At 63.9% G+C, this 57333-nt stretch carries 52 protein-coding genes, 2 tRNA genes and 1 riboswitch (1 of these 55 running past the window's edge); of the genes, 22 read left to right on the forward strand and 32 right to left on the reverse strand.

Annotated features, from left to right (window positions below):
- The first annotated feature begins 20 nt into the window (after positions 1-20).
- From CKW39_RS15690 to purU, 4 genes are all read left to right on the forward strand, one after another.
- Positions 21-377, forward strand: coding sequence for a benzoate/H(+) symporter BenE family transporter (locus tag CKW39_RS15690; RefSeq protein ID WP_238663088.1), 357 nt, complete (start codon positions 21-23; stop codon positions 375-377).
- A gap of 124 nt (positions 378-501) precedes the next feature.
- Positions 502-1671: a VIT1/CCC1 transporter family protein gene (locus tag CKW39_RS04290; protein ID WP_095796906.1), complete on the forward strand. Its 1170-nt coding sequence runs from the start codon at positions 502-504 to the stop codon at positions 1669-1671.
- Between the two features lie 785 nt (positions 1672-2456).
- Complete coding sequence (locus tag CKW39_RS04295) at positions 2457-3677, forward strand: IS110 family transposase (RefSeq protein ID WP_143469929.1); 1221 nt, start codon at positions 2457-2459, stop codon at positions 3675-3677.
- Between the two features lie 167 nt (positions 3678-3844).
- Entirely contained in the window at positions 3845-4717 is an 873-nt protein-coding gene (purU, locus tag CKW39_RS04300; protein ID WP_095796907.1) for a formyltetrahydrofolate deformylase, read from the forward strand.
- Positions 4718-4820: 103 nt separating this feature from the next.
- On the opposite strand, the gene sucD is transcribed toward purU, so the two are convergent.
- Positions 4821-5738, reverse strand: a complete 918-nt coding sequence (gene sucD / locus CKW39_RS04305) for a succinate--CoA ligase subunit alpha (RefSeq protein WP_095796908.1) — start codon at positions 5736-5738, stop codon at positions 4821-4823.
- 32 nt (positions 5739-5770) lie between these two features.
- Entirely contained in the window at positions 5771-6940 is a 1170-nt protein-coding gene (gene sucC / locus CKW39_RS04310; RefSeq protein WP_095796909.1) for an ADP-forming succinate--CoA ligase subunit beta, read from the reverse strand.
- A 227-nt stretch (positions 6941-7167) separates the two neighbouring features.
- On the opposite strand from sucC, the gene CKW39_RS04315 reads away from it, so the two are divergent.
- A complete protein-coding gene (locus CKW39_RS04315) occupies positions 7168-7902 on the forward strand; it encodes a hypothetical protein (RefSeq protein ID WP_095796910.1) in 735 nt (244 codons plus the stop codon).
- A gap of 27 nt (positions 7903-7929) precedes the next feature.
- On the opposite strand, the gene pcrA is transcribed toward CKW39_RS04315, so the two are convergent.
- The gene (gene pcrA / locus CKW39_RS04320; protein ID WP_095796911.1) at positions 7930-10383 is read right to left on the reverse strand and encodes a DNA helicase PcrA; all 2454 of its coding nucleotides are present in this window, start codon (positions 10381-10383) and stop codon (positions 7930-7932) included.
- A gap of 64 nt (positions 10384-10447) precedes the next feature.
- On the reverse strand, positions 10448-11179 hold the full coding sequence (locus CKW39_RS04325; protein ID WP_238663087.1) for an integrase: 732 nt from the start codon (positions 11177-11179) through the stop codon (positions 10448-10450).
- A gap of 164 nt (positions 11180-11343) precedes the next feature.
- On the opposite strand from CKW39_RS04325, the gene CKW39_RS04330 reads away from it, so the two are divergent.
- On the forward strand, positions 11344-12039 hold the full coding sequence (locus tag CKW39_RS04330) for a hypothetical protein (protein WP_254049270.1): 696 nt from the start codon (positions 11344-11346) through the stop codon (positions 12037-12039).
- Positions 12040-12084: 45 nt separating this feature from the next.
- Here the strand turns inward: CKW39_RS04330 and CKW39_RS04335 are convergent.
- Positions 12085-12157, reverse strand: a tRNA-Arg gene (locus tag CKW39_RS04335).
- A gap of 63 nt (positions 12158-12220) precedes the next feature.
- Between CKW39_RS04335 and CKW39_RS04340 the strand changes: the two genes are divergently transcribed.
- Positions 12221-13111 (forward strand): DUF4031 domain-containing protein, encoded by an 891-nt coding sequence (locus CKW39_RS04340; RefSeq protein WP_095796913.1) that lies wholly within the window; start codon positions 12221-12223, stop codon positions 13109-13111.
- Here the strand turns inward: CKW39_RS04340 and CKW39_RS04345 are convergent.
- From CKW39_RS04345 to CKW39_RS04360, 4 genes are all read right to left on the reverse strand, one after another.
- Positions 13082-13351: a hypothetical protein gene (locus CKW39_RS04345; RefSeq protein ID WP_165189289.1), complete on the reverse strand. Its 270-nt coding sequence runs from the start codon at positions 13349-13351 to the stop codon at positions 13082-13084. The genes CKW39_RS04340 and CKW39_RS04345 overlap by 30 nt on opposite strands.
- 211 nt (positions 13352-13562) lie before the next feature.
- Entirely contained in the window at positions 13563-14639 is a 1077-nt protein-coding gene (locus CKW39_RS15915; RefSeq protein ID WP_095796915.1) for an NlpC/P60 family protein, read from the reverse strand.
- 238 nt (positions 14640-14877) lie between these two features.
- Positions 14878-15552 (reverse strand): C40 family peptidase, encoded by a 675-nt coding sequence (locus tag CKW39_RS04355; protein ID WP_095796916.1) that lies wholly within the window; start codon positions 15550-15552, stop codon positions 14878-14880.
- 5 nt (positions 15553-15557) lie between these two features.
- A riboswitch (cyclic di-AMP (ydaO/yuaA leader) is annotated at positions 15558-15739 on the reverse strand.
- Positions 15740-16058: 319 nt separating this feature from the next.
- Positions 16059-16769, reverse strand: a complete 711-nt coding sequence (locus CKW39_RS04360) for a metal-dependent transcriptional regulator (protein WP_095796917.1) — start codon at positions 16767-16769, stop codon at positions 16059-16061.
- 165 nt (positions 16770-16934) lie between these two features.
- On the opposite strand from CKW39_RS04360, the gene serC reads away from it, so the two are divergent.
- Entirely contained in the window at positions 16935-18089 is a 1155-nt protein-coding gene (serC, locus tag CKW39_RS04365) for a phosphoserine transaminase (RefSeq protein WP_371514554.1), read from the forward strand.
- Between the two features lie 111 nt (positions 18090-18200).
- Here serC and CKW39_RS04370 read toward each other — a convergent pair whose 3' ends face one another.
- From CKW39_RS04370 to CKW39_RS04380, 3 genes are all read right to left on the reverse strand, one after another.
- Positions 18201-19430, reverse strand: coding sequence for an MFS transporter (locus tag CKW39_RS04370; RefSeq protein ID WP_095796919.1), 1230 nt, complete (start codon positions 19428-19430; stop codon positions 18201-18203).
- Between the two features lie 65 nt (positions 19431-19495).
- Positions 19496-20074 carry a DUF3027 domain-containing protein gene (locus tag CKW39_RS04375; RefSeq protein ID WP_158222905.1) on the reverse strand — a complete coding sequence of 193 codons (579 nt, stop codon included), beginning with the start codon at positions 20072-20074 and terminating at the stop codon, positions 19496-19498.
- A complete protein-coding gene (locus CKW39_RS04380) occupies positions 20067-20450 on the reverse strand; it encodes a cold-shock protein (protein WP_095797005.1) in 384 nt (127 codons plus the stop codon). The genes CKW39_RS04375 and CKW39_RS04380 overlap by 8 nt, the downstream gene beginning before the upstream one ends.
- A gap of 150 nt (positions 20451-20600) precedes the next feature.
- Between CKW39_RS04380 and CKW39_RS04385 the strand changes: the two genes are divergently transcribed.
- From CKW39_RS04385 to CKW39_RS04400, 4 genes are all read left to right on the forward strand, one after another.
- Positions 20601-20858 (forward strand): hypothetical protein, encoded by a 258-nt coding sequence (locus CKW39_RS04385; protein WP_143469930.1) that lies wholly within the window; start codon positions 20601-20603, stop codon positions 20856-20858.
- An 85-nt stretch (positions 20859-20943) separates the two neighbouring features.
- Positions 20944-21657 carry a response regulator transcription factor gene (locus tag CKW39_RS04390; RefSeq protein WP_095796922.1) on the forward strand — a complete coding sequence of 238 codons (714 nt, stop codon included), beginning with the start codon at positions 20944-20946 and terminating at the stop codon, positions 21655-21657.
- A gap of 55 nt (positions 21658-21712) precedes the next feature.
- The gene (locus CKW39_RS04395; RefSeq protein ID WP_371514563.1) at positions 21713-23134 is read left to right on the forward strand and encodes an ATP-binding protein; all 1422 of its coding nucleotides are present in this window, start codon (positions 21713-21715) and stop codon (positions 23132-23134) included.
- A 103-nt stretch (positions 23135-23237) separates the two neighbouring features.
- The gene (locus tag CKW39_RS04400) at positions 23238-23528 is read left to right on the forward strand and encodes a WXG100 family type VII secretion target (RefSeq protein ID WP_095796924.1); all 291 of its coding nucleotides are present in this window, start codon (positions 23238-23240) and stop codon (positions 23526-23528) included.
- Positions 23529-23534: 6 nt separating this feature from the next.
- On the opposite strand, the gene CKW39_RS04405 is transcribed toward CKW39_RS04400, so the two are convergent.
- From CKW39_RS04405 to CKW39_RS04425, 5 genes are all read right to left on the reverse strand, one after another.
- A complete protein-coding gene (locus CKW39_RS04405) occupies positions 23535-24536 on the reverse strand; it encodes an RNase H family protein (RefSeq protein ID WP_095796925.1) in 1002 nt (333 codons plus the stop codon).
- A gap of 40 nt (positions 24537-24576) precedes the next feature.
- Positions 24577-25281 (reverse strand): MgtC/SapB family protein, encoded by a 705-nt coding sequence (locus CKW39_RS04410; protein ID WP_095796926.1) that lies wholly within the window; start codon positions 25279-25281, stop codon positions 24577-24579.
- A 128-nt stretch (positions 25282-25409) separates the two neighbouring features.
- Positions 25410-27041 (reverse strand): chaperonin GroEL, encoded by a 1632-nt coding sequence (gene groL / locus CKW39_RS04415; protein ID WP_095796927.1) that lies wholly within the window; start codon positions 27039-27041, stop codon positions 25410-25412.
- 279 nt (positions 27042-27320) lie between these two features.
- Positions 27321-28055 carry a hypothetical protein gene (locus CKW39_RS15700; protein ID WP_254049271.1) on the reverse strand — a complete coding sequence of 245 codons (735 nt, stop codon included), beginning with the start codon at positions 28053-28055 and terminating at the stop codon, positions 27321-27323.
- 68 nt (positions 28056-28123) lie between these two features.
- Positions 28124-28348 (reverse strand): DUF3263 domain-containing protein, encoded by a 225-nt coding sequence (locus CKW39_RS04425; protein WP_202976189.1) that lies wholly within the window; start codon positions 28346-28348, stop codon positions 28124-28126.
- 66 nt (positions 28349-28414) lie between these two features.
- Here CKW39_RS04425 and CKW39_RS04430 point away from each other — a divergent pair, with 66 nt between their 5' ends.
- Together CKW39_RS04430 and CKW39_RS04435 are read left to right on the forward strand one after the other, a co-directional pair.
- Positions 28415-29098 carry a uracil-DNA glycosylase gene (locus CKW39_RS04430; protein ID WP_095796929.1) on the forward strand — a complete coding sequence of 228 codons (684 nt, stop codon included), beginning with the start codon at positions 28415-28417 and terminating at the stop codon, positions 29096-29098.
- Positions 29099-29117: 19 nt separating this feature from the next.
- Complete coding sequence (locus CKW39_RS04435; protein WP_095796930.1) at positions 29118-29972, forward strand: siderophore-interacting protein; 855 nt, start codon at positions 29118-29120, stop codon at positions 29970-29972.
- A 108-nt stretch (positions 29973-30080) separates the two neighbouring features.
- Here the strand turns inward: CKW39_RS04435 and CKW39_RS04440 are convergent, their stop codons facing one another.
- From CKW39_RS04440 to CKW39_RS04480, 9 genes are all read right to left on the reverse strand, one after another.
- The gene (locus tag CKW39_RS04440) at positions 30081-32093 is read right to left on the reverse strand and encodes a threonine/serine exporter ThrE family protein (RefSeq protein ID WP_238663084.1); all 2013 of its coding nucleotides are present in this window, start codon (positions 32091-32093) and stop codon (positions 30081-30083) included.
- An 87-nt stretch (positions 32094-32180) separates the two neighbouring features.
- Positions 32181-33263 (reverse strand): peptidoglycan bridge formation glycyltransferase FemA/FemB family protein, encoded by a 1083-nt coding sequence (locus CKW39_RS04445; protein ID WP_095796932.1) that lies wholly within the window; start codon positions 33261-33263, stop codon positions 32181-32183.
- A gap of 115 nt (positions 33264-33378) precedes the next feature.
- Positions 33379-35289: an FMN-binding glutamate synthase family protein gene (locus CKW39_RS04450; RefSeq protein ID WP_095796933.1), complete on the reverse strand. Its 1911-nt coding sequence runs from the start codon at positions 35287-35289 to the stop codon at positions 33379-33381.
- 121 nt (positions 35290-35410) lie between these two features.
- Positions 35411-35692, reverse strand: a complete 282-nt coding sequence (locus CKW39_RS04455; RefSeq protein ID WP_095796934.1) for an HPr family phosphocarrier protein — start codon at positions 35690-35692, stop codon at positions 35411-35413.
- Positions 35693-35800: 108 nt separating this feature from the next.
- Positions 35801-37531, reverse strand: coding sequence for a phosphoenolpyruvate--protein phosphotransferase (gene ptsP, locus CKW39_RS04460; RefSeq protein ID WP_095796935.1), 1731 nt, complete (start codon positions 37529-37531; stop codon positions 35801-35803).
- 13 nt (positions 37532-37544) lie between these two features.
- Positions 37545-39749 (reverse strand): fructose-specific PTS transporter subunit EIIC, encoded by a 2205-nt coding sequence (locus CKW39_RS04465; RefSeq protein WP_095796936.1) that lies wholly within the window; start codon positions 39747-39749, stop codon positions 37545-37547.
- A 59-nt stretch (positions 39750-39808) separates the two neighbouring features.
- Positions 39809-40765, reverse strand: coding sequence for a 1-phosphofructokinase family hexose kinase (locus CKW39_RS04470; RefSeq protein WP_095796937.1), 957 nt, complete (start codon positions 40763-40765; stop codon positions 39809-39811).
- On the reverse strand, positions 40762-41553 hold the full coding sequence (locus CKW39_RS04475; RefSeq protein WP_095796938.1) for a DeoR/GlpR family DNA-binding transcription regulator: 792 nt from the start codon (positions 41551-41553) through the stop codon (positions 40762-40764). The genes CKW39_RS04470 and CKW39_RS04475 overlap by 4 nt, the downstream gene beginning before the upstream one ends.
- A gap of 84 nt (positions 41554-41637) precedes the next feature.
- Entirely contained in the window at positions 41638-42885 is a 1248-nt protein-coding gene (locus CKW39_RS04480) for an Nramp family divalent metal transporter (RefSeq protein ID WP_095796939.1), read from the reverse strand.
- A 130-nt stretch (positions 42886-43015) separates the two neighbouring features.
- Between CKW39_RS04480 and CKW39_RS04485 the strand changes: the two genes are divergently transcribed.
- The 3 genes from CKW39_RS04485 to CKW39_RS04495 all read left to right on the forward strand — a co-directional run bounded on the left by CKW39_RS04485 (position 43016) and on the right by CKW39_RS04495 (position 47406).
- Positions 43016-44761, forward strand: coding sequence for an ABC transporter ATP-binding protein (locus tag CKW39_RS04485; RefSeq protein ID WP_095796940.1), 1746 nt, complete (start codon positions 43016-43018; stop codon positions 44759-44761).
- Positions 44758-46740 carry an ABC transporter ATP-binding protein gene (locus CKW39_RS04490; RefSeq protein WP_095796941.1) on the forward strand — a complete coding sequence of 661 codons (1983 nt, stop codon included), beginning with the start codon at positions 44758-44760 and terminating at the stop codon, positions 46738-46740. The genes CKW39_RS04485 and CKW39_RS04490 overlap by 4 nt, the downstream gene beginning before the upstream one ends.
- 63 nt (positions 46741-46803) lie before the next feature.
- Positions 46804-47406 (forward strand): TIGR03085 family metal-binding protein, encoded by a 603-nt coding sequence (locus CKW39_RS04495; RefSeq protein ID WP_095796942.1) that lies wholly within the window; start codon positions 46804-46806, stop codon positions 47404-47406.
- A gap of 113 nt (positions 47407-47519) precedes the next feature.
- On the opposite strand, the gene CKW39_RS04500 is transcribed toward CKW39_RS04495, so the two are convergent.
- A complete protein-coding gene (locus CKW39_RS04500; protein ID WP_095796943.1) occupies positions 47520-48026 on the reverse strand; it encodes a ferritin in 507 nt (168 codons plus the stop codon).
- A 175-nt stretch (positions 48027-48201) separates the two neighbouring features.
- Between CKW39_RS04500 and CKW39_RS04505 the strand changes: the two genes are divergently transcribed.
- Both CKW39_RS04505 and CKW39_RS04510 read left to right on the forward strand, forming a co-directional pair.
- Positions 48202-48278 (forward strand) — tRNA-Thr (locus CKW39_RS04505).
- 78 nt (positions 48279-48356) lie between these two features.
- Positions 48357-49172: a methyltransferase domain-containing protein gene (locus CKW39_RS04510; protein ID WP_095796944.1), complete on the forward strand. Its 816-nt coding sequence runs from the start codon at positions 48357-48359 to the stop codon at positions 49170-49172.
- 9 nt (positions 49173-49181) lie between these two features.
- Here CKW39_RS04510 and adhP read toward each other — a convergent pair whose 3' ends face one another.
- Positions 49182-50207 (reverse strand): alcohol dehydrogenase AdhP, encoded by a 1026-nt coding sequence (gene adhP, locus CKW39_RS04515; protein WP_095796945.1) that lies wholly within the window; start codon positions 50205-50207, stop codon positions 49182-49184.
- Positions 50208-50367: 160 nt separating this feature from the next.
- Positions 50368-51243, reverse strand: a complete 876-nt coding sequence (locus tag CKW39_RS04520) for a DsbA family protein (RefSeq protein ID WP_095796946.1) — start codon at positions 51241-51243, stop codon at positions 50368-50370.
- Between the two features lie 193 nt (positions 51244-51436).
- Here CKW39_RS04520 and CKW39_RS04525 point away from each other — a divergent pair, with 193 nt between their 5' ends.
- Genes CKW39_RS04525 through CKW39_RS04535 form a run of 3 tightly spaced genes read left to right on the forward strand, consistent with a single transcriptional unit; the run spans position 51437 to position 55056 of the window.
- Positions 51437-52990 carry a trehalose-6-phosphate synthase gene (locus CKW39_RS04525; RefSeq protein WP_095796947.1) on the forward strand — a complete coding sequence of 518 codons (1554 nt, stop codon included), beginning with the start codon at positions 51437-51439 and terminating at the stop codon, positions 52988-52990.
- Complete coding sequence (gene otsB, locus CKW39_RS04530; protein WP_095796948.1) at positions 52971-53774, forward strand: trehalose-phosphatase; 804 nt, start codon at positions 52971-52973, stop codon at positions 53772-53774. Before CKW39_RS04525 ends, otsB begins: the two co-directional genes overlap by 20 nt.
- 1 nt (position 53775) lies before the next feature.
- Positions 53776-55056, forward strand: a complete 1281-nt coding sequence (locus CKW39_RS04535) for a DUF4032 domain-containing protein (protein WP_095796949.1) — start codon at positions 53776-53778, stop codon at positions 55054-55056.
- A gap of 94 nt (positions 55057-55150) precedes the next feature.
- On the opposite strand, the gene CKW39_RS04540 is transcribed toward CKW39_RS04535, so the two are convergent.
- The 3 genes in view from CKW39_RS04540 to CKW39_RS04550 are tightly spaced (at most 8 nt apart) and all read right to left on the reverse strand, a layout consistent with a single transcriptional unit that may run on beyond the window.
- Complete coding sequence (locus CKW39_RS04540) at positions 55151-56104, reverse strand: transporter substrate-binding domain-containing protein (protein ID WP_143469931.1); 954 nt, start codon at positions 56102-56104, stop codon at positions 55151-55153.
- A gap of 8 nt (positions 56105-56112) precedes the next feature.
- Positions 56113-56946, reverse strand: a complete 834-nt coding sequence (locus tag CKW39_RS04545; RefSeq protein WP_095796951.1) for an amino acid ABC transporter ATP-binding protein — start codon at positions 56944-56946, stop codon at positions 56113-56115.
- Positions 56943-57333, reverse strand: the final stretch of a protein-coding gene (locus CKW39_RS04550; RefSeq protein WP_173674275.1) for an amino acid ABC transporter permease. 566 nt of this gene lie beyond the right edge of the window; the window shows 391 of its 957 coding nt (coding positions 567-957); the start codon falls outside the window, past its right edge; its stop codon occupies positions 56943-56945. Before CKW39_RS04550 ends, CKW39_RS04545 begins: the two co-directional genes overlap by 4 nt.

Below are 57333 nucleotides of genomic sequence, written 5' to 3' on the forward strand. Positions count from 1 at the left end.
CGCCGCGGTCACCGCGGGTATTGCCACGAGCCCCGAGGCCCACCCCGAAACATCGACGCCGCTACGTCGCCGGCATTGCGTGCGGTGCCTTCTACATCCTGTTCGGCGCCTTCGCCTCAACGATCGTCACTCTGTTCTCCGCGATCCCGCCCGGACTCATTTCCGCACTGGCGGGCGTCGCACTGCTCGGGGCGCTTCAGGGCTCCATGTTCGACTCCATGCACCAGGGTGATCACCAACCCGCGGTGATCGAGGCCGCCCTGATCACTCTGGTCGTCACGGTGTCCGGCATCCAGCCGTTCGGCATCGTGTCCGCCTTCTGGGGCATTCTGGTGGGCGTGGCCGCCTTCGCGATCCTGCGGCGTCGTCCGCGCTGACCACGCAGCCTACGTGGCCCGAATGAGGCCCACGTGCGAACCGCGACCCAGATTTCGGTCGCGGTTGGCTTGTTTTCGGATTCCCGAAACCCGGAATCGAGGCAGCGGCGTAAGATCTTGCCCCATGGGATTTTCAGAATCACCCCATTCCGACCACACGCCGTCCACCGAACCCACATCCGCACAAATCCGCCGTTGGCGCCATTATCTGGCCGACGAATTGGCGGAGGCGGCGATCTACCAGCACCTTGCGGATCGGGCATCCGGCCAGCAAGGTGAGATTCTGCACCAGGTCGCCGTGGCCGAGGGCCGTCACGCGGAGCACTGGCGGAGGCTCCTGGGTCCGTACGCTGACAAACCCGGGCGACCGTCACTGCGCGCCAGTGCGCTCATGTTCCTCGCCAAGCACTTTGGCACGGTCTTCGTTCTCGCGCTGTTGCAGCGGGCAGAATCCCGGTCCCCGTACCGTGAGGACCCGGACGCCTCGGAGGCGATGGCCGCGGACGAGGCCGTCCACGAGGAGATCATTCGGGCCCTGGCCACCGACGGCCGCACCAGGTTGTCCGGCAACTTCCGCGCAGCGGTCTTCGGCGCGAACGACGGGTTGGTCTCCAACTTGGCCCTCATCATGGGCATTGGTGCCACGGGTGTGTCCAGTTCGATCGTCATGGTCTCGGGCATTGCGGGCCTGCTGGCCGGTGCGCTGTCCATGGGTGCGGGCGAGTTCGTCTCCGTCCGCTCACAACGCGAACTCCTGGATGCCTCGCGCCCCACGCAGGTGACCCTCGAGGTCGCCCCGGAACTCGATCTCGACGCCAACGAGTTGACCCTGATCTATCGGGCCAGGGGCATGACCGAGGAAGCCGCGGAACACCGCGCTGCCGAGCGGCTCGGCCACTTCGAGTGCGACTGTGACCCGTCCTTGTCCTTCCAGGACGCCAAGGCGCGCGCCGCGCTCAGCCGCGACCAGAATGTCGAATACGACGACCCGAGGGGATCTGACGACAACCAAGCTCTCGGCACGGACCTGGGAGCGGCCGCTTCGAGTTTCTGTTTTTTCGCATCCGGCGCGATCATTCCCATCCTCCCGTATTTCTTCGGCCTGGGCGGAGGCATGGCGTTGCTCGTGGGCATGTTCCTCGTGGGCCTTGCACTGCTGTTCACCGGTGGCTGCGTGGGTCTGCTCTCCGGTGCATCTCCCCTCAAGCGAGGACTGCGACAGCTGGCCATCGGCTACGGGGCAGCCATCGCGACGTACCTCCTGGGGATGGCTTTTAATACCACCGTTGCATAATGAGGTTTGGTCGACAGGGGTCTGTGCCGGTGGTTTACGAAACGCAAGCTTCCGAACTCGCGCGTTGCATTAAACGACCCAACATGACTTGTCCCCACTTTGGCCCACAAATTACGCGAATGTAATATGCATATTCATGTTCTGATCTGCAGCAACTCTCCTATCCTCGGGCGAGGACTGACATTGGCCCTAGCCCGCGAATGGTTACGACTTGGTAACAAGTCCATTCCAAACAATTCACCGGTGGGGTAGAACGTACGCGTTCACTGCACAGATCGATCGGCAGGTTACTGGTGACCGCATATTTCCGATATTCTTTGACCTGTGGTTCTCGAAACCACCACAACGGGAGACTTCGCACGGGATAAATCACCACACTTGCACTGGGGGGTGCTTTGTGGCTGATGCCCTGCGTTGATAGCCGCTCAGCCCACGGCTTCATCCCGTTGAGGCGTTTACGCCTGCCGGTGGCTGCTGGTTCTCTAACAGAGGCGCACCTCTCCCCGCGCCGGACGGGCTCCTACCGTCCGCTCTGGTGGCCACCGGTTGTAACCGCCCCGTTACCTTTTTCATGACGCCGGTGTCCGGGAGGATGAAGGCGTAGGTAACCAGCCGGCCCCGGCATGATGTCCGCCCCCAGTCGCTTATGATCCGGGGGGTGTAGTCACCGGGGTCGGTACTGGTTCACACGGACCGCTAATAGAAGCACGACCCGTCAGGCGGGACTTTGTAACGTGGATGCGGGCGAGTGAACCACCTGGTCACCTCACCTCCACCCCTGCGTGATGAAGAAGGTGACCACCATGGAACATCAGCTCTACCTCGGGATCGACGTCGGCAAGACCGCCCACCATGCCACCGGTTTGAGCGCTGAGGGCACTGTCGTGCACGATAAATCCCTCCCGCAATCCGAACCCAAGATCCGTGAGCTCCTCCAGGACCTAGCCGCTACTCACGGGCCTGTGCTGGTGGTTGTGGATCAACCCAAGACCATCGGTGCCCTGGTGATCGCGGTGGCCCAGGATCTGGGCATCGAGGTGGCTTACCTGCCCGGGCTGACCATGCGCCGGGTCGCGGACCTGCACCCGGGGCAAGCGAAAACCGATGCCCGGGATGCGTTCATCATCGCCAACACCGCCCGCACCATGGCCCACACCCTGCGTGGGATTACCCTGACCGAGGAAGACATCGCCGAACTGTCAATGTTGTGTGGGTTCGATGATGACCTCGCCTCCCAGATCACCCAAGTCCGCAACCGGCTGCGCGGGTTCCTCACTCAGATCCACCCCGCCCTGGAACGCGTGCTGGGCCCGCGACTGGCCCACCCAGGGGTGATCGCCCTTTTGGCCCGACACTCTTCCCCGGCCCGATTGAAGACCGCTGGCCGCGGCCATGTACGAGCTCTACTGAAGAAGCACGCGCCCCGGTTGGCGGAGAAACTCACCGAGGAGATCTTCACCGCCCTGGCCGAACAAACCGTGATAGTCACGGGCACCTCGGCGGCGGAGAAGATCATCGGGCGCCTGGCCGACCAGCTCGCGCAACTGGGCGCCCAGCGGGTGGAGATCGAGACCGAGATCCTCACGGTGGTCGATGCGCACCCTCTCACCCAGGTCCTGACCTCAATGCCCGGGGTAGGGGTCAGGACAGCAGCACGGCTGCTCACCGAAGTCGTGGGCAAGGACTTCAAAGACGCCGGACACCTGGCTTCCTACGCCGGGATCGCACCCGTGACACGCAGGTCCGGGACCTCGATCCGCGGGGAATCACCCTCCCGGCGGGGCAACAAGGTCCTCAAACGGGCTTTGTTCCTCTCCGCCTTCGCCTCGCTGAGTGCTAGCCCCGCTTCACGGGCCTATTACGATCGAAAACGGGCCGAGGGTAAACGCCACAACCAAGCTGTGATCGCACTGGCCAGACGACGAACCAATGTGCTCTACGCCATGTTGCGCGACGGATCTTTCTACCAAGAACCCACCCCACCGACCGTGGCCCTAGCCGCTTGACGAAAACCATAGAAGCACCCCCGTGCGGCACACGCTCGCCGCGCATCAATCGCGAGATATCGCTCTCACGGACATCGTCCGCATGGCTTGGGGACCGGACTCACCGATAGGATCGTCTACGGCCCTCTCACGTGCCGTTGTCACTGTTGTCCTAGGAGATCCCACTGATGTTCGCCCCGCTGTCCACACCCGATGAACACATCTTGACCGTCCACTGCCCCGAGGCTTACGGATTGGTCAGCGCTGTGGCGTCGAACCTCACGAATCAGGGCTGCGACATCTTCGACGTCAAGCATTTCTCCGACCGTCACAACAGTGAGTTCTTCATCCGGTGCCACACCATGAGTGACCCGGGAACGGTCACCACGGAATCTCTCATCGAGGGGTTCCAACCCGTCGCCGATCGACACCGCATGCGATTCCGTCTGGTCAATGCACGGAAGAAGACCCGCGTACTGATCATGGTCTCCAAGGTTTCGCATTGCCTCGCGGACCTGCTGCACCGGCAGCGGGTCAACTCGCTGCCCATCGAGATCGTGGCCGTGGTGTCCAACCACACCGATCTCCAGCCGCTCGTGGACTTCTACGGCATTCCGTTCCACCATGTCCCGGTCACCAAGGACACCAAGCCCCAGGCGGAGGCCGAGCTGTTGGAGCTCGTGGATCACTACGACACCGAGCTGGTCGTGCTTGCCCGCTACATGCAGATCCTCTCGGACGATCTCACGCGCGCCCTGTCCGGCAAGTGCATCAACATCCACCACTCGTTCCTGCCCTCGTTCAAGGGTGCCAAGCCGTACCACCAGGCCTACGACCGCGGCGTGAAAATGGTGGGCGCCACCGCGCACTACGTCACCTCTGATTTGGACGAGGGTCCCATCATTGCCCAGCGGGTCATCCCCGTGGACCACGCGCACACCCCCAGTGACCTGGTGGCCGTTGGCTCCGACGCCGAGACCCAGGCACTGTCGCGAGCCGTCAAATGGCATGCGGAGGGCCGCGTGGTGATCTCCGGCAACCGCACCATCGTGCTCGCCTGACCCAGGCCCCCAAAGTCTCCGCATAAACGCCGACGCCGCTCCCCCACCAAGGTGGGCGAGCGGCGTCGTTGTGTGCGGGCCGGGTCAACCGGCCGCGCGCCGCTTACTTGCCTTCGAAGATCTCGCGCATGAGCTGGGCGGTCTCAGAGGGAGTCTTGCCCACCTTCACGCCGGCAGCCTCGAGTGCTTCCTTCTTGGCCTGAGCGGTTCCGGAGGAGCCGGAGACGATGGCGCCCGCGTGGCCCATGGTCTTGCCCTCGGGAGCCGTGAAGCCAGCAACGTAGCCGACGACCGGCTTGGTCACGTTGGCCTTGATGAAGTCAGCGGCGCGCTCCTCTGCGTCGCCACCGATCTCACCGATCATCACGATGGCCTCGGTTTCCGGATCCGCCTCGAAGGCTTCCAGAGCGTCGATGTGCGTGGTACCGATGACCGGGTCACCGCCGATACCGATGGCGGTGGTGAAGCCCAGGTCACGCAGCTCGTACATCATCTGGTAGGTCAGGGTGCCGGACTTGGAGACCAGGCCCAGCTTGCCCTTACCGGTGATATTGGCCGGGGTGATGCCCAGCAGGGACTCCTCGGGGGAGATGATGCCGGGGCAGTTGGGGCCGATGATGCGGGACTTGGGCTTGCCGTCCGCGCCGGTGTTCGCCTTGGCGTGGGCCCAGAACTCAGCAGAGTCCTGAACCGGGATGCCCTCGGTGATCACCACGATGAGCGGGACCTCGGCATCAATGGCCTCAATCACGGCGTCCTTGCAGAAGGCCGGCGGCACGAACACGATGGACGCGTTCGCACCGGTCTCGGACACTGCTTCGGTGACGGAACCGAAAACGGGCAGCTCTACGTCCTGGCCGTCCTTGTCCTTGTGGTTCACCGTGGTGCCGGCCTTACGGGCGTTGACACCGCCGAGCACCTGGGTGCCGGCTGCGAGCATACGGGCGGTGTGCTTGGTGCCTTCGCCGCCGGTGATGCCCTGAACGATGACCTTGGAGTCTTTGTTCAAAAAGATCGACATGTCTTCTTCCTGATAGATCTACGCGTGGGCGATTACTTGGCGGAGTGGGCCAGCTCGGCGGCCTTGTCGGCGCCGGAGTCCATGGTTTCCGCGGAGGTGACCAACGGGTGGTTGGCGTCGGCGAGGATCTGGCGACCCTCTTCGACATTGTTACCGTCCAGACGAACCACGATGGGCTTGGTGGCGGAGTCGCCCAGGATTTCCAGGGCCTTCACGATGCCGTTGGCGACCGCGTCACACGCGGTGATGCCGCCGAACACGTTCACGAACACGGACTTGACCTGGGGGTCGTTGAGGATGACGTCCAGGCCGGCGGCCATGACCTCTGCGGAAGCGCCACCGCCGATGTCCAAGAAATTGGCGGGCTTCACGTTGCCGTGCTTCTCGCCGGCGTAGGCAACGACGTCCAGGGTGGACATCACGAGACCGGCACCGTTGCCGATGATGCCCACTTCGCCGTCGAGCTTGACGTAGTTGAGGTCGTTCTCCTTGGCCTTCTCCTCGAGGGGATCGGCGGAGGACTTGTCAGCCAGGGCTGCGTGGTCCTCATGACGGAACTCAGCGTTGTCATCCAGGGAGACCTTGCCGTCGAGAGCCAGAACGTCGCCGTTGCCGGTCTTGACCAGCGGGTTGACCTCCACCAGGGTGGCGTCTTCCTTGGTGTAGACCTCGCCCAGCTTCACGAGAACGGGCACGATCTTCTCAGCGGTCTCGGCGTCGAACTTGGCCTGCTCCACGATCTCGCGGGCCTTGGCCTCGGTGATGCCTTCCGCCGGGTTCACGTCCACACGGGCCAGGGCCTCGGGACGTTCCACGGCCAGCTGCTCGATCTCCATGCCGCCCTCAACGGAGCACATGGCGAGGTAGGAGCGGTTGGCGCGGTCCAGCAGCACCGAGAAGTAGTACTCCTCGGCGATGTCCGCACCCTCAGCGATCATGACGCGGTGAACGGTGTGGCCCTTGATGTCCATGCCGAGGATGTCCTTGGCGTACTGGTAGGCCTCATCGGCAGTCTTGGCGACCTTCACACCGCCGGCCTTGCCGCGGCCGCCAACCTTGACCTGTGCCTTGACGACGGTCACGCCGCCGATCTTCTCTGCTGCTGCCTTGGCTTCTTCGGGGGTGGTGGCGACAATGCCGGCCAGCACGGGAACACCGTGCTTTTCGAACAGGTCGCGTGCCTGGTACTCAAACAGGTCCACGGATAAGTGTCCTTTGCGTCGAGGTGTTGTGTCGGTCCGCTCAAGCTCAGTGCTTCAACGGATCGACCTGATAGATCGGGGTAGGCCGCACGTGCGCACGGCAATACTGCCCTCAGGGTGATTTTAGTCCATTGAGTAGATAACTCGCGTCACACTTCAGTAGATGCAAAGCTCTCCGTGCGCTGCAATTCGCCGTTTCCTCGCCCAGGACTGATTGACTGGTGCCCATGCGAAGCGTGGAACTTGCGGATGTTTGGGATGCCCGCCCTGCCGACCGGGGGTTCATGACTGCTCTGGCCACCATGTCCTTCATCGGACTGGGCCTGGAACTGGTGGTCGACGGTTCCGTACTCACGGTCACCGGTGACATTCCCACGTATTACCCGTTGGCGTTGCAAATTCTTTTCTGGGTCGGATTGGGCCTGGCCTGGCTCGCACTCGCGCGCCTGTTGGTCGCTTGGTCCCGCCGCCGTGGCGTGGACCCGATGCCCTCCGAGTTCGGCACTCCGCTGAGTCACCGGACGTGGTCCAGGACCTTCGTGTGTTTTGTCGCCGCCGTTCTCGCGGCCATCGTGTTGCCCGTGTTCGTCACGGACTCGTGGAGCATGGCGCCGGTCCGGAACTATTTCGAGCTCTACGAGATGTACGGACCCGTTGCATGGTTGCCCATGGTCGCTTGGCTGGTCTATCACGTGGGTCGGGCGTGCCTGATCGCGAGCTTCCTGGCCTACAGCCACCGCGCGTTACGCCTCCGCTTCTCGTTTCCGGCCGCCGGCTTCATTCCCTGGGGCGGAGTCGTGGTGGGAGTGTCACTCGGAGTGGTCATGTTCCTGGCTGCGGGAGGTGCCGTAGCAATAGCGACCCTGGTCAGCACGCTCTTGTTGGGAATCATCCATGTACTCACGGGAGAGTCGTTACGCACCACCGCGGTATTCACGGCGTTGGTGTTCCTGTTCCTCTAGGTGGTCCGCTGGTGCGTCGGTCTGGGCTCAGGACACCTTGCTGATGGGGGCGTAACGCAGCAGGAGTCGCTTCTCCTCCGCGCCGAAGCGCACCTTGGCCACGGTTTTGTCCCCGGATCCTTCGAGGGAGATCACGGAGCCTCTGCCGAATGCCGTGTGCTCCACGGCGTCACCCACGGACAGCGCCGGGATTTCTTTGCGCGGCTGCACTCGCCCCGCCGACGCCGCTCCGAGCCTCTTGAAGGACGCTCCCGATCCGGCCCCGGCCGCCCAGGAGGATCCGCTCATGGCGCCCCGCCGGTCCCCGCCCGCGTGGATGGGTGAACCCCATCCCAGGCCCGAGGAGGCCGACCCTTCGCGTTTCCAGTCCAACAGGTCGCCCGGAATTTCCTCCAGGAACGGACTGGGCGGATTGAACTGCGATTGACCCCACATGGAGCGGGATTCCGCGCGCGTGAAGTATAGCCGTTGCCGAGCGCGGGTGATGCCCACGTAGGCCAAACGGCGCTCCTCTTCCATGCTGGAGGGGTCCAAGAAACTGCGTTGGTGCGGGAAGATTCCGTGCTCCATGCCGGTGAGGAACACGACCGGGAACTCGAGTCCCTTGGCGGTGTGCAGGGTCATCAGCGTCACGACTCCCTGTGACCGGGCTTCCTCGACCTCCTTGGCGATCTGCTGCGCGCTGACCGAACCGTCCGCGGGTTCGGGCTGCTGCGGGATCTGATCCGCGTCCGCCACGAGAGCCACGTGCTCGAGGAACTCCCCCAACCCCTCGTCCGGGTGGTCCTTCTCGAATTCGCGGACCACGGCCACGAGCTCGGCCAGGTTTTCCACGCGGGATTCATCTTGGGGATCGTTGGACGAGCGCAGTGCCTCCAAGTACCCGGATTGCTCCAGGACGGCCTCAAGCACAGTGGTCACGGATGAGGTGCGCGACAATTCCTCCAGGTCGTCCATGAGTTGCACGAACTTCTCCACTGCATTGGCGGATCGCTTGGCCAGCCCGGGCGCCTCGTCCAAGCGGTGCATGGCCTGACTGAAGCTGATGTTCTCGCGATCCGCAAGTGCCGCAATAGCACCTTGGGCCCGGTCGCCGATGCCCCGCTTGGGTTCGTTGATCACGCGCCGCACATTGATGTCGTCTGCGGGGTTCGCAATGGCGCGCAAATAGGAGATGACGTCCTTGATTTCCTTACGCTCGTAGAAGCGTGTGCCACCGACCACCTTGTACGGCAGTCCCACGCGCATGAGGATCTCCTCGAGGGAGCGCGACTGCGCGTTGGTGCGGTAGAAGACGGCCACGTCCCCGGGACGCACACCATTTTCGTCCTGGAGGCGATCGATCTCCTCGGAAATGAAACGAGCTTCTTCGTGCTCGTTCTCCGCGGCGTAACCGATGATGGGTGCGCCGCTGCCCTCGGCCGTCCAAAGCTTCTTGTCCCGGCGACCCGAGTTCTGCGAGATCACGGAGTTGGCCGCGGATAGGATGTTCTGGGTGGAACGGTAGTTCTGTTCCAACAGGATGGTCTGGGCCGAGGGGAAGTCCCGTTCAAAGTCCGTGATGTTGCGGATGTCTGCGCCGCGGAACGCGTAAATGGACTGATCGGAGTCACCCACGACCGTGAGTTCGGCCGGCGGCAAACCGGTCTCGTCACGGTAGTTCTCCGAGGTGCCGCCCACCAGTTCACGCACCAGGGCGTACTGCGCGTGGTTGGTGTCCTGGTACTCGTCCACCAGGATGTGCTTGAAACGGCGACGGTAGTAGTCAAGGACCTGGGGGAAGGCCCGGAACATATGCACCGTTTCCCCGATGAGATCGTCGAAGTCCAGGGCGTTGGCCGCCCGCAGCCGCTGCATGTAGCCCCGGTAGACCTCGGCCACGGCCATCTCGAACGGATCAGTGCTGTTGGCCCGGGACAGGAACGTCTCGTCATCCACGAGCTCGTTCTTGAGTGCGGAGATCTTGTGCTGAATGGCCTTGGGCGCAAAGCGCTTGGGATCCAGCTCGTGCTGCTTGGCGACCTGGGTGATCAAACGTAGCGAATCGGCGGCGTCGTAGATCGAGAAATTGGAGGTGAGGCCCAGGGTCTTGGCCTCGCGGCGCAGAATCCGCACGCAGAGGGAGTGGAACGTGGAGATCCACATGGAGCGAGCGGAGTCCCCCACCAGGTCCTCGATGCGTTCGCGCATTTCGGCCGCGGCCTTGTTGGTGAACGTGATGGCCAGGATCTCACCGCGATTGGCTCGCCCCGAGGCCAAGAGATAGGCGATCCGATGCGTGAGCACCCGAGTCTTACCGGAACCCGCACCGGCCACAATCAGCAGCGGCGATCCGGCGTGCTCCACGGCAGCGCGTTGCGGTTCGTTGAGCCCCTCCACCAGTTGCCCGGTGGAAGCACCCTGGTGCGCGGGTGTAGCGGGCGCGGACGACGAACGCACCGAAGCGGCCGAGAGCAAAGGGTTGTCTGCGAGGTAATCCATGGTCCGCCCAGTGTATCCAGGCCGTCAGACACCCATTACATGGAGAATTACACGAGGATTGCGCTCACACGTACTTGGGCTCGAGCATGTGGCGACCGTTGGCGTCGTCGACCCACAGCTGCGAGTCCGCCACGGTCACGCGAATTGGTGCCTCCAACGTGAAGTCGTCATCATCGAACTCGTTGGGATCCTGTTCGGGCCCGCCATACGTGGTGAAGACTTCCATCTCATTGACGTCCAGATGACGGATCGCGTGATTACCGGTATCGGCCACCACGATCGAACCGTCGTAGAGAACTTGGAGATCTTCGGGATGGTTGAGCTGGGCTTCATCCGCGGGGCCGTCCTTGTACCCTGCCCCGTGACGTCCGATCACCGTAACCACATGGGGTCCGCCGTCGGGTCGGTCCGTGTCGATCTCGATATAGCGCAACGAGGACGAATCCTTGTCGACGAACCACAGCCGTCCGTCCCCGGATTCTGTGATGGACACCGTGGAAGCGAACTTGGCCTGCGCGATGCGGCCGTCTCGACGACCCTTCTCACCGGTCCCGGCGTATTCCTGGAGGGTGTCGGTGTAGGCATCCCACCGGAACAGTTGATGCCTGGAGGGAACCGCCACGATGACCGCCGAGAGCTTGTGGGACCACACGATGTCCACGATTTTGGCTCCGTCCAGGCACGAGCAATCTATTCGCCGCCGAACGGTGCTGTGATCAGTCTCGTAGAGCGTGAGCGCGGACCCTTGATCCACACGCATGAGGAACCCGTCTGGCAGGCCGATGGAAAGTTCCACAACCGTCACCATCCTTCCGCGGTGCCCGCGGGGCACCTAGTGTCACCGGCGATTTTCCGATGTGTACCCGTAGTCACAAAGCCTACTCCCACGCGACCCACCTGTCCGCGAACTCTCGGCAACGCCCGTGGACCCAGGAACCGGGGATAATGGCTGTCATGGGCATGACCAATTCGCAGAAGGCCAAGAAGTACGGAAAGTCGGCGGGCTCGTCGAAACGCGCGGGTGCCACGGCAGCCCCAGCGCCCCGCAGGGGACAACACGTTCACGAGATGCCCAACGGTGCGCTCAAGGCCGAGCCGGCCAAGGCGTCGTCGGCGTCGATCGTGGTGGGCGCGGTACTCGTGATCGGCCTCGCGATCTGGGCGTACTACCATTCCGTCGTTCTGCCGGGCTTCAGTGAGCGAGCCGCGGGCGGCATGGGGGTTCCGGAGCTCCAGTTCGGCGGCTTCGACCAGCCGTACATTGCGCAGTTCTCGCAAGCCCTCGGCGACACCGGACTGGGCGATTACACCGGGGTCCACGCGACCACCGGCCTGTTCGCGCCCCTCCTCTTCGCGCTGGGATTGCTCTTGTTCTTCGGCCTGAACACCGCCAAGCGGGCCGTGAAGTGGCTGTTCTGGTTGGTGGCACTCGCGTACGCCCTGGTTTTCGTACTCGGCAACCGGGCTCTCGAAGCCGCCGTGGCCTCCCCCGACGACACCGCTCTGGTCTCCTCGGCCTCGGGCCTCGTGTTCACACGCTGGGCCTTGCTCGCCGCAGTGATCGTGGTGGCCTTGATCGTGAACATCATGGTGGTGCGCCGCAAGCTCAACGACTTCGCGCAGGGCAAGCTCCCCGGCCAGAAACCCCACGACTGAGTCTTGACATGTAAAAGTCCCACCGGCAACGGTGGGACTTTTTCGTGCCCTCGATTGGATTCGAACCAACGACACCGGCTTTAGGAGAGCCGTGCTCTATCCCCTGAGCTACGAGGGCAACGAGAACATAGTTTATGCCGCGTGAACGTCCGCCGCGAGTTGGAACCCCCACAATGGAACCATGACCTTGTTTATCGACCCTCCCCGGTGGCCCGCGCACGGAACAGTCTTCTCCCACCTGGTCTCGGACACCTCGGTCGCGGAGCTTCACGCGTTTGCCGCAACACTGGGGATCTCACCGCGCGCCTTCGATCTGGACCACTATGACGTCCCGGCCCACCGCCACGCTGACGCCATGGGTGCCGGGGCCATTCCCGTGGACGGTAAAGAACTGGTCAAGATCCTCGTGGCCAGCGGTATGCGGGTGCCCGCACGACGCCGCCCCAAACGGTTGGCATCGGCTCTGCACCAGCGCTGGCACAGTTTGTTCCCGGGCATGCCCTGGCTCAGTGAGGAGCTCGTGGAACGGTGGAGCGAGCCGCATCGCAGCTATCACGATCTCAGCCATCTCCTGCGTGTGCTCGAGTCCATCGAGATTCTCACGGAACCGCGCGAGCACCCGGAGCTGATGGCCGCAGCGTGGTTCCACGATGCCGTTCACCAGGGGCAGGCCGGTACGGACGAACAGCAATCGGCCGATCTCGCGAGAAACCGATTGAGCATGGCCGGTTGGGACGGGGATCGCTGCCGACGCGTAGCCGACTTGATTCTGGTGACCGTGGACCACCGGCCCGCTCCGGACGATGTTGAAGCGCAAACCCTCGTGGATGCGGATCTGTCGATCCTCGGAGCGGATCAGGCCACTTACGATGAGTACGCCCGAGACGTTCGTGACGAATACCGCCACGTTCCAGACTCGGAGTTCGCACCGGCCCGCGCCGAGATCTTGACGCGATTGCTCGACAAACCCGCGCTCTTCCACACCGACCGAGGGGCGGAATTATGGGAGGAACGCGCGCGGAGTAACGTGCGCGTCGAGATTTCAGCGCTTGAGGCGATCGCCCGGATCTGACGCCACGGTCGCGGACGTCTTGGAGCGGCGTCGGCGATAAAGCAGCGTGGCCACGACCAGGCCGACCACGATGCCCACGCCACCGAACACCGACAACCACATGGCTGCGTGGCCCACGAAGGCCGCCACGATGAATCCCACAATGATGCCGGGGATCGCGCCGGCGACCATACCGATGGCGAGGTACGTGAATTCCTGATCCAGGGGCGTGCGCGCTGCGCGTGAGTAATCGGTGGGCATGGTCCTCATTTTAGATCGATCCTCTGAATGCCGCGTGAACGGGGTGATCCACAAAACATGCGTGTAACGCAAAAACACACGAACCCCGTGGTCGGCGGGGTTCGTGTGGTTTTGCTATTTTCTCATCGGGGCCGGGTACACGACCGGTCCCGACTCGAGGCGTGGCACCGTCAAGGACGGGTGCCTACCGCGGATAAGTGAGTGTCTAGACTCAGCCCACGCGGATGAATTCGGGGCCGGAGCCCACGTTGACGCTCTGCTTCACGGTCTGGTTGCCGTTCCAACCACCGTGGATAGCCTGGCCGTCACCGGCGTAGATGGCGACGTGTGCGAAGCCGGAACCACCGTTGGCGTAGTAGGCGACGTCACCGGCCTTGGCCTCGGAAGCAGACACCTGGGTGCCCAGGGACTTGTAGCTCTCGGGCCAGCCGTGGTGGTTGATGCCAACAGCCTTGAGGGAGTTGGTCACCAGCATGGTGCAGTCCTGGGTGACGCCGATCTGACCCTCAGCAGCGCTCAGGATGGCCTGGCCCTTGCCGCTGGCGGAAGCGTTCGAGGACTGCGGAGCCACGGTGGCGGGCTTCTCAGCCGGTGCGGCCGGAGCAGCAGGCTTGGAAGCCTCAGCGGCCGGAGCCGGAGCGGCGGGAGCCTGAGCAGCGGGAGCGTTGTTGTTGGACGCGGGGGTCACAACCGGAGCGGCGGGAGCCTGGTAGGCAACGCCGGCTTCCTGAGCTGCAGCAGCTTCGCGTGCCTGGGTGTCAGCGTTTGCCGGAGCAGCGTGGCGGCCCTGAGCAACGGGAGCCTCGGCAGCCGGTGCCTGAGCAGCGGGAGCCTGGGCGGCCGGAGCAACCGGGGTCACGTTCTTGGAAGCGGGAGCAACCTTGATGGAAGCAGCTTCAGCCGCGGGAGCCTGAGCAGCCGGAGCAACCTCGGCCTTGGGAGCCTCGGGGGCGGGAGCAACCTGGGAAGCGGGCACTGCCTCGACCACTGCGGGAGCTGCCTCAGCCTTGGGAGCCTCAGCCTTCGGGGCTGCCTTCTCTTCCTTCTTCTCGGCCTTCTCAGCCTTGGAGGAATCGGACTTGGCGGCCGGCTCGGCGGTTACAGTCTGCTCTGCGGCGGGAGCCTCGGCCACGACGGCTGCGGGGGTCTCGTCGGAAGCGTTCTGGGTTGCCTGCACGGAGACGGTGGTGGCGAGAGCCAAACCGGAGAATGCAGCAACGGCGGCCACGGTGCGGGCCTTACCGGCGAAGAGGCCGGCGCGAGTCTGGGTGTTCGTTTCGGGCGACATACGTCAGGGTTCCTTACGCGTTCGGAGACCGCCCACAGGCACGGGAGTGTGCTGAAGATCAGCGCGCGGAAACATGCGCGAATCATTCAAGGGTGCGGGCGGAGGGGCACGATGGTGCCGGATCAAAGAAAAGGTGGGGTCATCGGGGGACCCGACTGACGGTGCGGTGGCAGAGCACGTGCCCGTCAAGACGCGCAGTAGCTGGGCGGCGATTGGATCGCCGCCCAGCTCATGCGGATCAGCGTACGGAGTAGTAGCCGTCCAGCTGCATAGCGTTCACGGAGTGAACCTGCGTGCCCTGAGATGCATTCAGAGCGGAGATCATCTGGCCGTTGCCGATGTAGATACCCACGTGGCCGCCACCGTTCTGGGAGACCAGGTCACCCGGCTGCGGGGTGGAGGTGGGGGTGGCCGATGCGAACTGTGCCCACGTGGTGCGGGGCAGGTCCACGCCGTGCTGAGAGTAAACCCACTGCACGAACGAGGAGCAGTCCCACTGCCCGGGAACGGCGGGGCCACCGTAGACGTAGCCCTGGCCAACACCCTGGAACGCGGTGCCGACGACGCCGCTTGCGGAAGAGTTGGACTGGGTGGAAACGCCCGAGTCCTGCTCGGTGTGGCTGGAAGCCTGCGCCACGCCGCCTGCAGCGGGAGCAGCCGGTGCCTGTGCGGCAGCGGGAGCCTCGGTGGTCCAGGAGTAGCTGGTGCCACCCAAGGAATCGAGCGAGGACACGGACTGGTAACCGTAAGAGGTGTTGCTGCCCAGCTCGACGATGCCGCTGTTGGCCTGAGCCGGGGCAACGATGCCGGCCACTGCAACGCCAGCAGCAGCTGCTGCGATGGAGGTGTTGCGGACTGCGTGCGAGTTGGTCTCGACGCGGTGGCGGGCAGAGTTCTTCTTAACAAAAGTCATTTTGGTTTTCCTCCCTGCGCCTACGAGGTGAGCTGTCGGGTTCGGATGGGAGACATCCGGCCCCACTCCAGCCAATGGCTTCGGTGTGACTTAACCCCAAGGACCCAAAAATCTTGACGGGCCCGAAGTTGGTTCCCCCGCTTCTGCCTTGCGGATTGTGTGTACGGATCACAGGCGATGGCAGAACTAGGCGGTACGCATGTGAGCGCCGATCTGACCAGCGATCGGCACGAAAAGAACAGTACATGACAGATAACGAAATTGTCACGTTTTGGTTACGACAGGTCACGAAACGAGTGCAGACGTGGATAAATGCGGCCTGATTAAGTCGAAATCCCAACAGAATCAGTCCCCCGTTTCGCTGTGGAGTGGGGGTGATTTTACCCTTGAAAACACCCTTTGACGTGGGAGAACACTACCTACCGCGGGTATGTGACGGGGGTCACATGTAGTACACACCGTGATGATCCACACATCCGGGGACAAGCCCAAAGATGTTATCAAACTCAGTTCTGTTCGAGGTCCACGCGGATCGCTTTGGCGCTCACATGGTCCAGATCCACGCTGTGGCCCGTGTCTGTCACGGTCACCAGGACACGCAAATCATCGGAGTCCGAGGGGGCAACCTTGACGTGGGCCCCGTTCAGCACACCGGCTGAGCTGAGGGTCTCGATCAGCTCCTGATCCGCCTGAATGACCTCGGGGAGCAACCGTACGGTGAACGTGGCCGAGCGGTTCTGGGTCGCGGCGTCCAGAAGGTTCATCCCCTTGAAACGGTCGGCACCGACCTGAGGTCCGCCGATGGCGTCCATCCCCGGGATCGGCGTGCCGTACGGCGAGTAGCGGGGTTCATCCAGCAGCGCCATGAGGCGACGCTCGACCCGCTCACTCATTACGTGTTCCCAACGGCAGGCTTCCTCGTGGACATAGGCCATGTCCAGCCCCACGACGTCTGCCAGCAGACGTTCGGCCAGCCGGTGCTTTCGCATGACCTCGATGGCCTTGGACCGACCGGCCTCCGTCAAAGACAGGGAACGGTCCTTGAGGACCTCGAGCAGTCCGTCGCGCTCCATCCGGGAGACCGTCTGGGAGACGGTGGGCCCGGAATGCTGAAGACGCTCCACGATGCGGGCACGCATGGGCACAATGCCCTCTTCTTCAAGTTCGAGCACGGTGCGCAAATACATCTCGGTGGTGTCGATTAAATCGCCGCTCATGGTCCATCCTTCGAGAAATCTGGGTGCGCGTCGAGTAGGAGCGCTCTCATTCGGGGTTTCCTGAATAATTCACGATAAGCATATCGGCCCACTCCGACAGGTACGCCCGCCCCAGCACACTGCGTCCTCCCGCAACCTGGAGGGGGCAGAATGGGAACTGCCTCAATGATCCACCACGCTAGGAGCACCGTGTCCGAGTTGCCTGTCATTCCCGCCTCCCTGTTGCCCGCGGACGGGCGCTTTGGCGCGGGCCCGTCCCGCGTCCGACCGGAACAGGTCAGCGCCCTGGTCGATGCGGGCCACAATCTCCTGGGCACCTCGCACCGCCAGGCTCCCGTGCGCAATCTCGTGGGAGAGATCCGCGAAGGGCTCTCCGAGTTCTTCGGACTCCCCGAGGGCTACGAGATCATCCTGGGCTTGGGTGGCGCGAGCACCTTTTGGGACAGCGCCGCGTTCAGCTTGGTACGACGCCGCGCGCAGCACCTCTCGTTCGGGGAGTTCGGTTCCAAATTCGCCCAGGTGACCGACCGCGCCCCGCACCTGGAACCTTCGGACATCCTGCGCGCGGACCCCGGGTCGCGACCGGCCGGCCCCGCACCACGGGCGGACATCGACGTCTACGCGTGGCCCCAGAACGAGACATCGACCGGCGTGATCATGGATGTCACTCGGCCGCAGGGAACCGACCCTGACGTGCTGACGATCATTGATGCCACGTCCGCCGCGGGTGGAATGCACGTGGACATCAGCGAATCCGACGTCTACTACTTCTCTCCTCAGAAGAACTTCGGTTCCGACGGCGGTGTGTGGTTCGCGGCCGTTTCTCCCGCCGCGCTGGATCGGATTTCCGAGCTCTCGCGTTCCGACCGTTGGATCCCGGATGTCCTGTCGCTGGCCACGGCGGTGGAGAACTCCCGCAAGAATCAGACCTATAACACTCCGGCTCTGGCGGGTCTCGTCATGCTCGGCGAGCAAGTGCGCTGGCTCAACGCCAACGGTGGAATGGCGTGGGCCGCCGGACACACCGCAGCCACCTCGTCCCTCGTGTACGACTGGGCCGAACGAACTCCCACTGCGACCCCGTTCGTTGCCGATCCGCAGCATCGCTCCCCCGTGGTCTGCACCGTTGATTTCGACGACAGCGTGGACACCGCCCGCCTGCTGTCCGTGCTCCGTGCCAACGGTGTGGTGGACGTGGACCCCTATCGGAAACTCGGGCGCAATCAGCTGCGCATCGCCACGTTCGCCTCAGTGCCCCAGTCCGACGTCCAGGCATTGCTCGCGTGCATCGACTGGGCCTTGGCCAACGCCCTGTCCTGATCGTCCCGGCCGGTCTCGAAAGCACCTGCTCAAGGTGCGTAGCCCCGGAGAGCTGAGCGGGCGGCGTCGTAGTTGACGACGCCGCCCGCTCGGCTTTAACAGATCGCTCGCCTACTCGACCGCCGGTTCTTCACGAACCCGCCCTTGCTCCTTGCGTAACCGCCAGAAGAACCACGCCCCGATTGCCGCACCGATCAGGCCCGCGGCCACCGCGGACCCCATGCCCCAGCGGGCGCCCAGAGTATCGGTGAGCCAACCGACGGCGGGTGCACCGATGGGCGTGCCGCCCATGAAGATGGCCATGTAGAGGCTCATCACGCGCCCGCGCATAACGGGGGACGTGGTGGACTGCACGTACGCGTTGGCCGTGGTCATGATGGTCATGGCCGAGACGCCACTCGGTATGAGCCACAGCGCGAAGATCACCAGGGACGGCGCGGTTGCGGCACCGAGCGTCGAGAGTGCGAACGCTATGCACCCCGCGAACAGGAACCGCAGTCTGGCTCGCGCCCGCTTGGCCGCCAGTAGCGCACCGGTCACCGTTCCGACGGCGAGCATCGAGTTGAGCACCCCGAACTCCTGCGAACCGCGACCGAATTCAGAGCCCGCCATGGCGGCGAGATATACGGCAAAGTTCATCCCGAACGTACCGATCATGAAGATCGTGGCCATCACGGCGACCAAATCCGGCCGGTGCACTACGTATGCCATGCCCTCGCGGATCTGACCTCGCCCTCGCTTGGTCTTGGGCATCAACCGTAATTGTTTGTCATTGATCGCCAGGATCGCGGCAATCATGGCCGCGAACGTCACAGTGTTCAGCAGGAAGACCCAACCGGAACCAATTGCTGCGACCAGGACACCGGCCACGGCCGGGCCGATCAACCGCGCGGAGTTGAATGAGGTGGAATTCAGGGCCACCGCGTTGGAGAGGTGGGTGTCCGGCACCATTTCGGACACGAAGGTCTGTCGTACCGGCGCATCGAACGTCGCGACAATGCCCAAGCCCAGCGCGAACGCATACACGGTGACGAGATCTGCCACTCCGAACAGCACCATGAGCCCCAGCCCGGCGGCCAGCACTCCCATGAGGGTCTGGGTCACCAGGAGGATCCTGCGCCGGTCGTAGCGGTCCGCCGTAACACCCGCGTACGGGGCCAGCAACAGCTGCGGCAAGAACTGCAGGGCCATGACCACGCCCATGGCGGTTGCATCGTGGTCGGTCAGTTCATCGAACACCAGCCAGGACTGCGCCGTGCGCTGCATCCATGTCCCGATGTTGGACACCAGAGCACCGGTGAACCACAACCGGTAGTTGCGGATCTTCAGAGAACGAAACATCCCCGTCCCCGGCGTTTCCGCTGGGCCGGGGTGCTCGTTGGTTTCACCGGCGGACGAGGGCGCTCTTACGATGACGCCTCGTTCTCGTCGGTCGTCCCTGCCTCTGTGGCTGCGTCCTCGTCAGGTTGCCCGGCGCCGGTTTCGGTGGCGTCCGCTTCAGTGGTCTCGGTGGACCCGGCCTCAGAGCCCGCAGAGGGAGAGTCGGGGTTTTCGCCCTGGCCCCCTGATTCCTCGACCTGGTCGTGGTCTTCCTGATCATGGACGGCCTGCATGCGTTCTTCCCAAGGAACCCAGTCGGGAGCCAGCAAAGAATTTTCGCCGGCCAACAACCCGACCTCGCACACCGTGACCAGTTTGGTCCGGGGCGCCCTGGCCACCGTCGCGAACCAGGTCCATCCTGGATACCCGGACATGGTGCACTCGAACAGGTGGGTCAGCAGTCGGTCCTCGTGCACGTCGATGCCCAGGTGTTCCCCCACGTTCTCCGCACCGGCGGAATCCACGACCGCCTGGCGGGCGATGTCGACGGCCTGGGCGAGCGTGCCGTCCTGTTTGGGCGCACGACGTCGCAGGGTCGCCACCGCGGCGGGCTGATCCGTACTCTCGGCGGTCCCCTCAGGCTGCGTGGTGGTTTCCTCAGACATCGAGCTCATCCGCCACGGTGCGCAGGATGGAGGCGATCTTGTGTCCGTGCGCACGGTCCGGGTACCGGCCCTTGCGCAGTCCGGTAGACATGTCGTCCAGCAGGCGGATCAGGTCTTCCGTCAGCACCGCCATCTCCTCGGCCGGCTTGCGGGTGTTACGAGCCACGGACGGCGGCTTGCTGATGATCGTGGCGGACAGGGCTTGGGCACCGCGGCGTCCGGCGGCAATGCCGAAATCCATGCGGGTTCCCGGCTTAACTGTGGTGACTCCCTGCGGGAGGGCGGAAGAGTGTAAGAACACTTCCTGTCCATCATCCGTTGCCAGGAAGCCGAAACCCTTCTCGGAATCGAACCACTTGACTTTGCCCGTGGGCACGCGGATCACCTCAGTTTCTCTTGTCTCGCTCCCGGCCCTGGTGGGCGGGGCGTTCACGGTCGTCTAAGAACTCTTGAGTCTATCCCCTCGCCGGAGTGGTCCGAGCCGCTGTTCACCCACCGCGTGAGCTGAATTGGTACCTTGGTGACCATGTCTGATCCCACACACACGGAACACCCTCAGCCCGCCCGACCCGTCCGTATCGGAGGCCTCACGGGGCTGGGTATGATCGCCATGATCCTGGCCGCACTGAGTTCGGTGTCATTGGTGATCGTTCTGATCGCGGCGCTCATGGGTCAGACCGTGTGGGGCGGATTCACGATCTTCCCCGCGATCTTCTTCCCGGTGGCCTTCATGCTCATGTGCATCGAGCTGGCTCGCACGGCGCTCAGGCGACGCCGCCGCTGAACCCGACCGAGCGGCGTCGGACGCGTCCAGACAACCGCAGGAATTGCTTCAGTCTGTGCTCAGGAAACTCCGAGATACTGGCACGGTGAACGATAAGACTCCTGAAGCCAAACTGCTCGTCGTCGACGACGAACCCAACATCCTCGAGCTGCTGGCAACGTCGCTGCGCTTCGCCGGCTTCGAGGTGGTGACCGCGGCCAACGGGCGCGACGCCCTGCTCAAGGCGGAGGCCGAGAACCCGGACCTGGCTGTTCTTGACGTCATGCTCCCGGACATGGACGGATTCTCCGTGACCCGCAAGCTGCGCGCCGCTGGTCGTCACTTCCCCATCCTGTTCCTCACCGCCAAGGACGACACGGATGACAAGGTCACCGGCCTGACCGTGGGTGGCGATGATTATGTGACCAAGCCGTTCAGTCTGGACGAGGTGGTCGCCCGCATCCGCGCCGTGTTGCGCCGCACCCAGCCCATTGAGGAAGAGGACTCCAGGCTCCACGTGGACGACCTGGTCCTCGACGACGACGCCCACGAGGTCTTCCGCGGCGACCGCGAGATCGATCTCTCCCCCACCGAGTTCAAGTTGCTGCGTTATTTGATGCTCAACCCGAACCGTGTGCTGTCCAAGGCCCAAATCCTGGACCACGTGTGGGAGTACGACTTCAACGGTGACGCCTCGATCGTGGAGTCCTACATCTCGTACCTGCGCCGCAAGATCGACAACGATCCGGAACAGGCGCCGTTGATCCACACCAAGCGCGGTGTCGGATACCTGTTGCGCTCGTCCGACAAGCGCCACTGATCTCTTGACCCGGATTTCCCGCAGGTGGCGTTCCGCTTCACTGCGTTCGCAGCTCATGGTCCTCACGGGCCTGCTGCTGGCCACCAGCATTCTCGTGACCTCGCTGGTGGCCATTTCCGTGCTTCGGGACGCCCTGGTCGACAACACGGATCAGGAGCTGAGGCAGTCCGTGAGTTCCGTGTCCACGGCGCTCCTGGACGGCCTCGAGGGCACGATTGCCACGCCGGTCCCCCATTCCGGATACCTGTTGGACGCGCAGGGCAATGTGATTGCCGCGGCGGAGAACAGTCAGGATTCCAGCGCGACCCGGCCGGCCCCGGATCTCTCCGGCATGAATCTGTCCACCGTGGTGGCCAACAACTTGCAGCCCACCACCGTGTCCGCAATCGGCGCTCCCGAACGGAAATGGCGGGTCCTGCCGGCCAAGCTTCAGCACTACGACATGGCCGTGGTGGTCGCTCAACCTCTGGACCGCACCAATTCCATCATTTCTGCGGTGTCCCTGCTGACCTTCAGTTTTGGCCTGGCCACGCTGCTGACCGCCATGGCGGTGGGGTGGGTCCTGGTCACCAGGGCCTTCGCGCCGTTGCGGGAAGTGGAGTCCACGGCCGCGCAGATCGCCGAGGGCGACCTGTCACAGCGCATGGAGGGTTACAACTCGCAGACCGAGATCGGTCAGTTGTCCATGTCGCTCAACACGATGCTCGGACACATCGAGGACGCGTTCGAGGCCCGCACCAGGTCCGAAACCAAGTTGCGTCGGTTCGTGGCCGACGCCTCGCACGAGCTGCGCACGCCTTTGGTGTCCATCCGCGGTTATTCGGAGCTGTACCGCCACGGTGCCCTGCAGAATCCGGAGGACGTGGGCAAAGCCATGGACCGGATCGAGTCCGAGGCCAAGCGCATGACTCAATTGGTCGAGGATCTGCTCACGCTGGCGCGTCTGGACGAACGCCGGGCAGCCACCATGCAGCACATGGATCTTTTACACCTCGCCTACGATGCCGCTTCCGACGCGCACGCCACCGCACCGGATCGCGTGGTCCAGGTGGTCGGGCTCTCGGACAGCACACCGGAGCAGGCCTGGACCTACGGTGACGAGTCCAAGTTGCGCCAGGTCGTGGCGAACCTGCTCACCAACGCGCTCCGGTACACCCCGGGCGGCACGCCCCTTGAGCTGGCGGTGGGCTTGGAACCGACCGTCGATTCCCAGTTCGACGCCGTGCTGCAGGTTCGCGATCACGGCCCCGGCATCCACGGCGACGACGCCGATCGGGTCTTCGAGCGCTTCTACCGCGCCGATTCCTCTCGCACCCGCGAAACCGGCGGTACAGGATTGGGGCTGTCCATCGTGGCGGCCATCGTGGAACAGCACGACGGCACCGTGAAACTCGAGGAGACCCCCGGCGGAGGAGCGACCTTCACCGTGCGAGTCCCGCACAGTCAGCCTGTGGATAACGCTCCCGTGATCGACTGAATCCACCGGGCGCGGTTGTCGACCCCCACCGTGACCAACGGCTGCCTACGGTGTGAGTGTCCGAGTATTCACGGAAGCTCACACCCACAGCAAGGAGACAGCCATGGCACAGTTCGTGGTCGATAGCGACACCATTGCCGCCAAATCCCAACAGGCCCAAGGCCACATCGAACGCCTGACCGGTGAGGTCAACGGCATGACCTCCACACTCACGGACCTGCAGAATTCCTGGACCGGTACCGCGTCCGCCAGCTTCCAGGAAGCCTTCCGGTCATGGCGAGCTGCCCAGGCCCAGATGGAACAGGCCATGGCGCAGATCAATCAGGCTCTGACGACCGCGGGCAACCAGTACGCAGAAACCGAAGCAGCCAACGCTCGAATGTTTGCGGGCTGATTCGGGTCAGCTTTCCGTCGTGACCTGGTGGTAGCGGAGCAGCCAGGGCCCCATTTCGTTGTGGTGGTCCTCGCGGATCCACAGTGAGCTACGCCGGGTCACGGTGGAGCTGTCGGTGAGCCGGTAGGAGACGTGGTACGCGGTGGAGCCCAGGGCTACTGAGGCGCTGTGACTCACGTCCGGATCCGAACCGTAAGCGCCTCCCTGAAGCTCCGTGACAAAGCGCTGGGCCCCGTTGACGGAGCCGTCGCGGGCCACGTATTCAAAATCATCGTGCAGTAGTTCCATGCGGCGACCCTCGGTAGTTGTGGGGGTCAGCATGGCGGTCTCGAGCGACAGGACGCGGTTGGCGGGGTCCGCCTCCCGGGTGATGCGTTCATGTGCGCTCGAATCCTCGAGTACCGGATCCTCGTTGCCGCTCCACAGTTCTGAGAACAGGTCCGGTTCCTCAAGGGATTGAGTACCAAGGGTCGAGACCGTGGCCGCTGCCGGGGCCGGCCGTTGGGACGGCGTTTCCTGCACGGACCCGTCACGTTCGCGGTAGCCCGGTCCAACGGGCATGTCTCCGGGGGCTCGGCCCGCTTGATAAGCGGATGCCATGGCGCGGGCGCGCTCATCGGCCGCTTCGTTGAGTTCGTGCCCGGCGTGGCCCTTGACCCATTCGAAGTCCACGGTGCGCCCGGCCATTTCCCGGTCCAGGGCCTTCATGATGTCCACGTTGAGGACGGGTTTACCGTCCTTCTTCTTCCAACCCTTCTTTTTCCAGCCCGGCATCCACTTGGTGATCGAGTTGATGACGTACTGGCTGTCGCACAGGATCTTGAGGGGTTCGTCCGTCAGGTGGCGGGTTGACTCCAAAAGGTTCAACACCGCGGTGAGCTCACCCATGTTGTTGGTGCCGTGGTTCCAACCACCGGCCCGCCAGGAGGTCTCGTCGATGAACCAGGCCCAACCGGCGGGGCCGGGATTTCCCAGGGCAGAACCGTCCGCCGCAGCAATAATCGTCATGCCATCATCCTTACAAACGATTCCGACAGGCAGTAACTGACTATTCGTCGGCTTCCGGTTCCGGCATCACCGCTGCAGAGATCACACCGGGCAGCTCGGAGAACTCGACCACGGCACGGTGGACGTCCGTGCGCCCCAGCATCTTGAGCACCATCACCACGTGAGCTCCGGAACTGGTGTACATCCGATCCGTGCGCAGCACCGTGACCGCAAGATCCAATTCCGTGGCCGCGGCAAGAACGGAGCGCAGCACCCCTTTGCCGTCCTCGTAGCGAAGTTCAACGGCCCGGTGACCGGGGTATTTGTGCAGAAAAGCGGAGACCGGTTTGAGCACCAGGGAGACGAACAACTGGATCAATGTTCCGAGGACCGCCAAGGAGAACAGCCCGGCCCCACAAGCCATGCCCACTGCCGCAGCAACCCAAACGCTCGCGGCCGTTGTCAGCCCGTGAACCACGTCTTTGTGCAGGAAAATGACCCCCGCCCCAAGGAACCCGATTCCCGTAACCACCTGCGCCGCGATACGCGAGGGATCTCCCGGTCCCTGCTCGATTCCGGGAAGCACATGGAAACCATAGGCGGAAACCAGCGTGAAAATGGCCGAGCCCGTGCCCACTAGTGCGTGGGTGCGAATTCCGGCGGATTTTCGCCTGAACTGTCGTTCCACCCCCACAACGGTGCACAAACCGAAGGCGAGCAGCACCGCCGTGGCCTGGGCCCAGAATTCTTCGTCCCACTCCCACACGGTGCACCTCCTGTCTAGCTCCGATCATAGGCGCACGACAGAGCCCCCGGAACGCAGCTGAACTGCGTTCCGGGGGCTCTGTGACGGCTGAACCGCACGAGGCGGTCAAGCGTGCCCTAGGGCACTGCTTACATCATGCCGCCCATGCCACCCATGGGATCCGCACCGGCACCGGCGGGAGCCTCGGGCTCGGGCTTGTCCGCGACGACTGCCTCGGTGGTGAGGAACAGGCCGGCGATGGAGGCCGCGTTCTGCAGCGCAGAGCGGGTCACCTTGACCGGGTCGTTGATGCCCGCAGCCATCAGGTCGGTGTATTCACCAGTTGCGGCGTTGAGACCGTGACCGGTGGGCAGGCCGCGCACCTTGTCCACGACAACGCCGGGCTCCATGCCCGCGTTCGCGGCGATCTGCTTGAGCGGTGCGTCGATGGCCACCTTGACGATGTTGGCGCCAGTTGCTTCGTCACCGGTGAGCTGCAGCTTGTCGAAGGCCTTCTGACCGGCCTGGATGAGTGCCACGCCACCACCGGCGACGATGCCCTCTTCAACGGCTGCCTTGGCGTTGCGTACGGCATCCTCGATGCGGTGCTTGCGCTCCTTGAGCTCCACCTCGGTAGCGGCACCAGCCTTGAGCACTGCCACACCGCCGGCCAGCTTGGCCAGGCGCTCCTGCAGCTTCTCTCGGTCGTAGTCCGAATCGGAGTTGGCGATCTCCGCGCGGATCTGGGCCACGCGGCCTTCGATCTCGTCCTGAGTGCCGGCGCCGTCGACGATGGTGGTCTCGTCCTTGGTGACGACCACCTTGCGGGCGGTGCCCAGCAGGTCCAGAGTTGCGGACTCCAGGGACAGGCCGACCTCTTCGGTGATGACCTGACCGCCGGTGAGGATGGCGATGTCTGCCAACTGGGCCTTGCGACGGTCACCGAAGCCGGGGGCCTTGACGGCCACGGACTTCACGGCCCCGCGCATCTTGTTCAGCACGAGCATGGCCAGGGCCTCGCCCTCGACGTCCTCGGCGATGATCAGCAGCGGCTTGGAGGCCTGCATGACCTTCTCCAGGACGGGGACCAGGTCCTTCACGTTGGAGATCTTGGAATTGACGATCAGGATGTAGGGATCCTCGAGGACCGCTTCCTGACGATCTGCGTCGGTCACGAAGTAACCGGACAGGTAGCCCTTGTCGAAGCGCATACCTTCGGTCAGTTCGAGGTCCAGCCCAAAGGTGTTGGACTCCTCGACCGTGATGACGCCTTCCTTGCCGACCTTCTCCATGGCGGCAGCAATGAGCTTGCCGATCTCGGGGTCAGCGGCGGAGATCGACGCCGTGGCGGCAATCTCTTCCTCGGTCTCGATCTCCTTGGCCGAGGACAGCAGTTCCTCGGTCACGGCGGCAACGGCCTTCTCGATACCGCGCTTGAGCGACAGCGGGTCGGCACCGGCGGCAACGTTGCGCAGGCCTTCCTTGACCAGGGCCTGTGCGAGCACGGTGGCCGTGGTGGTACCGTCACCGGCGATATCGTCGGTCTTCTTGGCAACTTCCTTGACGAGCTCGGCGCCGATCTTCTCGTACGGATCCTCGAGCTCGATTTCCTTGGCGATCGACACACCATCGTTGGTGATGGTGGGAGCGCCCCAGGCCTTCTCCAGAACAACGTTGCGTCCGCGCGGGCCAAGGGTCACCTTGACGGCATCGGCGAGGGTGTTCAGACCCCGCTCGAGTCCGCGGCGTGCCTCTTCGTCAAATGCGATCATCTTTGCCATGTGTTGCGTCCCTCCTGGACGGTTGACAAACAAATCTGTTCATCACGGTGCCCGCGACGGACGATGGTTCGCGCGGGTCCTCACCCGTGCGAAACGCACCTCACCGTGATGGATGGTTTTCACTCGATCGTGCGAGTGGGCCTCCCCCGGACCCGGGGTTAGCAGTCCACTCAACTGAGTGCTAAGTCAATACTGGCACTCGCCCCCGGAGAGTGCAAACGTCTTGAGTCAGGAGAACTCACGTTTCATTCGGGGCTGAAACGCCGAATACGCCTACTTCTACGGACTCTGGGACGCCCCGGCGGCGGCCGCGGCGTCCGGTGAGGTGACGGCGGGTTCGGCTGCGTTGTCGGCGGCCTTCCCGGTAGCGGCATCAGAGGAGTCCGCTCCGTTGGCTGCGCCCGCTTGTTCCCGACCGGCGGAGTCACCGGGCTCGGAGTCGGCCGCGCCGGTGCCCGGCTCGGCAGGGTCTCCGGCCGGTGCTTCCCCTTCGCCCGGTACTTCGGGAGGAACGCCTGGAACCTCGGGCGCCGGATTGACCGGGGTCTCGGGACCGGGCTGTGCAGGCGGTGCAGGAGGCGCGGGAGCTTCCGGAGCGGCTGGTGACTCGGGTGCGACCGGGGCAGCTGGGTCCTGGGGTGCGCCTGGATCCGCGGGTGCGGCCGGCTCCTGGCCGGGTACGCCACCCTCACCGGGTACGGCTGGAACTTGCGCCCCCGGATCTGTGGGTTCGTTCGTGGGGTCGTCCGAAGTTTCTGACGGGCTGGGTTCGGAAGTGCTTGTAGTGATGCTGCCCGATGGTGACGGGGTGTTCTCGACGGCGTCCTGAGCGGTGCGCGGAGCATTCACGAACGCCACGGCTCCCACGGCCAGCGCCAGGATTCCCGCCCCGATGATGGCGAGAAATCCCTTGCGAGAACCGGTGCGAGCCTGAGGGTTGTGACCTCGGTGGGCACCTTGACGCGTTCCGTCCTCGGGAACGTCGTCGAATTCGTCGCGGGGGTATTCACTCATTATGTGCGCTTCCGGTCAGCCAGGGTTTGCTTCTACTATCCCACGCCCGCTCCGAGTTCTCCTACCCGTCAGCGCAGCCGCGCCCGGCGGAGACGAGAGATCAGCATGGGAGCGAACCGAGCGGCGTCGTCGCGGTCGATCAGTGCATTGAGGCGCTGGTAGTAATTCACGGGGCTGAGGCCCAGGCGCTGCCGTATCGCGGATTCTTTCGCGCCGCGATACTTCCAGTGCTCGGATTCCAGCTGCAGGATGGCCTTGTCCAGGGAATCGAGCCCATCGTCCGGTTCAGCCATGACAGCCACCCTAACCGGTAATCTCATACGTGTAATTCGTAGCCACCCGTGAATGGAGATCCACTCATGACCGACCCTCGTCCCTTGAACGAGATCATGAGCGACGACTGGGCACAGGCGCTACAACCCGTGGAGCCGACCATTCGGAACATGGGCGAATTCCTGCGTACCGAGCACGCCGCAGGCCACCGCACCTTCCCGAGCGGCGAGAACATTTTCCGGGCCTTCCAGGAGCCCTTCTCGGAGGTGAAAGTCCTCATCGTCGGTCAAGATCCGTACCCCACTCCGGGGCACGCCATGGGCCTGTCCTTCTCGGTACAGCCCCACGTTCGACCGATTCCCCGTTCCCTGCAGAACATCTACAAGGAACTACAGTCCGATCTGGATGTGTCGCCGCCCGAACACGGGGATCTCTCGTCGTGGTCCGAGCAGGGGGTCATGCTGTTGAATAGGGCCCTGTCCGTGCGAGAAGGTTCCCCCGCATCGCACCGTGGCAAGGGCTGGGAGACCGTCACGGAGTGCGCGATCAAGGCCCTGGCCCAGCGCGGCACTCCCCTGGTCGGAATTCTGTGGGGCCGGGACGCCCGAGACACCAAGCAGTGGCTGGGCGGGGCGCCCACCGTGGAATCGGTACACCCCTCGCCGCTCTCCGCGTCCCGCGGATTCTTCGGCTCGCGCCCATTCTCCCGTGCGAATGCGCTGCTCGAAGAACTAGGTGCCCAGCCCGTCAACTGGACGATCCCTGCTTAGGAACACCTAAGCTGGGGTCATGGACAAGAGCACCGCGCGTAAACCTCGGAAGCCTCAGCTCAATCTCGAGGTGGTCGAACGCAAAGAACTCTCCCCGGGCATGGTGCGCGTGGTGTGCAGCATCCTCAACCATGAGGATTATCAGGACATCACCCCGCCTGAAAAATACGTCAAACTCGTGTTCTTCTCGGACGCCACGCTGGCCGAGACGCCCGCGGGCGAGTTCCCGGATTATTGGTCCGTGCGCGAATCGGCGGCTCCCGAGGACCTGCCCGTCACGCGTCACATGACGCTGCGCCGCTACGACGCCGCCGCGGGCACCTTGTGGATCGACGTCGCCCTGCACGGCATCGAGGGTCACGCGGGCCCGTGGGCGGCCACCGCCAAGCCGGGCGATCGCCTCGTGGCCGTGGGGCCCGGGGGGAAATGGGAACCCGATCCGAACGCTTCCTGGACACTGCTGGCCGGCGACGAGGCCGCCATTCCCGCCGTCCTGGCGAACGTCGAAGCTCTTCCTGAGACCGCCCGGGGGTTGGCAATCCTCGAGGTGCAGGGCCCCGCACACCAGCATGACCTCGATGACGTGGCCGTTCCGGAGAATGTCGAGATTCGCTGGGTCTACCGCTCGAGTCAGCAACCAGGTGAACGAGCCCTCGTTGTGGCGATCGCCCAGGCCGAGTGGCCCTCGGACCTGACCGGGGTCCAGGCTTTCGTGCACGGTGAGCGCGAAGCCATGAAAGAAGCCCGCAAGGAACTCTTCGACCGTCGCAACCTGGACCGCTCGCAGGTATCACTGTCCGGTTACTGGGCCGCAGGACGCAACGAGGACCTCTTCCAGGCGGAGAAGAAACTGCCCGTGGGCAAGATTCTCTGATCCCGGAACGCCGGCCCGGCCCAGCGGGCGTAGGTCCGCTAGATCCCGCTCGCTGGCTCCGCCAACGCCTCGCCCTCCCGGGCATGTTAGTCCGGTGAGTCAGTCACGTCAGCGGCGCCGGTTCCGGCGCAACGAGAAGATCTTCATGCGCTCCACGAACGGTCGCATCAGGTAGCTTCCGAGCACGACACCGGAAGCCATCATCACGATGGACGCCATGGCATTGATCAGGCCGGTGAAACCGTCCCCCGTGGTCTCCACCTCCACGGTGATGGCATACATACCGCGGAAGATGGAGAGCCCGGGCAACAGGTAGGTCATGGCCGGGATGGCCAGGATCGTCTGCGGGATACGTGAGCGCGCTGCGAGCAAGGCTGCTACACACCCGGTGGTGGTTGCGCCGAGAGCCGTATCCAGTCGGGCCCCCAGCCCGTAATCTCCGCCGATATGGAACACCAACAGCCCCGCCAACGCTGCCAGTACCGCGGGGAAGATGTGCCGCGGTTTGGCCTGCATGGTCACGGCCACCAAGGCCGTGGAGATGAGCATGAAGACCGTGTTGGTCAACGCATCCGGCGGTGTGAACGAGGACTGGGACACGTCGATGCGCGGAATCCCCAAGTATCCGGAGAGGGCGATACCCACCGCGATCCCGGCGATGATTCCGAGGAAAGCGAAGGACGTGGACATCAGTCGTCCCATGGCGGTCACGGGGAACCCGTTGATGGCGTCCTGCATGGTGGACACCATGCGCGTGGTGGGCAGCAGCATGATGATGCCACCCGCGATGACTCTGGGTGGTGACAGGTCCACTCCCAATGCCGAGATCCCCATGGCCGCGAGCGTCACGATCAGGGCATTGGCCGCCAGCGCGAAGAACTCCGGGATGCGCCAGGCGCCGAGCTTCGACGAGACGACCTGGACCAGAACCGACGAGACCGCCGCGACCAAGGCTCCGGCCGCGCCACCGCCGATGGCTACGGTGATGGTGGCCGCTGCTACCACGGTGGCCAACCACACCGCCCACTTGGGGTACGGCTTGGGCCGTGAATTGATCTCGGTGAGCTCCCGTTCGGCTTCCTTGAGGGGCATGGTGCCCTCGATGATGCGGGTCACCAGCTGATGCGAATTGGCCAGCCCGGCATAGTTGTCGGTCCAGGACCGCACAACGCGCATGACCGTGTGGCTGTACGTGTTGGGGTCGTCCAGCACGTCCTGGCTGGTGCGGGACTTGGTGATTTGTCCCGTGCCGTCGGTGCTCCGGCCGGCGGCCGTGAGCTTGCCGGTTTCGGTCATCTCAGCGACATAGTTGATGGTCACCGACTGGTTGGTGATGTCCACTTCGAGGTTTTCCACGCCGTAGGTGGCACACACCGCAACGATCGCGTTCTCCACGTCCAGGGCGTCGGCGCCGTAGTGGAACATGGTTTCGGCCAACCGCAGTGCAAAGTTAAGAGTCCGGCGAGCCTGCCGATCGTTGCTGTCCCCGAAACGCCTGAGGTTGTGGAACGGCGTGGCAGTGAGTCGATCGACCACGCGCATGGGTGCGGTCGGAGCGGCGTCGCCCCGGATCATCGACTTGAGTTTGTCCTTGGAAGACCGCGCGACCCGCGTACGCGTGGACGGGTAGGCGCCGCGGGGTACCTGCGTGGTGGCAGGCGCGGGTTCGTGGGCGATCCCGGAGGTTTCGGGACGTTCCACCGCGGTGGTCTGCGCCGAACCGCGACGAGAGATCTGGGTGACCGGCCTAGTCGCCGCGGCACCCTGAGGGCGCGGGGTGGCCCCTGCCTTGTCCGCCTCGATCTGGCTAGGGGTGAGTACCGGCAGGGCACCGACCTGCGACGACACACTGCCAGTTCGTGCCGTGTCTGAACCATCGGCCGGGACGACCGGCTGCAGTCCCGTAGCGAGCTGCGCGCGAGTCTGTGCACGGGCGGCCTGAGATTCCGTGGGCCTGACGGCTACCGGGGAGAAGCCGTACATCGTGATCGGGCGAGCCGCATCCGTCAGTGAGGTGTCGCCACCCGGGCCGAAGGGCTCACCACCCAGGTCATCATGCCAGGGGTCTGCCCCCGAGGACGGATACCCGTGATGGGCAAGCTCCCGAAGTTGCTCGGTCACGCTCAATGCCGTTGAACCTCCCTGACCCCGCAGGTTACTGCTAGTGGTGATGAACGGTGTACAGACGAGTTTCTACACCGCCACGGATCAGTAGAACGGCTGACCGGTACGGCGAACCCAGAGCTGACGCTGCACCTTTTCTCCGAGGTTGGCCCACGCCGCGTACTTGGCTTTGTTCAGTGGCTGGTCCCACACGCCCACATAGTCCACGACCGTCTTGGTGAAACTCGTCTTGAACAACCCCAGACCGTAGTAGTGGTGCTCCTTGTTCTTGAGTTGGTCGCTGGGCGGCGTACCGCAGAAGTCGTACTGTTCGATCTCGAAGTCGTTCTTGAGATCCAGAATGGCCTGCCACTGAAGCAGGTGCGAATCACCGTACTGCTTGCGGCGCGGCTTGGAACCGCCGTCCTTGTAGGTGCCCTTGGAGCCGTACGCGATCACGTAGGCACCCACCGAGGGTTCGCCGTCCTCGTAGGTGAAGTAGAGCCGACCTTGGCCGCGTTCGGCAAAATTGGTCCAGAAGGCGCGGTAGTACTCGTAGGAACGCAGGGTGACCTTTGCATGGCCCTGCCCCACGGTGTCCATGAGGGCGTACATGGCCCGCATGTTGTCCTCGGTGAGTTCCACCCGTTCGACCTCGCAGCCCTCGCGGGTGGCGCGGCGCACGGCATTACGGCCACGAGAGTGCAGCGACTTCAACAGCGCCTTCTCATCGGGGGTCGTGTCCAGCACGGCGGTGGAATCGTTGGGCTGGATCTCGAAGGATTTCACAAGGCCACAGCGGGCCAGCAGGCCGCTCGCGTAGTCCGAGGCCAGAATTTCGGGCTCGTACTTGATCGCGAAGACACCTTTGGCGGCGCCTGCCACGAATTTCTTGTTGGCCGCCACGATCCCGGGCATGTCATCGATCGACTCCACGTCCGGACCTTTAATCATGTACCAGATCTTGCCGAGACCGGGGACACGCTTTTCGAGAGCCAGGTTGTAACTGGGCTGCGAACCATCCGTGGGTTCGTACACCACGTGGCGCGGGGTCCACCCGTGGTCCTTCTTGACCTCCGCGAAGGCCTCGGACTGCAGCAGGTTGCCGCCGGAGGGATTGGCCGTGACGTGGGAGTCCCACGCGCGAATTTCTTCGTCAGTGGCAAAGCGTGCGGTGAATTCTCGCAAGGCTCTCTCAATCCTGGTTCGGTACCGGTAGCTCGGTGGACCTGAGGCGACGCCGCTGGTCGCGACGCCGCCTCAGGAGGAATCTCCGACCCACATTCTAGGTCAGTTTCCGATCTTACTTGTCGGCAGGGTCCACGTGCCCGTCGGTCTCATCCGGACTCGTAGTCGTGTGCTGGGCACCGGGCTCGGTACCGGGTTGACCCTCGGCGCGTTTGGTATCTCCCACATTGCTGGACCGGCGATCGTCCTGTCTCGAGGCGGTCCCGGTCAATTCGTGGTCGGCCAATCGAGGGGCAGTGCCATGCCGAGGCTCAGGCGTGACGTCCGAACCCATTGCGGAGGATCCTTGTGCCACGGTTGCCAGTTCCGGTTCGCGACGCACCGTGGTCTCCCCTTCGTGAGTGAACTCGGTGCGATCGTTGTACACATACTTGCCAGGGTGACCCGGGGTGAAGCTGTCAGCGCTGGCGTAGTCCCAGTCCTCGCCCCAGCCGCCTTCTACACCTTCGAACAGTTCACCGCGATCCAGCCAACGGTAGAGCGACTCGTAGGAAACGCTCTCGGTTGCGGTAATGCGACGGCGCAGCATCTGGCGCGTCATCTGTTCCGGGCTCTCGCAACCCATGGTGGCGATGATCTGTCCGGCCTCTTCAACGGTCAAGCGGTGGTAGCGCTCCACACGATCGCCCTTGGAATCGACGTCCAGGGCACGGTACAACTTGGGATCCTGAGTGGCCACGCCCACGGGGCAGGTGTTGGTGTGGCACTTCTGAGCCTGGATACAGCCAACGGCCATCATCATGGCGCGAGCGCTCATGCAGAAGTCCGCGCCCTGAATGATGTGGCGCACGATGTCGTGACCCGAGATGATCTTGCCGGCCGCACCGATCTTGATGCGGTCACGCAGCCCGGTGCCCACCAGTGCATTGTGGAGCAGGATGATGCCCTCGACCAGCGGGGTACCCACATGGTCCTGGTACTCCAGAGGTGCCGCACCGGTGCCGCCCTCGGAACCGTCCACGATGATGAAGTCGGGGGTGATCTTCTCCTCGATCATGGCCTTACAGATGGCCAGGATTTCCACGCGGGAGCCGATGCACAGCTTGAAGCCAATGGGCTTACCATTCGAGAGTTCACGCAACTGGCCGATGAAGCGAACCAGTTCGCGTGGCGTGGTGAATGCGGAGTGGCTGGCCGGAGAAATACAGGTCTCGCCAACCGGTACGCCGCGGGCCTCGGCGATCTCTTCAGTGACCTTGTTTCCCGGGAGAACACCGCCCAGACCGGGCTTGGCACCCTGCGACAGCTTCACGGTGATGGCCTTGACCTGTTCCAGGTTGGATTTCTCCCGGAACTTCTCGGGGTCGAACTGGCCGTCCTTGTCACGGGTTCCGAAATATCCCGAGCCGAACTCCCACATGAGATCTGCGTTGTAGGCACGGTGGTACTTGGTCAGGCCACCCTCACCGGTGTCGTGCGCGAACCCGCCCTGTGCCGCACCCTTGTTCATGGCCAGTACCGCGTTCTTGGACAGTGAACCGAAACTCATGGCCGAAATATTGAGCAGCGAAGCGTCATAGGGCTGCGTGCAGTCCGGGCCGCCCAATCGGACACGGTGACCCAGATCAGGTACCGCTTTGGGTGCGATGGACTGGATGAAGTATTCGTAGCCGGGCTGATTGACGTTGAGCTCGGTACCGAAGGCCTTGTCACCCTTGAAACCCTTGGCACGCGAGTAGATCAAAGAACGCTGATCGCGGCTGAACGGCTTACCGTCCCAGTTGCGCTCGATAAAGTACTGCTGAATCTCCGGGCGGATCTCCTCCAGGAAATAGCGCGCGTGTCCGAGCACCGGGAAGTTTCGGAGGATCGAGTGCCGGGTTTGCACGGCGTCTCGAATACCGAGCAGTAGCAGCAGGATGAAGATGACAGCGGGGATCCACCATCCCCAGGGACCGAGTATTGCGGCCGTGACCGTAGCGATTGCCGCCACGATCAGGGCAGCCAAAATGAGAATTCGCACCATGCCATCACCGTACTCCCGAAACGGTGACAGCGGGCGACATGACCCCCTGTATGACATATCGGACACCACGCAGTGTGGTGTCCGATATGTCACTTTTCAGGCGGTGAGATGAATGAAATCACTATTCCGCATCATGATCGGTCTCGATGATGGAGACCAGGTGGTCCAGGGCTTCGTCGGCGCCGTCGCCGTCTGCGGCCAAAATCACCTTGTCTCCGTGGGCCGCGCCCAGGGACATCAGGGACAGTACCGACGCGGCATCCATCCCGTCCTCGGCGCCTTCGCCGTCGGACCGGATGGTGATCTCCAGGTTTTCGTACTCACCGGCGGCTTCCGCGAAGATCGCTGCTGGTCGTGCGTGCAGCCCCACTCGCGAGGCCACGGTTGCGGTGCGTTCTGCCATTGCAACTCCTCTGTGTTGTCGCCTGTCCGATTCGGGGCCCGGACAAGACGTGCTTCCATTGTGTTCCGTGCCACCCGGGTCTGTCCCCAGGCGCACCGAGTGTTTCGCTCAGAGTCCGAGCTCCTCCAGCACGGGCAGTTGAGCACGGACCGTATCGCGGGCCTCCTGGGCGCTCGTGGAGTCCAACGCGGTCTGCGCCACGGTACGAGCCTGTTCCGGATCGACCCGGGACAGCACTGCAGCCACGGCCGCCAGCGAGCGCGGGCTCATGGACAGGGTGTCCACACCCAGCCCCACCAGCACCACTGCCAGAGCAGGGTCCGCGGCGGCCTCACCGCACACGCCCACGTTCTTGTGCATTCCCGAGGTCGACGACGCCGCGTGCGCACCCCCCGCCGTACGCTCGATCATGCGCAGCACGGCCGGCTGCCAGGGCGAGTTGAGTTCGGCCAGGGAACCGAGCATGCGGTCGGCGGCCATCGTGTACTGGGTCAGGTCGTTGGTGCCCAGGGACACGAAGTCCACGCGGTCCAGGATTTGTTCCGCGGTGATCGCAGCGGCCGGGGTCTCGACCATGACTCCGGACACCTTCAGCCCCGCAGCATGGACGAGACCGGCAAAGTGTTCGGCCTCTCCCGCTGTGGAGATCATGGGTGCCATAACCCACACGTTTGCCTCGGTCTGATCCGCGGCGGCGGCTATCGCTTGCAGCTGGCGCGCCAGCACACCCGGAGTGGTCCAGTCCGTACGGTAGCCACGCACACCCAGCGCGGGGTTCGGCTCGGTGGTGTCCGTGAGGAACGGTAGGGGTTTGTCCGCCCCGGCGTCCAATGTACGCACCACGATCTTGTCGGAACCGAAGGCTTTGAAGATCTCGATGTAGGCCTCGGTCTGCTCCTCGACCGTGGGTTCGGTGTCCCGCCCCAGGAAGCAGAATTCCGTACGCAACAACCCCACGCCCTGCGCGCCGGCCGCGGCCGCCGCCTGAGCGTCGTCGGCGGTGCCCACGTTGGCGAGCAATGCGACCTCGGTGCCGTCAGCGAGCGCGCCGCGACCGTCGAAATTCGCCAGCTGCTCCGAGGCTTCATGCCACGCGGCGACCGCTTGCTCGTGCTCGGCACCGGGGTGGGTCACCACAGATCCTGCAGAGCCGTCCACGAACACTGAGGTTCCGGACTCGATGTCGGTCACACCGTTTGCGGCAACCACGGCGGGCAATCCGAGGTTCCGGGCCAGGATCGCGGTGTGCGATTGCGGCCCGCCGGAGGACGTGACCAGGGCGACCACGGTGTCCGGGTCGAGCACCGCGGTGTCCGCGGGAGCGAGGTCCTCCGCCGCCAGCACGAATGGTTCGACACGCTGGGGAACCCCCGGAGCGGGCATGCCGCGCAGCTCGGCCACGATGCGGGCCCGGACGTCCTCAATGTCCGCGGCGCGTTCGGCCATGTAACCGCCCATGGTGCGCATCTGGTCGGCATATCCGGTGGCGGCGTCCCACAGTGCGCGTTCCGGGCTCAGGGACTGGTTGCGCACCAGCTTGACCGCGTTCTTGATCAAGGCCTTGTCGCCCGCCATGAGTGAGGTGGCTTTGAGCACCTCGGCGGCGGCCTCGGAGCGAGCGCGCTCGGCACGCTCCTTCAGCTCGGCCTTCACCGCTGTGGCAGCGTCATTCAGACGTTCGACGGCGCCCTCGACCTCCTCCACGAGCGGGTCGCCTTCCGGGGGCGCCGCGACGGGAGGTGCCATGGGAATCAGCGGAGCGATCACCCGGCCGGGGCTCACACCCACACCCGTGTAGCGCAACTGAACGGCGTTGATTTCTGACTGTGTATGTTCCATGTCGTTCACACCCTTAGGCGTTGACGGGAGCTGGTTCGGCAACGGTCGCCTCGGCCACGCGCTTCTGCGCATTGCCGATGTGCTTGAGAGCGACCACGGTCACGGCGGTGATCACGGTGCCGACCAGGATGGACAGGATGAACCAGATGGGCCCGCCAATGGTGGGGATGACCCAGATCCCTCCGTGCGGCGCCACCGAGGTGACACCGAAGGCCATGCTCATGGCACCGGTCACCACACCGCCGAGCATCGAGGCGGGCAGTACGCGCAGCGGGTCCGCCGCGGCGAAGGGAATGGCGCCCTCGGAGATGAACGATGCGCCGAGCAGCCACGAAGCCTTTCCGTTCTCACGCTCCTGCGCCGTGAAGTACTTGCGGCCCAGAACCGTGGAGGCCAGGGCCATACCCAGCGGAGGAACCATGCCCGCCGCAATCACGGCCGCCATGATTTCCTGCGGGGCGGTATTCGCCACAGTCGCAGCACCCAGGCCTGCAGCCGCGAACGAGTACGCGACCTTGTTGATGGGGCCACCCAGGTCAGCGCACATCATCAGTCCGAGCACGGCTCCCAGAGCCATGGCGGAAGCACCGCTCATGCCGGTCAACAGGCCGGTCAGCCATTCCATGAACAGGGCAATGGGGCCGCCGATCAGGAAGAACATCAGACCGCCGGCGAACAGCGTGGCCAACAGCGGAATGATCACCACGGGCATGAGTGATCCGAGCCAACGGGGCAACCGCGGGAGCGTGAGCCAGTAAGCGCACAGACCGGCGAGCAAACCACCCACAATGCCTCCGAGGAAGCCCGCGCCCATGAAATTGGCTACCAGACCCACCGTGAAGCCCGGTGCGATACCGGGTCGATCGGCCAGGCCGTAGGCGATGTACGCCGCGAGCGCCGGGACCAGCAAACTCATTGAGAGACTGCCGATCTTGAACAGTACAGCCGCAATGTAGGCACCCAAGCTCACGTCACCCAGGTTTCCCAGACTTGCGGTCGTCAGGATCTCGTCCGCAGTCACGGGAACTGCCTGCGCGTCGCCGATCATGAAGGCAATGGCCATGAGCAGACCGCCCGCCGCCACGAACGGGATCATGTAACTGACACCGGTCATCACGGCCTTGCGGATGCGGGTTCCCCAGCCTTCTGCGGCGTCGGAGGTCTGGCTCGCATCTGCCGGGTCACCGCTGACTCGCTTGGCGTCCGGGTTGTCGGCGGCGGCCAGAGCCTCATCAATCATTTCGCGGGGTTCGTCGATGCCACGCTTCACAGCGGAAGCGATATAGGGCAATCCTGCGAACCGGGAGCGTTCACGAACGTCCACGTCCGTGGCGAAAATGACGGCTTCCGCATTGCGGATCACCGACGGATCCAGGCGGGTGGCGCCCGCTGAACCCTGGGTTTCGACCTGGAGGTCGACGCCCATTTCATCCGCGGTGTTCTTGAGCGAATCAGCCGCCATGTACGTGTGAGCGATACCCGTGGGGCACGCGGTCACGGCCACCAACCGACGAGCGCCGGAAGCGGCCGCACCCGGTGCACCGTCCGCCGCGGCAACGGTATTCGGGCCGGCCACCGCAGCCGCAGCCGCCGTGGAACCAGCCACGGCCCCGGAAGCGAGTCCGGAACCAGCGCTCGTCACGTTACCGGCGCCGTTCTGGGCGCCGTCCGCGGCAGGCGCCGAAGCGCCGTCGGTGGTGGTATCACTCGGGGTCGCGGCGGGTGCCGCCGCAACGCCACCGGTCGGATTGGCGTCGGCGGGTGTTCCCAGGCCAAGAGCATCATCCACGAGCTCGACAACGCGCTCGGGCGTCTCGGCTTCGCGCAGCGAGGCCACAAAGGGCTTTTTCATGAGCGAGCGCGCGAGCTTGGACAGCAGCTTGAGGTGGGCCTGGTCAGCGCCGGCCGGTGCTGCAATGAAGAAGAGGATGTCCGCGGGGCCGTCCTTGGCGCCGAAATCGACCGGCGGGTGCAGCCGCGCCATGACCAGCGTGGCTTCCGTAACGGCCTCGGAACGGCAGTGCGGGATGCCGATACCACCCGGGATACCGGTGGCGTTCTTGGCTTCGCGGGCCAGTGCGTCTGCGGCCAGTGCGTCCGCGTTCTCCGCTCGGCCTTCGCGATGAACGATGCTCGCGAGTTCGCGAATCACTTCTTCCGTGGTGTTGCCCAGGTCCTGGTCCAACAGGACCAATCTGGGGTTGATGAGATCCGTCATGGGTGCTCCTTGTGGTGTACGCGTGGTGCGTAGGTGGGCCGGCCCGGCCCGAGGGCCAGCTACAAGGCCGTTACGGTCACGGCTTGCGGTGTGGTGTTGTCGATCGAGGGCATTTGGGTTCCGGGCAAAGCTGCCGCGGCGGATCCGTGGGCCACGGCCTGGCGCAGGCAGTCCTCCGGCGATTCGCCTCGGACGTCGGCGATCAGGTACCCCGTCAGGGCGCTGTCGCCGGCGCCCACGGTGGAATTCACGGTCACGGGTTCGTGCACGGCGTGCCACGCACCGTCCCGGGTCACCAAGACCGCGCCATGCCCGCCCAGGGTGCACAGCACTGCGCCCACTCCACGCTCGATCAGGGCACGAGCCGCCGACGCCGCCGCGGCCGGGTCCGCTTCGAGGGTTTCGCCGTCCGTGCGGTCCAGTAATTCGGCGAGTTCCTCCCCGTTGGGTTTGATGATGTCCGGCTGTGAATCCACCGTTTCGGACACCGACTCGGCCAGGGGCCGGCCGGACGTGTCCACGGCAATGCGCGGTGCCGCGCTTCCCAGTGCCGCCCGAACGCGGTTGATGATGTGTGCGTAGATATTGGGGGCGGGCCCGGGAGGGACCGAACCGGCAAGGACGAGCCACTGGGCGCCCGCTCCGCGCGCGATGAGCTGGTCGATGATCCGTTCCACGGTGTCGGAGTCCAGTTCGGGACCGGGTTCATTGATCTTGGTCGTGGTGCCGCCCGGTTCCGTCACGGTGATGTTGGAACGCAGCGGTGCGCCCACGGAGACGGATTCGTACCGCACGCCTGCCTCTTCGAGCCCTTGTAATAAGGGGTCGTTATTGTCCCCCGGGACCACGGCCAAGGTGGGCTCGCCGCTGAGTTGCAGCGCGCGGGAGATGTTCACCCCCTTGCCACCGGGGTCCTGTCTGGTTCGTTCGGCGCGTTGCACCTGGCCACGCTGCAAGGGTGCGGCGAGTTCCACGGTGCGGTCGACGGACGGATTGAGTGTCACGGTGACGATCACGCGACAATCACCTCCACATTGGCTTCTTCGAGGGCACGGGAGAGCTCTGCCCCCGGTGCCCGATCGGTGATGAGAGTGTCGATTTCGGGCAGGGAACAGAACTTCATGAGGGTTTCCCGGTCCTGCTTGCTGTGGTCGCACATGGCCACCACTCGGCGAGCGCCTCGGACGATCGCGGTTTTCACCACGGCCTCAATGGGATCCGGGGTGGAGAGTCCGAACTGCGCGTGGATGCCGTTGCAGCCCACGAACGCGATATCCGGGCGGAGCTGCTCGTAATGTTGGCTGGCCCGAGCACCGGTAGCGGCCCAGGTGAGCTTTCGAATTCGACCACCCACCAACTCCAGGCCGATGCCGTCCGTATCCGCGAGCTTGGCGGCAATGTGCAATGCGTGAGTGATGATCAGCCGTTCCTGACCGTCCTGCAAGCCGTTGTCACGATGCAGCAACAGGTCGGCCAGCATCTCCACCGTGGAACCGGCATCCAGGACCACCGCGCCCGCACCCGAATCGATCAGGACGTCGAGCGCGGCCGCGGCGATCCGCCGCTTCTCGTCGGCGTTGATGCGCTGCCGCGAGTCAATCCCCTGTTCCCCGCTGGTGGATTGATCGGCTGACACCGCACCGCCGTGAACGCGTCGCAGCTTCCCAGATTTTTCGAGCACCGCCAAATCGCGGCGCACGGTTTCCATGGTCACGGAGAACCGCTTGGCCAACTCTGCACCGTTGACACGGCGGGACTGGGCCACGAGTCGGGCGATTTCTTCTTGACGTTCCTCAGCGAACATATGCACCTCACGGTTGGGGGCTGCGACAGTGGTTCCCCTCACTGTGATGTGAGTTTATGTGTGTTTGTGTGGTTTTACTAGCCCCTAGGCTGCACCGATTGCCATAAGTCCCAATAAGACAACATTGAGCGCGACCACGATCCCGGAGCTGGCCCAACCGAACCCCGAGAGCAACGGACCGTTCGTGAATTGCCCGAGCAGGCGGCGTCGCCCGGTGAACCACACGAGCGGAATCAAGGCAAAGGCGATGCCGAAGCTCAGCACCACTTGGCTCCCCACGAGCGCCGCCGTGGGCTCGACTCCGACCGCGAGCAGTACTACGGCGGGAATCATGGTGAACACCCGGCGCGCGAACAGCGGGATCCGACGATGCAACAACCCCGCCGTCACCACGTCCCCGGCGTAGGAACCCACCGCGGTGGAGGCCAATCCTGAGGCCAACAGACCAATGGCGAAGACGATGCCCACCGCCGGACCGAGCGCCTCCGCAATGGCCGCGTGCGCGCCTTCGATAGTGTCGGTACCGTCCACGCCGTAGAGGTTGCGCGCCGCCAACAACAACATGCCCATGTTGACGGACCCGGCGACGATCAGTGCGATCACCACGTCGACTCGCGTGGCCCGCAACAGGTACTGGGTGTGCCGAACCCCATGTGCACCACCGTGCCGGTCACGGGACAGCGCGGAGTGCAGGTAGATCGCGTGCGGCATGACCGTGGCACCCAACATGCTCGCCGCCAGCACCAGAGACTGCGAACCCTGCAAGCGCGGCACCACACCGCCCAGCACACCGGCGGGCTCGGGCGGTGCTACGACCAGCCCCGCCAGGAAACCCGCGGTGATAATGCCCAGCATGGACAGGATGACGGTTTCGAAGATCCGCTGGCCCCGCCGGTTCTGAACGGACAGCACAGCCATCGAGATCACGGCCACGATCACGCCACCCAGGGGCAGCGGAACGCCGAACAGCAGCCACAGTGCGAGGGCGCCACCAATCACCTCGGCCACGTCAGTGGCCACGGCCATCAATTCGGCCTGCACCCAATAGGCGATACGCGCCCTACGGGGTAGCGACTCCCCCACCACCTCGGGAAGGGACTTGCCCGTGACGATGCCCAGCTTGGCCGAGAGGTACTGGATGACCATGGCCATCACGTTGGCAATCACGAGGACCCACACGAGCAGATAGCCGAAACTCGCCCCAGCGCTCACATTGGCTGCCACATTGCCCGGGTCCACATAGGCGATGGCCGCCACGAATGCCGGCCCCAGTGCCGTGATGATGCCGCGAGTGGCGGGACGGTTCTCGACCCGGGTCCTGCGGTTGAGCACGGTGCCTCCTGGTGCTGCAGTTCAAAGTTTCGGTATACCGAAACTTTAGCTCGTTTGGGTGTCTGAGCCCAGGCGTATCCTGTTTCACATAGCCGAGCGTCGCTCGCTAGGAACACAGTCAGGACCCCGCATGCTGTTGCGTTTGTTGCGCACCTATTCCCGCGCCTACCGGCCCTGGATCATCGCCGTACTCATCTTCCAGTTGGCTTCGACCATCGCCACGCTCTATCTGCCGAGTCTCAACGCCCGGATCATTGACCAGGGCGTGGCCCGCGGAGACACCGATTACATCTGGCGTACCGGTGCCGTGATGTTGGGCGTCGCTTTCGTTCAGGTCATTGCTGCGGTGATCGCCGTCTATTGCGGTTCCCGCACGGCCATGGGCCTGGGCCGCGATGTGCGCCGGTCGGTGTACCGCCAGGTTGGATCCTTCAGCGCTCGCGAAGTGGGGAAGTTCGGCGCTCCCACGTTGATTACCCGCAACACCAATGACGTCCAGCAGATCCAGATGCTCACGCTCATGGGACTCAACTTCATGGTCATGGCACCCATCATGTGCGTGGGTGGCATTGTGATGGCCCTGCGTGAGGACCCGGGGCTGTCCTGGCTCGTGTGGGTGTCCATTCCCGTCATGGGTGTGCTGTTGGGCATCATCGTGGCCAAACTGATGCCGTGGTTCCGCATCATGCAGGACCGCATCGACGGCATCAACGGGGTACTCCGCGAGCAGATCACCGGCATCCGCGTGATTCGGGCGTTCGTCAAGGAACGTCACGAGACCGAGCGTTTCGCTCGCGCCAATCAGCAACTCACGGACATCTCCGTGCAGATCGGCTCGCTGTTCGTGCTCATGTTCCCCATCATCAACATGATCATGCACATCGCCACGGCCGCCGTACTGTGGTTCGGCGGACACCGGGTGGACCAGGGGCTCATCGAGGTGGGTGCGCTCACTGCGTTCCTGCAGTACCTGTTGCAGATCCTCGTGGCCGTCATGATGGGCACGTTCATGATGATGATGGTCCCCCGAGCGGTGGTCTGTGCCGAACGCATCACCGAGGTCTTGAGTACCGAACCCACCATGCACCCGCCCGCTCACCCTGTGGACCCCGCGTCCCATCACGGCACTCTCGAGTTCCATGACGTCACGTTCCAGTACCCCGGCGCCGAAGCCCCCGTGCTGGATCGCATCAGTTTCTCGGCCGTACCAGGTCAGACCCTGGCCATCATCGGTGCAACCGGTTCCGGCAAGTCATCACTCGTGAATTTGATCCCGCGGCTGTTCGATCCCGTCGCGGGAAAGGTGACCTTGGACGGCGTCGCCCTCACCGAATACCCGCCGCAGGAACTGGCCTCGAGTGTCGGTCTCGTACCGCAGAAACCCTTCCTCTTCTCCGGCACCATTGCGTCCAACCTGCGCTTCGGCCGCCAGGAGGCCACCGATGACGAACTGTGGGAAGCGCTCGCGGTGGCTCAGGCGGACGAGTTCGTGAGAGAAAAACCAGAGGGTTTGAACTCTCCCATTTCACAGGGCGGCACGAACGTCTCGGGAGGTCAGCGGCAGCGGCTGTGCATTGCGCGCGCCATTGTGACCGCCCCCCGCGTGTACGTCTTCGACGACTCGTTCTCGGCACTGGACGTCACCACGGACGCCAAATTGCGCGAGGCCCTGCGGCCCGTCACCCGGCAGTCCACGGTGGTGACCGTGGCTCAGCGTGTCTCCACGATCACCGGGGCGGACCAGATCCTGGTTCTCGAACACGGGCGGATCACCGCCCGGGGCACGCACCGGGAACTGCTGGATTCCAGCGACACCTATTGCGAAATCGTCGAGTCTCAGCTCAGCGCTGAGCAGAGCACCGGGGGTCGGTCATGAGCTACGAAGTGGAAGAGCCCGTCAAGAAGGCACGCCATTTCTGGCCCTCCGCCGTTCGCCTGGTCAAACTTCTGTTCCCGCACAAGCTCGCCCTGACCGTCGTGTTCGCGGCGGTGATCGTTTCAGTCGTCCTGAGCGTCTACGCACCACGCGTGCTGGGGCGCGCCATGGACGTGATCTTCGCCGGTGTGATCGGCCGGGAGCTACCCGAGGGAGTGGACAAAGCCCAAGTGGTCGACGGGCTGCGAGCGCAGGGCCAGGACACCTTGGCCGACATGATGTCCGCCATCACCCTGGTTCCGGGAGAGGGCGTGGACTTCACCCTCCTGGGCACGCTGATCCTCACCGTGCTGGGCATGTACGCGGTGGCGTCACTCCTCATGTGGTTGCAGGGCTACGTTCTCAACATCGTGGTGATGCGCGTGGTGTACAACCTGCGTGCCGAGGTGGAGCGGAAGATCAATGCTCTGCCCCTGAGCTACTTCGACTCCCGCCAGCGCGGTGACGTGATGTCCCGCGTGACCAACGACGTCGACAACATCCAGACCGCCCTGCAGCAGGCGTTCTCACAATTGGTGCAGAGCGTGCTCACGGTCATCGGCATCACCGTGATGATGTTCGTGGTGTCATGGCAGCTGGCACTGGTTGCGTTGATCGCCCTGCCCCTGTCCGCGGTGGCCGCGGGTTTCATCGGTACACGGTCCCAGAAACTGTTCACGCAGCAGTGGGAAGCGACCGGTCACCTCAACGGCCACATCGAGGAATCCTTCTCCGGTCATGAGCTGGTGCACGCCTACGGCAGGCAGCACGACATGGATGCCACGTTCGACGAACGCAACGAGAAGCTCTACAAGGCCTCGTTCGGTGCGCAGTTCATGTCGGGCACCATCATGCCGGTCATGCAGTTCATCTCATACCTCTCTTATGTGGGCATCGCCGTGTTCGGTGGGCTGCGTGTTGCGACCGGTCAAATGACCCTCGGTGACGCGACAGCCTTCATCCAGTACTCGCGTGAGTTCACGCAGCCTCTGTCCCAGGTGGCCGGCATGGCCACCCAGTTGCAGTCGGGTGTGGCGTCTGCCGAGCGCACCTTCGAGTTGTTGGACGCGGACGAGCAAGATCCGGAGACCCCAACGCAGCACCTCCCGGCACGCTCCAGCGGTCACGTTCGTTTCGACAACGTGAGCTTCACCTACGACAAGCAGGCATTGGCGGACGGCGCACGCCTCTTGATCGAGGGTCTCTCGTTCCAGGCCCGGCCGGGTCATACCGTGGCGATCGTGGGTCACACGGGTGCCGGCAAGACCACCCTGGTGAACTTGATCCTGCGCTTCTACGAGATCGATGAAGGATGCATCACCCTGGACGGTATCGACATCCGGGATCTCAGCCGCGATGAGCTGCGGTCGCAGGTGGGCATGGTGCTCCAGGACGCCTGGTTGTTCTCCGGAACCATCATGGAGAACATTCGCTACGGCCGCCAGGACGCCACCGACGAGGAGGTCGTCGACGCCGCGAAGGCCACGTATGTGGACCGCTTCGTTCGTGCCCTCCCGGACGGCTACGACACCTTGATCGATGAAGAGGGCGGCAGCATCTCGGTCGGTGAGAAGCAACTGATCACCATTGCCCGCGCGTTCCTGTCGCAACCTTCGCTGCTGATCCTGGACGAAGCAACGTCGTCCGTGGACACACGGACCGAACTGCTGGTACAGCACGCAATGGCTGCGCTGCGTGCCCAGCGCACGTCCTTCGTGATCGCTCACCGCCTCTCCACCATCCGTGATGCGGACACCATCCTGGTGATGGAGTCCGGCAAGATCGTGGAGCAGGGCTCCCACGAAGAACTCATCGCCCTGGGTGGCCACTACGCAGATCTCTACGATTCACAGTTCAATGCACCCGAGGCGCCCGTTGACACTCCGGAACTCTCCCCTGGTCAGGGACCCACCCAGGAAGCTCCCGCGGAGGGTCGCTAGTAATCAGCACCCTGCCCGTCTACCGTGGAAACTGACCGTACGCACCGCTAGAACGGATGATTCATGACTAATTTCGCCAATGTTGAACGTCGCCACTTGGCCGCTCTGCTACGCCGCGTGGGTCCCGACGCCCCCACCCTGTGCGAGGGCTGGAACGCGCGCGATCTGGCGGTCCACCTGGTGATTCGCGATGGCCGACCCGACGCCGCCGTGGGTATTTTCGCGCCCAAGCTTCCGGTGCTGGGTTCCCACTTCAAGACCGTCGAGAACAAGTACAACGACATGCCTTGGGAAGAGCTGGTCGACCTGGTGGAGCGCCCGCCGCTGCACTCCCCCGCACGCTGGTCCCCAGTGGACAAGCGCATGAACACCGGTGAATTCTTCGTCCACCACGAGGACGTGCGCCGTGCCCAGCCGCAGTGGCACGCCCGCCAACTGCTCCACGACGAGCAGAAAGACCTCTGGAACATCCTCAAGCTTATGGGCCCCGCCATGTTGCGTAAGGAGTCCAACTCCGTGGTGTTGTTGGCCAATGGTTTCGGTGCCGTCCGCGGTGGCAAGCGCTCCGCGCGCCACGTGGACCTGGTTCGCGGCGAGCCGTCCGAGTTGCTGCTGTGGGCCTTCGGCCGCCAGGAACAGGCGGACGTGGACATCACCCAGGAGTAACGCACTCCACCGTCACGATCCCTGTGCTGGGGAAACGCTGATGGCATAGCGAAAGGCCGGCACTGCGATTGCGCAGTGCCGGCCTTTTGTCGCTCAGCCCAAGCTCGATCGGGCTAGGCGACGGTGGGCGCTTTGCGGGAACCGAGTTCGGCATCCAAACGAAGCAGACCCGGACCGTCGTTGTGGACCAGACGCACCTGATCGCAGATACCCTCGACGGTAGCTTCTTCCTCGACCTGTTCGCTGATGAACCAGTGAAGCAGCGGCATGGAGTCGATGTCTCCTTCTTCCTGCGCCAAGCGGTACAGGTTACGGATGGACTCGGAGACCTTGCGTTCGTGGTTCAGCGCGGATTCGAAGCAGCCCAGAACGGATTTGTCCTGGATGTCGGGTCCGGCCATGTCACCGATCTGCGGGTCTCCACCGCGGTCGACCATGTGGTCGATGAACTTCTCGGCGTGCGTGATTTCCTCGGCGGCCTGGGCTCGGAACCACTTGGCGAATCCGGGCAGGCTGGCAACGTCCATTTCAATGGCAAGCTGGCGGTACACAACCGTGGCCTGCAGCTCCATGGTGATCTGGTCATTAATGGCTTCGGCAAGTTTTCCCTTGATTTCCATGATTGATATGAAACCACGTTTGAGTGTCGCCCGATAGTGAGTAATTCCTAACTAAGTACGGGCGTCCTTAGTGGTTCAGCTCTCCCGACCATCGGGACACGGTTCGTCCGTCAGGGAGTTGTCCAGTAATATGGAGCGGTCCCAGCACCGCGCCATCACGCACGGCGACGGGCACGCCCCCTTAGCTCAGATGGCCAGAGCATCTGTCTTGTAAACAGAGGGTCGCCGGTTCGAATCCGGCAGGGGGCTCCACCACCGAACTGCCCGGGTGCTCGTCTCAGCATCCGGGCAGTACTTTTCTCCGGGACGGCCACCCGGTAAACCGCTTACATGAGCTTCTACTCCCACGGACACTCCCCCTCGGTCCTGGCATCTCACGGCACGAGGTCGGCCGCGGATTACGCCGCGTATCTCGTGCCCGAGTTGTCCCCGGGGATGTCCCTGCTCGACATCGGCTGCGGACCCGGCTCCATCACCTTGGACCTCGCGGAACTGGTTGCGCCGGGGCCGGTGGTCGGCACCGACCAGTCACCAGCTGCCGTTAATTCCGCCGCCGACGCCGCTCGCGCGCGGCACTCGTCCAACGTCACCTTCATGACCGCCGACGTCTACGCCCTGCCCTTCGAGGACGAGAGCTTTGACGTGGTACACGCCCACCAGGTGCTCCAACACCTGCCGGATCCTGTGCTGGCCCTCCGAGAAATGTCCCACGTGTGCAGACCTGACGGCGTGATGGCGGTGCGGGATGCGGACTACGCGTCCATGGCCTGGTTCCCGGAATCCCCCGGTTTGAGCAGGTGGCTGGAGATTTACCGAGCCATGGCCCGAGCCAACCACGGCGAGCCCGATGCCGGGCGGCACCTCAAATCCTGGGCCCGCAAAGCTGGCCTGCGGGAAGTGCGGGTCACTGCGTCGTCGTGGTGTTATGCCACGGAGGAGGGAACCCGTTGGTGGGGTGACTCGTGGGCGGCACGGGTACGAGCGTCGTCGTACGGGAGCAGAGCCGTGGAACTCGGCTTAAGCACGCCCGCTGAACTCGACGAAATATCTGAGGCCTGGGAAAGCTGGGCGGGAGAGCCGGACGCGTGGTTCGCGATGCTGCACACCGAGATCCTGGCGCGCCCGGCCCTTCCCACAGCTAAGTAAGCGCGCGACCTACTGGTACGTGATCACCACGCGACCGTCGATCTTGGCGTGGTGCATTTCGTCGAAGATCTGGTTGATCTCGCCGAGTTCACGGGTGTGGAACGTGGGATGGATCAGGCCGCGGGCGTAGAAGTCCAGGGCCTCCTCCATGTCCTTACGAGTGCCCACGATGGAACCGCGAATCGTGAGTCGTTTGAGCACGATGTCGAAGATCGGCGCGGGGAACTCTCCCGGTGGCAGGCCATTGAACACGATGGTTCCCTTGCGGCGAGTCATGCCGATCGCCTGCCCGAACGCATCCGGATGAACGGCCGTGACCAGCACGCCGTGGGCGCCACCGATCTCCTTCTGGATGGCTTCGGCCGGATCCGCAGCAAACGCGTTCACCGTGACCTCCGCACCGTGCTTCTTGGCGAGCGCGAGCTTGTCGTCCGCGACGTCCACCGCAGCGACCCGCATACCCATGGCCACGGCATATTGGACGGCCAGGTGGCCCAGACCACCGATGCCCGAGATCACGACCCATTCACCAGGGCGCACCTCGGTCTCCTTGAGCCCCTTGTACACGGTCACGCCGGCGCACAGCACCGGAGCCACCTCGTAGGGGTCCGTGCCCTCGGGAATCCGCGCGGCAAACTTGGCGTCCACCAGCATGTATTCGCCGAATGAACCGTTCGATGAGTACCCCGAGTTGGTTTGCTCCTCACACAGGGTCTCCCAGCCGGCCCGGCAGTACTGGCAGTTGCCGCACGAACTGCCCAGCCAGGCGTTGCCCACCAGGTCGCCCTCCTTGAGGTCATCCACCCCTTCGCCCACGGCGACCACGGTGCCGACACCCTCGTGTCCCGGGATCAGCGGGAGGGTGGGTTTCACGGGCCAGTCCCCCTGGGCCGCGTGGAGATCGGTGTGACACACACCGGATGCAATCAGTTTGACGAGCGCCTGCCCCGGACCCGGTTCAGGAACCTCTACGTCGTCGATAGTGAGTTCGTCACCGAAGTTGTGAACTACTGCTGCCTGAAATGTCGAGCTCATCCTCATGCTCCTTTGCACGGTGCCGTCGATGAAACCGCCTCAGCGGATTTTCAGTCTATGAGACCCGCATCACGGTTTCAACGGAAAAACGGGCCCGGCACCGTGTGGTGCCGGACCCGCTTCAGTGATTGGAGTCGCGCGTCAAAGACTTAGCGAGGGGTCACTTCTTCTCTTCGAGTGCGTCGTTGAGGCCCTTCTCGAAATCGTTCTGGGACACACGCTCACCGTCGACGAAGATGGTGGGGGTTCCGGCGATTCCATTGGCCATGGATTCCTGGGCCATGATGTTGATCATGGGACGGTAGGTGTTCTCGCCCAATTGGTCGGCCGTCACGTTGGCGCCGTGCTTGGACGCGATCTCGGCGAGCTCATCATTGCTCAAGCCGCCGGAACCCTGGTGAGAGAACACTTCCTGCACGTAAGCCAGGTACTGCTCGGGATCGACTTGCTCGGCCACCAAGTAGGCGGCGTTGGCTGCTCGCGAGGAATACGCGTCGGGGCTGCCGCGGTCCAGGAAGTTCAAGTTACGGTGCTCGAGAGTCACGTCACCGGAGAGCACCTTCTCCTCGATCCGGTCACCGAACTGCTCCTCGAAATCGGCGCAGTGCACACATTCGAAGTCCTGGAAAACCACCAGTTGCACGGGCTCGCCGTTGTCCTTGGCCTCGGTGGCGTTCATGACGCCCGGAGGTGTCTTGGACTCGTCCACGGACTCGGGAGCCTCGGGCACATCGTTGATGTCCCGTTCGTCCACGTCCGACGTGTCCTGCAGGATCTGCGACTCGTTGAGCTGGATGCCGCCGTACTGGTTGGCGCTGGCGGGCACGGGTCCGGCCTCGGGAATCGTGTTCTTGTTGTTCTGCCAGACCACCAGCGCAATGATCAGTCCGATCACCAGCAGCAGCGCAATGATGCCCGCGATCAGGCCCTTGGGCTTGCCATTGGACCTACGTGCCTCGCGATCCGCGATCTGGCGGGCACGTTCGCGCGCCTGATCAGCGGTCGACGATCCGGCCGTGTTTTTCTGGGAAGCCATGGGGTCCGTGATTCCTTCCGATCAAATGATGTGTCACGTTCAGATTACCCGGACCCCGCGGTCACAACGATTCAGGGGTTGTCCAGAAAATGGTCGCTTCACATGCGGTCGCACTCCGACTGCCCGATCGAATCGTTAGTACGCAACCTTAGAATGGATGCGGACCCGATCCCGTGGGCGGAAGGAGCTCGTTGTGCTTGCAGACCAATCCGATCACCAGGTGGAGGTACCCAGAGACGGGTACGACTTCGTGGTGGTCTCCAACCGACTTCCCGTGGACCGCGACATCGACGACAAAGGCGAGAGCACATGGCGCCGCTCACCGGGTGGTCTGGTCAGCGCATTGGCTCCGGTCATGGCCAAGCGCGACGGCGCCTGGGTCGGCTGGCACGGCGCCCCGGACGAGACACTCGAGCCTTTCGACCACGACGTGTTCCATTTGGTTCCCGTGGGCCTGTCCGAGCTCGAGGTCGAGCGGTATTACGAAGGGTTCTCCAATGCCACGCTCTGGCCGCTCTACCACGACGTGATCGCCCCGCCCGAGTTCCACCGAACCTGGTGGTACGCCTATCGACGCGTTAACGAGCGTTTCGCGCGGATGGCTGCAGAGACGGCTGCTCCCGGGGCCACGGTGTGGGTCCAGGACTACCAACTGCAGTTGGTTCCCCGCATGCTGCGCAAGCTCCGCCCGGACGTCACCATCGGCTTCTTCAACCACATCCCCTTCCCTCCCACGGAGATCTACTCGCAATTGCCGTGGCGCAAGGCGGTCCTGGAGGGCCTCACCGGGGCGGACCTGATCGGATTCCAGCGTCCCGGCGACGCGCAGAACTTCCAGCGTTGCGTGCGCAAATTCCTGGGGGTGCGCTTCACCAACGGCGCCGCCGACTTCTCGGAGGCGGCCATCGCCGACGACGCCGCCGCGGCGTCGTCGTCCGAGCCCGGCCAGGAAACGAGCGGGGCTGGGGAGCAGGACACCACGTGGACCGTTCACGCTGCGGCCTACCCGATTTCCATCGACGTCGAGGCGATCCGGGAGCTGGCTTCGGACCCGGAGACCAAGAAGCGTGCCAAGGAGATCCGACAGGAACTGGGGAATCCGGAAACCATCTACCTGGGCGTGGACCGACTGGATTACACCAAGGGCATCCTGCACCGCATCAAGGCTTACGGGGAGCTCCTCGAGGACGAGAAAATCACCGTGGAGAACTCAGCGTTGATCCAGGTGGCCAGCCCGTCCCGCGAGCGCGTGGACTCCTACATCCAGCTGCGTGAGCAGGTCGAGGGCATGGTGGGCCGGATCAACGGTCAGTTCGACACCATGGCCCACACGGCGGTCCGCTATCTGCATCACGGCTATCCGTTCGAGGAAATGGTGGCCCTGTACATGGCGGCGGACGTCATGCTGGTGACCGCGCTGCGAGACGGTATGAACCTGGTGGCCAAGGAGTACGTGGCCGCGAAGCAGGACCGCTCCGGTGCCCTGGTGCTTTCCGAGTTCACCGGTGCGGCTGAGCAGCTCAAACAGGCGATCCTGGTCAATCCGCACGATATCGACGGGCTCAAGGAAGCCATGCTCTACGCCCGCGACATGCCCGGTGCCGAGGCCAAGAAGCGCATGAGTTCCATGCGTCGTCAGGTGCTCACCCACGATGTGGTGGATTGGTCCCAGCGTTTCTTGGAGGACCTCGCCACGTACGGCCAGCAATCGGCAGGAAGGGAATCCGATGACCGAAACTCTCAGTGATGCCCTGAGCCGCGCCGCGGGCGCGGATCATTTGTTGATTGCTTTGGATTTCGACGGCACGCTGGCACCCTTCACCGAGGACCCCGCCGATTCCCGGCCCCTCCCCGAGGCTCGAGAGGCCTTGGACGCGCTGGCCGGACTGCCGCGCACCACGGTGGCGATCATTTCCGGACGCCCCCTGGAGTTCTTGCGGGAGGTGGTCGATCCCGCGCGCCGCATGGTGCTGTCCGGTTCTCACGGCGCGGAAATGGATCTCGCTGCCCTGCCCGATCTGCCGGACGACGCCGAACACGACATCCATCTGACCGCCGAGCAACTGGATCTGCTGGACCGCGCCGTGGACGCGACAGAGGAGATGGTGTCCCGGTACCCCGGTTCCCGCGCCGAACTCAAACCCGCCGGGGTGTGTTTCCACACCCGTCCGATCAGGGACCCGCGGGTCTCGGAACAAGCGTTGGAGGAAATGAATCGCGCCTATTCGGAGCTGCAGGGTTTACGGATCACTCCCGGACAGCAAGTGGTGGAGTGCTCCGTGCTGAGCGCCACCAAGGGTGATGGACTGCGGATCATCCAGGCCGCGGCGTCTCCGGACGTCACGGTATTCGCGGGTGACGACGTCACGGATGAGGACGCCATGGATCTGCTGACCGGGGAGGATCTCGGGATCAAGGTGGGCGAGAAGGAGTCCGTGGCTACGCAACGGGTGAGCGGCCCGCAAGAACTTGCCGACGTTTTGAGCGTTTTTGCCGACCAACGAGCACGTGCGGTGACTAGCATCAAATGACATGAACGCCTCCCCGGCACCAGCACCACTCGGCTTACCCACCCCCACAGGTTCCCGACGGGTCTCGATCAACACCGCATTCCCCGACCCCGCCCTGTTGGACCTTCCCTGGCACATTCCACTCGAGGAGTGGCCACCCGAGGTTCTGGCCGCCTATCCGCGCGGGATCTCCCGTCACGTGGTGCGGTTCGCTCACGTTGGCACGAAAGTTGTCGCGGTCAAGGAGACCACGCCCCACTACGCCCAAAGGGAGTATGGGTTGTTGCGACGATTGCTGCGCATGGGTACGCCGTCGGTCACGCCGGATTCGGTGGTGACCAATCGGTTCACCGAAGAGGGTGAACCGTTGCCCGCCGCGCTCGTGACGGATCATTTGAGTTTTTCCCTCCCCTACCGGGCCATTTTCGAGCAGATTCCCTCCCCGCAGACGGTCGAGTTGCTCGTGGACGCGCTGGCTTCACTGATCGTTCAATTGCACCTGTCGGGTTTCTACTGGGGCGACGTCTCGCTCTCGAACACGCTGTTCCGCCGCGATGCCGGTCATTTCGCCGCCTACCTGGTGGACGCCGAAACCGGCGAGATCTACGACCAGCTCTCCCGCGGCCAACGCGAGTACGACATCGAACTGGCACGCACCAACGTGGCCGGGGAAATCATGGACCTGCTGGCCGGTGAGCACATGCAGGAGCGCTTGGAAGAGGTAGGGCTGACCCCGGAGGACGTCGATCCGTTCGAAATCTCGGACCGATTGGTCAGCACCTACAACAACCTGTGGGAAGAACTCACGGCGGAGGAAAGCTTCGCCCTGGACGAGCGCTGGCGCGTGCAGGCTCGGGTGGAACGACTGAACGAACTGGGCTTCGACGTCGAGGAAGCTTCCCTCGAATCCGATGACACCGGTCAAGTGCACCTGCGTCCCCGGGTGGTCGAACCCGGTCACCACTCGCGGCGACTGCTGCACCTCACAGGTTTGGACACCCATGAGAACCAAGCCCGCCGTATCCTCACGGACATCGGCCAGTTCGGGCAGGCGCTGTATCCCGGACTGCCCGAAGACCTCACGGCGCAGCTGTGGATGCGTGAGATCTTCGTGCCCATCATGGAAGCGGTGCCGGCGGAAATGCGCCGGAAACTCGAATCGGCGGAGATCGTCCACGAGGTTCTGGAACACCGCTGGTTCATGTCGGAGAAGGCAGGGAAGGACATTCCCACCGAGAAGGCCGTCAAGGACTACGTGAAGTCACAGTTGTCATCACGGCCGGATGAAAAGGACATTTTCTAGCCCGCACCACCGGCAACCGGTCATCCAGACATCCTTACGCGCCGCCCCGATGGGCAACCATCGGCTGCCCCGCAGTGATGCAGCACCGAAAACGCTAGGGCATCCCGGTTTTCTCCGTGACGATCAGCGATTCGGGAAGGAACTCTTCTTCCAGTCCCCAGCGTTTGAGTGCCTGACGGTACTCACCGGAGGAGATCGCGGATTGCAGGGCCGCTTGGAACGGCCTGGCCAGCCCGGAGTCCTTGAGCGTGGTGGCCGCGACCAGCGTGGACTTGGGCCAGCCGGCGCTGATCTTTCCACGCACCTCAAGGTCATCGCGGGTGGCTGCGTAATAGGCCCCCGTGGGGAATGGCGACAGGTAGTAGTCGATCCGACCGGCCGCGAGTGCCAACACTGCATTGGTGTTGTCGAGATACAGGTCGAGGGCGGCCGGTTCCTTGCCCTGCGCGACCAGTTGATCGTTCCACGCCATGACGATCTTTTCCTGGTTGGTTCCCGGAGTGACGGACAGCTTCCGTCCCGAAATGTCGTCCGGTGAACTCACCACGGGCCCCTGACCCTTGCGCGCCAGGAACCCCATGTAGGCAGCACGGTAGGTCGCGAAGTCGTAGAGCTTGAGCCGGGGCTCGGTCACCCCCACGTTCGCAAACGCCGCGTGGTACTCGTTGGCACCCAACTTGAGCGGCCAGTTCTCCCACGAGGTGACCTGCGTATCGAGTTCCAACCCCAGCTTGTCCGCGATGAGGTAAGCCGTGTCCACCTCGGAGCCGATGGGTGTGACGTCGTCGGTCGCGCTGAAGGCCAGCGGAGGCGAGGTGTTGAGCACACCCACGGTGAGCACTCCCCCGGCCGCGATCTTCTCGGGCAGCAGGGCCTGCGCGGCTGAATCCACCTCGGAGCGGATTCGGCTGTTCTGTTCGGGGCTCAGATCGAATGGCACCCCGTCCTCACGGGTCGGCTGGGGTTGGTCGGGGTGGGTGCACGCCGTGAGGCCCAGCAGCCCCAAGCCACCGATTCCGGCCACACGCAACACCGTGCGCCGGTCCATGCCGCGGCTCACAGGTTGTACGCCGGTTCCAGGACCGACCCCAGAAACGCCCGGGTCCGTTCGTGCTTGGGCGAGGAGAACACTTCGCGCGGCGGCCCTTGTTCGACCACCAGCCCGTCGGACATGAAGATCACGGTGTCGGCGACGTCGCGCGCGAACCCCATCTCGTGCGTCACCACCAGCATGGTCACGCCTTGCGATGCGAGGTCGCGGATCACGTCCAACACCTCACCCACCAACTCGGGGTCCAAAGCGGAGGTGGGCTCGTCGAAGAGCACCACGGCCGGGTCCAGGGCGAGGGTGCGCGCAATGGCCACACGCTGCTGCTGCCCTCCGGACAGCTGCCGGGGGAAGGCGAGTTCCTTGTCCTCCAGGCCCACGCGCTTCAACAGGTCCCGGGCCTTGGCCCGCGCCTCCGTTTTGGACCGCCCCAGGGCCGACACCTGGGCCTCCATCACGTTGCCCAGCACGCGCAGGTGCGGGAACAGGTTGAACTGCTGGAACACCATGCCCACGTTGGTGCGCCGGCGCAGGATCTCCTTCTCGTGCAGTTCGTAGAGCTTGTCGCCGCGCTGTTCGTAGCCGACCATTTTCCCGTCAATGGTGATCCGGCCGGCGTCGATGTTCTCCAGGTGGTTGACCGTGCGCAGGAGTGTCGACTTACCGGAACCCGAGGGACCCAGAATGGCCGCGACCTCACCGGGCTTGATATCCAGGCTCACGCCCTCGAGCACTCGCACGTCCCCGAAGGACTTGTACACGTTCTCGATGACCACGTGCCCCTTGACCGGCCGCGCTGTCTGCTCGTCCGGAGTCTGTTGGTCGTTGGCGGTCGAACTCATCGCGTGCCTCCAATGCGGGAACGCAGCCGCTGCAGCGGGGTGGGCGGAAGGGTCCGCACCGCACCGCGGGCGAAGTGACGCTCCACGTAGTACTGAATGATGTTGAGCACGGTCGTGATGATCACGTACCACAGCGTGGCCACCAGCAGCATGGGGATGACCTCATTGGTACGGGCGTAAATCACCTGGATCGTGTAGAAGAGCTCGTTGTAGGCCAGGACGTAGACCACCGAAGTGCCCTTGACCAAGCTGATGATCTCGTTGAACGCCGGCGGCAGGATCGAGCGCAGCGCTTGGGGTAGCACGATGTGCGTGGAGCGGCGCCAGCGCGGAATACCCAACGACGCCGCCGCCTCCTGTTGGCCTTGATCCACCGCCAGGATGCCG

The organism is Kocuria sp. WRN011 (assembly GCF_002295155.1).
GTDB lineage: Bacteria > Actinomycetota > Actinomycetes > Actinomycetales > Micrococcaceae > Kocuria > Kocuria carniphila.

What these genes read in the sequence shown, in the direction of transcription:
- CKW39_RS04290 (WP_095796906.1), top strand. Translation starts at nt 502, where the DNA reads ATGGGATTTTCAGAATCACCCCATTCCGACCACACGCCGTCCACCGAA.
- CKW39_RS04295 (WP_143469929.1), top strand. Translation starts at nt 2,457, where the DNA reads ATGAAGAAGGTGACCACCATGGAACATCAGCTCTACCTCGGGATCGAC.
- purU (WP_095796907.1), top strand. Translation starts at nt 3,845, where the DNA reads ATGTTCGCCCCGCTGTCCACACCCGATGAACACATCTTGACCGTCCAC.
- sucD (WP_095796908.1), bottom strand. Translation starts at nt 5,738, where the DNA reads ATGTCGATCTTTTTGAACAAAGACTCCAAGGTCATCGTTCAGGGCATC.
- CKW39_RS04315 (WP_095796910.1), top strand. Translation starts at nt 7,168, where the DNA reads ATGCGAAGCGTGGAACTTGCGGATGTTTGGGATGCCCGCCCTGCCGAC.
- pcrA (WP_095796911.1), bottom strand. Translation starts at nt 10,383, where the DNA reads ATGGATTACCTCGCAGACAACCCTTTGCTCTCGGCCGCTTCGGTGCGT.
- CKW39_RS04330 (WP_254049270.1), top strand. Translation starts at nt 11,344, where the DNA reads ATGACCAATTCGCAGAAGGCCAAGAAGTACGGAAAGTCGGCGGGCTCG.
- CKW39_RS04340 (WP_095796913.1), top strand. Translation starts at nt 12,221, where the DNA reads ATGACCTTGTTTATCGACCCTCCCCGGTGGCCCGCGCACGGAACAGTC.
- CKW39_RS04345 (WP_165189289.1), bottom strand. Translation starts at nt 13,351, where the DNA reads ATGCCCACCGATTACTCACGCGCAGCGCGCACGCCCCTGGATCAGGAA.
- CKW39_RS15915 (WP_095796915.1), bottom strand. Translation starts at nt 14,639, where the DNA reads ATGTCGCCCGAAACGAACACCCAGACTCGCGCCGGCCTCTTCGCCGGT.
- CKW39_RS04355 (WP_095796916.1), bottom strand. Translation starts at nt 15,552, where the DNA reads ATGACTTTTGTTAAGAAGAACTCTGCCCGCCACCGCGTCGAGACCAAC.
- CKW39_RS04360 (WP_095796917.1), bottom strand. Translation starts at nt 16,769, where the DNA reads ATGAGCGGCGATTTAATCGACACCACCGAGATGTATTTGCGCACCGTG.
- serC (WP_371514554.1), top strand. Translation starts at nt 16,935, where the DNA reads ATGATCCACCACGCTAGGAGCACCGTGTCCGAGTTGCCTGTCATTCCC.
- CKW39_RS04370 (WP_095796919.1), bottom strand. Translation starts at nt 19,430, where the DNA reads ATGTTTCGTTCTCTGAAGATCCGCAACTACCGGTTGTGGTTCACCGGT.
- CKW39_RS04375 (WP_158222905.1), bottom strand. Translation starts at nt 20,074, where the DNA reads ATGTCTGAGGAAACCACCACGCAGCCTGAGGGGACCGCCGAGAGTACG.
- CKW39_RS04385 (WP_143469930.1), top strand. Translation starts at nt 20,601, where the DNA reads ATGTCTGATCCCACACACACGGAACACCCTCAGCCCGCCCGACCCGTC.
- CKW39_RS04395 (WP_371514563.1), top strand. Translation starts at nt 21,713, where the DNA reads ATGGTCCTCACGGGCCTGCTGCTGGCCACCAGCATTCTCGTGACCTCG.
- CKW39_RS04400 (WP_095796924.1), top strand. Translation starts at nt 23,238, where the DNA reads ATGGCACAGTTCGTGGTCGATAGCGACACCATTGCCGCCAAATCCCAA.
- CKW39_RS04405 (WP_095796925.1), bottom strand. Translation starts at nt 24,536, where the DNA reads ATGACGATTATTGCTGCGGCGGACGGTTCTGCCCTGGGAAATCCCGGC.
- groL (WP_095796927.1), bottom strand. Translation starts at nt 27,041, where the DNA reads ATGGCAAAGATGATCGCATTTGACGAAGAGGCACGCCGCGGACTCGAG.
- CKW39_RS15700 (WP_254049271.1), bottom strand. Translation starts at nt 28,055, where the DNA reads ATGAGTGAATACCCCCGCGACGAATTCGACGACGTTCCCGAGGACGGA.
- CKW39_RS04425 (WP_202976189.1), bottom strand. Translation starts at nt 28,348, where the DNA reads ATGGCTGAACCGGACGATGGGCTCGATTCCCTGGACAAGGCCATCCTG.
- CKW39_RS04430 (WP_095796929.1), top strand. Translation starts at nt 28,415, where the DNA reads ATGACCGACCCTCGTCCCTTGAACGAGATCATGAGCGACGACTGGGCA.
- CKW39_RS04435 (WP_095796930.1), top strand. Translation starts at nt 29,118, where the DNA reads ATGGACAAGAGCACCGCGCGTAAACCTCGGAAGCCTCAGCTCAATCTC.
- CKW39_RS04450 (WP_095796933.1), bottom strand. Translation starts at nt 35,289, where the DNA reads ATGGTGCGAATTCTCATTTTGGCTGCCCTGATCGTGGCGGCAATCGCT.
- CKW39_RS04455 (WP_095796934.1), bottom strand. Translation starts at nt 35,692, where the DNA reads ATGGCAGAACGCACCGCAACCGTGGCCTCGCGAGTGGGGCTGCACGCA.
- ptsP (WP_095796935.1), bottom strand. Translation starts at nt 37,531, where the DNA reads ATGGAACATACACAGTCAGAAATCAACGCCGTTCAGTTGCGCTACACG.
- CKW39_RS04465 (WP_095796936.1), bottom strand. Translation starts at nt 39,749, where the DNA reads ATGACGGATCTCATCAACCCCAGATTGGTCCTGTTGGACCAGGACCTG.
- CKW39_RS04475 (WP_095796938.1), bottom strand. Translation starts at nt 41,553, where the DNA reads ATGTTCGCTGAGGAACGTCAAGAAGAAATCGCCCGACTCGTGGCCCAG.
- CKW39_RS04485 (WP_095796940.1), top strand. Translation starts at nt 43,016, where the DNA reads ATGCTGTTGCGTTTGTTGCGCACCTATTCCCGCGCCTACCGGCCCTGG.
- CKW39_RS04490 (WP_095796941.1), top strand. Translation starts at nt 44,758, where the DNA reads ATGAGCTACGAAGTGGAAGAGCCCGTCAAGAAGGCACGCCATTTCTGG.
- CKW39_RS04495 (WP_095796942.1), top strand. Translation starts at nt 46,804, where the DNA reads ATGACTAATTTCGCCAATGTTGAACGTCGCCACTTGGCCGCTCTGCTA.
- CKW39_RS04500 (WP_095796943.1), bottom strand. Translation starts at nt 48,026, where the DNA reads ATGGAAATCAAGGGAAAACTTGCCGAAGCCATTAATGACCAGATCACC.
- CKW39_RS04510 (WP_095796944.1), top strand. Translation starts at nt 48,357, where the DNA reads ATGAGCTTCTACTCCCACGGACACTCCCCCTCGGTCCTGGCATCTCAC.
- adhP (WP_095796945.1), bottom strand. Translation starts at nt 50,207, where the DNA reads ATGAGCTCGACATTTCAGGCAGCAGTAGTTCACAACTTCGGTGACGAA.
- CKW39_RS04520 (WP_095796946.1), bottom strand. Translation starts at nt 51,243, where the DNA reads ATGGCTTCCCAGAAAAACACGGCCGGATCGTCGACCGCTGATCAGGCG.
- otsB (WP_095796948.1), top strand. Translation starts at nt 52,971, where the DNA reads ATGACCGAAACTCTCAGTGATGCCCTGAGCCGCGCCGCGGGCGCGGAT.
- CKW39_RS04535 (WP_095796949.1), top strand. Translation starts at nt 53,776, where the DNA reads ATGAACGCCTCCCCGGCACCAGCACCACTCGGCTTACCCACCCCCACA.
- CKW39_RS04540 (WP_143469931.1), bottom strand. Translation starts at nt 56,104, where the DNA reads ATGGACCGGCGCACGGTGTTGCGTGTGGCCGGAATCGGTGGCTTGGGG.
- CKW39_RS04545 (WP_095796951.1), bottom strand. Translation starts at nt 56,946, where the DNA reads ATGAGTTCGACCGCCAACGACCAACAGACTCCGGACGAGCAGACAGCG.